The following is a 54,983-nucleotide window of genomic DNA, read 5'->3' on the forward strand; positions in this document are numbered from 1 at the left end:
CGTCGATGCCGACCACCTCGAACCCGTCGTACTCCCGCACCACGTCACACACGTGGGCGAGGTCCTCGGCCGTGGCGCCGTAGCCGGTGACCAACTCCCGCTGTGAGATCGTGTTCGGCCCTTCCACCAGGTCCGCCGGCAGCCGCCGGCTCCGGCGCACCAGCAACGTCAGCTCCGTACGGGCCGACGTGTCCGGTTCTTCCTGCGCGGGGACGGGGACCGAGTGTGCCATATTCGTGCCTTTCGTCGGCTGAGGCGGCGGACGTGAGGTGTTCGGCGCCGCTGCTCTGACCACGTGCGGCGGCGGCAGAAGGTTCGCTGCCGCCGTCGCCGACATGACCGGCCGGCGCCCGGGTCGCTGACCCCGACCGGCGGGGCCACGGTGCTCGGCGGGGCGGCCGTCGCCGCCCTGCCCGCGTCCCGGCCGCCCTGCCCGCGTCCCGCCGTCCTGCCCGCCTCCCGGGCGCCCCGCCGGCGCCCGGCGGACACGGTCGCCGCGGTGCTCTGCGGGACCCGTCACGTACGGCGGCCCTGGCCCCACGCTCGCCGTGCCCGCCAGGAACGGCGGCCGGGTCCGGGAGCCCGGACCCGTCTCCTTCATCGGCTCAGTCATTTGACGTATCCCCCTCCACGCTCGCGCGGGCAGAGTGGAAAGAGGCGGGCATGGCTCTGCGGGGCATCCTTCTCGCGGCGGCCGTAGCCTCAGCCGACCAGCAGCTCGAGAGGGACACCGGATGCACGACGCCCCACACGGCCACCCGGACATGCACTGGCCATCCGGTTTCACGCCGCAGACCGCGCACACCTTCTGCCAGGCGCGGGCCGTCATCAACTCGTCGCCGGACCGGGTCTTCGCGCTGCTCACCGACATGGCACGCTGGCCGGAGTGGGTCCCAGGCATCACCGAGGTCCGGCTGGGGCCCCATGCGAGCGCGTTCGAGGTGGAGCTCCACGATCACCGCTTCGAGGTGATCATCGGTGAGCGGGTCGAGCCCCGACGGCTCGGCTGGTCGGGGATCGGCGCCGGTGTGCAGCTCTACCAGGCCTGGCTGCTCACGGAGGTCGGGGACAAGACCGACGTCGTGACCGAGGCCGTCGTGCGCGGCCCCGCCGCCAAGAGCATCGGCGCCCTGTCCCCCACCTGGGCGGAGCGCCTGAACGCCCGGTGGCTCGCCCAGCTCAAGAGACTCGCCGAGACGGCGCCGGAAGCCACGGCCCGCTGATCGCCGTCGTCTCTGATCGCCGTAGCCTCTGATCACCGTCGGCCGCCGCCGCCGGAAGCGGCCGGTTCCGGGCGCCACGTTCCCCCGGCCGCTCGCCGCACACGCGACGTGATGACATCGCCGGTGCCTTGCGATCCGGAACCGCCGGCCGTCCTGAGCGGCTTGGCCGACATGCGTGAACTCGTCGTGGACGCCGGCGGCTGCGTGGGAGGTGACCCGACCGGCGCCGGCGCGCTCATGGCCCGCAGCCGGTTTGGGTGAGCCGCGTCCGGGACGGCCTCGTGCCGGTCGGCCCGGACGACGCAGTGGCCGACCCTTCGCAGCCGCGCCGGCCACGCGTCCTGTCGTGCGCGGTCGCGGCCTTCTCCTGCCCCGAGCCCCCGTGCCGGACGGCACGCCCCGCAGGCCACCGAGCGGCGCATGCCGCTCGGTCGCCGGCGCCGGCTGCGGAAGACGTGGTTCGTTCCTCCCCGTCAAGTGACGTATGCGTCCGGTTCCTTCGCGGAGAAGAGTGAGGGGCGTCGAGTCCGCACCACGGAAGGAAGTACTCGTCATGGACGCTTATCGACCCGATGCTCAGGCCCGGCAGGACTCGCCCTCGGATCCGCCCTCGCTGTTCCTGGGTATCCACCGGGTGCTGGACGGGTTCGTCCGGCACCCCATGAGCGCGGAGTTCCGGTTCGACCCGGACTTCCCTCTGATCGTGACTCTGAAGCTCATGGTCGAGCAAGGATCGAGTGTGACCTGGCGCATCAGTCGCGAGCTGCTTCACAAGGGGCTGCACTCGGTGAGCGGCAGTGGTGATGTACGGGTGTGGCCCGCCCGTTCCGGCGACCGGGTCACGGCGTGGCTGCTGCTCGACGCGCGGGACATGAGCGCCCTGTTCGAGCTGCCCGTCTCTCCGCTGGAGAGCTGGCTCGAGGACACCTACCGGATCACGCCGCCCGAGTCGGAGATGGACGCACTGGACTGGGACGCCTTCATCGCGGAGGTGCTCGACGCCCCTGGGCCGTCGACGGACTCGCACCTTTGAGGGGCGGGGGATCCCGGCTCCGTCACTGATCCCCGCCACGGGCGGCAGTACCCATGGAGAAGACGGAGTCGCCGTCGTGATCCGGCGGGAGATCAGAAGTCGTAGTCGTCGATGTTGGCGGCGTCGAACACCGTCGGTTCACCCAGGGTGACGACACCGTCCGTGGCCACTTCGAACCAGCCCATGTCACCGGCAAGGAACATCTGGCCCTCTCTGCCCGTGATCTGCCCGGAGGCGAGTGCGATGGCCGCGCGCCCGGCCGGCTCCCCCAGCTTGGCCGGGTCCCAGAGCAGGAACGCGTCGACCGTGCCGTCCTTGTCGCCGTCCGCCGACGCATCGCTCGAGGTGCCGCAGGCGACGGCGAGCAGACCGAGGCAGGAGACCGAGGCGAGCATCAGGGACGTGGAGCGTGAGGGGATCTTGCGCATGTGCTTCCTTCGCAGAGTTGCCACGAGGCTGCCGCGAGCGGCTCGTTGACGCGACTCCTCGGCCCCTGACAGACGTCGGTGAGGCCCGGACGAAGGAGGTGGTCTCGGCCTGCATCGGCACACGGCCGGGATCGCGCGCCTGTTCTACGGTGTGTCCGTGGGCCGAGGGCGCTCCGTGGAGCTCCTGCGCAGGTGTACCAGCAGGCCGATGAACCCGGCGAAGAACCCGCTGGCCAGCCCCGTGACCGCATGGTTCACCGTGTTGGCCACCTCGTCCGAGGGCAGCCCGACGAGGGTGCCGTTGAAGAAGGCACTCATCGCGGCACCCATCACACCCCCGAAGAAGCCGCCGGTCGCGGCTATGCGTACACGTGTGGAACGCGTGTCGCCTTGTTCTGATGATGCACGTCTGCCCACGAATGAGATCCTCTCGAACGACCTGCCGCGAACAGAGCGCAGGCGGCGATGCGGCACACAATGTGTCATTGCTCCCGGCGATGTCAAACCTGCGCTGTGGAGGCGAAGTTGGAGACCACGATGGGGCGATGCAGGTGCACACGTGCCGGACGTGTGCCGTCGACGACCTCACCTGAAGTCACGAGACATCGACTACCCTTATCGCGCCAACGCCCGGAACGGCCGACCGCACGATTATGTCGAAGAAGTACGTGTCTCCTGGGCGCGGACGCATCGTGACCTCGCGGCCGGGGTCCAGTCCGGGAGCGCGCGAGAACCGACGGTCGCCTTCGCGCCTGCCGCTCACCCAGGTGACATCCACCTCTATTCGGCCGACGTTGCGCACCGTCACGGCCTTTGTCCTGGGACAGGAGCCTGGCCGGCCCGACGTGCAATGGGTCCTCACGTCACCGAAGGCGGTGGTGCCACACGAGAGTTCGTAGCGTGGATCCTGCAGCGAACGACATGTCTCACCCGCTCCGATGACGAGAGGAACGTCCCGGTGACCGTCACCCTCGGGATGGTCCGCCGCGACGGTCCAGAGAAGAGCGACAGCGGGAATGGCGGCTGCCGCACATCCGATCGCCGCCTTCTTGATCGCTCGCATCCTGCTGGTCTCCTCCTGCAAGTCCACAATGAAGAAGCGGTCGCATCACTGTAGGTGCTGTGCTCCGAGCCATGCACACGTGTCGGATCTCATGACACATCTGTGTCGCTGTGCAGGGAGTATGGAGGTGTTTCGAGTGGAACTTTTCGGACAGGGAGATGCCCATGACTGCTACGCGGCACGACGCGGCACGGCGGGGTGGGAACGGAGGGCTGCGGCGCGTGGTGAGCGCCACGGTGCTGGCCGCGTGCGCGGTGGGACTGACCGCGTGTGGTGCCGGTGGTGGTGAGGGCGACAGCGCGTCCGGCACCTCCACGGGCACGTCGGCGGCCACTCCGTCAGCGGCCGCCCCGGCACCTGCGGCATCCAGTGCCACGGGCGGTCCCGGCAGCGCCTCGGCCCCGCCGTCCGGCTCCTCGGCGGGACAGGCAGGCCGGAGCGACAGTCCGCGTCCGGACCCGGCGGGGTCCGGCTCGGGCGGGCGGTGCGAGGCCGGGGACCTGTCCCTGACCTTCGTGTCCAACGGCCAGGAGATGAACAGCGAGTACTTCGATCTCCGGCTCAGGAACACGGGGTCCGGACCGTGCACGCTCCTCGGCTACCCCGGTGTGTCGCTCGCGGACGCGCAGGGTCGTCGGGTCGGGGAGCCCGCGTCCCGCAGCAGCGACGGAGGCACCGCCGGCCACGCGGTGACCCTGCGGCCCGGGCACAGCGCCCACGCCGTGATGAAGACCGGGGGCGAGGAGGTCAGCGGAGGCGACTGCCGGCCGGCCCCCGCGTCGATGACGGTCTACCCGCCGGGATCGAAGGAGTCCGTGACGACGCAGAACCTGGACGGGCTGCGGGTGTGCGGAGACGTGTTCGCGGTGGGTCCGGTGACGGAGGCGGCGCCACTGGCGGGCGGCTGAGGGGACGGCCCTCTGGCGCCGGCTCCCGACGCCAAGCGTCACCGCCTTGACAGGTGACCAATTGAGCGTAGGGTTGTCGCATTGCCCTGATAGGTGTGTCTTTGTCTGTTGCGTCGGGTGGGCGGAAGGTGTGGGTGTCATGAGCAAAGGCAATGCGGTGAGCCGGGCAGCGGCGATCGTGGCGGGCGGCGCCCTGTTGCTGGCCGGCGTCGCGCTGCTGGTCCTGCCCGGCCCGGGCCTGCTGCTCGTGCTCGCCGGCCTCCTGGTCCTCTCGCGCCCGTTTCCCTCCCTGACCCGATACGTCGACCCCGTGCAGCGGCGGGCCCTGCGCGCGGCCGCGGACAGTGTTTCGTCGCCGCTTCGGATCGCCGCCTCCGTCCTGACCGGAGCGGCGCTCATGACAGCTGGCCTGGTGTGGGGGTTCGAGCCCCGGCTGCCCTTCGGCGGCTGGGCCACGGGGGCCGGCCTGATCCTTTCCAGTCTGATCCTTCTCGCGCTGTTGGCGTGGAGCTATCGCGGGTCCCGGCCCTCCGGGACGGGCGGAGGCGACGGCGGGGCGCCCCGTCGGGCGTGAGGTACCGCCCGATGCCGACGTGTGCGGGCTCCCGTCCCGCACGCCCGCAGGCGGGACGCGCGGGATCCCGCAACCGGGGCACACGGGAAAGGCGGCCGGGCCCTCCACAGCCCGACCGCCCCTTTCCGTCCCGAAGAGTCAGCTCCCCACCGCGAGACCGGCGGACCGGTTCGAACACACTCGGCGGCGCGGGGAGCCCCCCACCTTCGGATACTGGATAAACGAGCACGACCCGCCGAAAGGTTCACGGCCGGCTGGAGGCGACCATCGCCCTCGAACGGCTCTTCACCCGCTACCCCGAACTCGAACCGGTCCTGCCCGATCGGCAGCTCCCGCGCAACCGCGGCTTCGTCGGCAACAGCGTGCGATCCCTGCCGGTGCGCCTGCACCCGTGAGCGTCCGGCGGATCCCGGAGAGTTGAAACATGTTTTAGAGGGGGAGGGGAGCCGTCCACTGCCGACCTGCGTAACCTTCACGTATGACGGATACCGACACATCACTGGATGCCGTGGATGTCGCAGCGCGCGCTTGGATGGCAGCGCTCGCCATGTTCGGGACGGCTCAGCCCGACGGTTTCTACCGAGCGGGTGCCAACGGCACTTCGGAGCTTGTCACCGGTGCCCCCATGCCGCTCCTGAACGGAGTCATCAGTACCGCACGCGCCACGGACGCCGACGAGTTGGCGGCCTTCGCCGCTTCTTTGAAGCTGGCGCCCGTCGCGTGGAGTGTGCAGGTGCGGGGCGAGCAGGTCGAGGACCGGATCGTCGCCATGGCGGGTGACCATGGGCTTCAGCAGCGGATGGTGCTGCCCTTCATGCTGAAGGAACTCGATGCCGGCGATCTCCGGAGGTCCGAGGCCGACGGGGTGGAGGTCCGCAGAGTTCTGGGCGACGAGGGTGATCTCTACCGGACGGTGATGGCCGCCGGGTATGAGGGGCCGGAAGAGATCTTCTCCGTCTTCACGGCTCCCGCCGTGATGGACCACGTCTCGATGCGGGCATACCTCGCCGAAGTGGAAGGCGTGCCGGTGGCGACTTCCTTCGGTGTCCTGGTGGACGACCTGGTCGGTGTGTTCAACATCGCGGTCCCACCGCAGCACCGTCGGCGCGGCTACGGCAGAGCGGCGACAGCGGCCGTGTTGCGGGACGCGTACGAGCTGGGAGCACGGACAGCCTTCCTGCACGCCAGCCCACTTGGCGTTCCGCTGTACGAGGCCATGGGATTCCGGCTCACCGAGAACTGGACGCTCTTCACCGCATGAAGCCGTCCGGCGCCGCTCAGGACGGAACAGGGATACGTATCAGGATCGTGGTGCCACCGCCGGGTGGGGATTCGATGGCCAGCGTGCCGTCGAACGCGGCCACCCGGTTGGCCAGACCGGTCATCCCATTGCCGGCCGGGGCGTCGCCGACCCCGCCGACGCCGTCGTCGGCGATCCTTATCCGCAGCACGTCGGCGAAGTCGAGGAGTATGTCGATGCGGGAGGCGTGGGCGTGCTTGACCGCGTTCGTCACGGCCTCGGCCACGACGAAGTACGCGTTGGACTCGACGGTGGAGGAAATCCTCCGCTCTTTCCTGCTCTCCACGACGGCGGGCACCGGACACCGGGACGCCAGGTCCCGCACCGCCGGCACCAGCCCCTTCACCGTCAGCACGAGCGGATAGATGCCGGAGGCGAGTTCCCGCAGTTCGTTGATCGCCGTCTGCGCGTTGTCGATCGACTGGTCCAGCAGGTCGGCCACGGACGTCTCCGTCCCGGGCAGCAGTTCCCGCGCCAGCCGAAGCCCGATCATCAGGCTCACCAGGCGCTGCTGCGCTCCGTCGTGCAGGTCGCGGGCCGTGCGCCGATGGACCGCCTCGACGCTCTCCATGATCCGTCTGCGGTTGTCCTGCACCGAGGCGGCCATGGTGTTGAAGGAGGCCCCCAGCGCCGCGATCTCCGCCACCTCGCTGGGCGGAACCCGCACTCCGAGGCCACCCCCGGCGAGCTGCCGCGCCGCCGCCACCACCCTGCGCACCGGCCGCACCACCGCACGGTGCTGGAGCACGGTGAACACGGCCACGAGCGCCGTCGACGCCGCGAGCCCCACGCACGCGGCAAGCACCGCCCTCCGCCCGTTGGTCCTCGCGGCGTCCTCCCGAGCCGCGAGCTGGGCGCGTTCGGCCACCATGTACTGATGGAACTGGGCGCGCAACGTGTCGACGCGCTGCTTTCCCTCAGTCGTCTTCGCCAGAGTGGACGCGGCCGGGTCATGGTGCCGGACCGCCTCGACCAGAGGAACGGAGTAGTCGTCCAGGAAGGACGCGATGCCCCGCGTGATCTGCTCGGCGGTGCGGCGTCCTTCCGACGAGGTGGTGGACTCGGTGAACCGACTCGCCTTCGCGGGGAGTTGCTCACGCGCCGACTTCCACGGCTGGAGGAACGCCTCCCGCTCGGTGATCACGAATCCGCGCTGCCCCGTCTCGAGGTCCAGGAGCAGTCGTTCCATCCCTTCGGCCTCGACGAGGGCGGACCGCGAGGCGCGCCGCGCCGACGTGGAGCTGTTCGCGTCGGCGATCGCCCACAGCAGGACGGCGAAGGCGATGCCTATCAGCAGGGCGAGCAGGCCACTGGCCGCGATCGTGAGGCTCGTCAGCCGCAGCCGCAGCCGCAGCCGCAGCCCTCTGCGCTCCCGTCGTGCACTCATGCTCCGCCTAGCGATGGAAAGAATCGAGACACCTTGCTTGTGTGTCGAGTATGCATGTGAGCGGAACCGGCGACCAAACATGCCCCGGAAGTGAAACGTGTGCGCAAAGAACCCGTTACAGGTGTGCGAGCGGACGGTCCCGGTGCTCCGTCGTCACTGCCCGAGGTAGCGCAGTACCGCCATGACCCGCCGGTGCTGTCCGGATGCCGTCTGGCCGAGCCCCAGCTTCAGGAAAATGCCGGTCACATGCCGTTCCACGGCGGCGACGCTCACGAACAGCCGCTCGGCGATACCCGTGTTGGAGTGCCCCTCGGCCATCAGCGCGAGAACTTCCCGTTCCTTCGGCGTGAGTGCCGCCAGAGGGTCCTTTGGACGCTTGCGGCCCAGCAGCGCCGAGATCACGTCCGGGTCCAGGGCCGAGCCACGGGCCACGACCCGCTCCACGGCATCGGTGAGGACCCGCGGGCTCGCCACCTTCTCCTTGAGGAGGTATCCCACCCCACTCGGGTCGTCCCCCACCAGGTCGAGCGCGTAGGAGGCGTCCAGGAACTGGGAGAGGACGATGACGGCGGTCTCCGGCTGCGCGGCGCGGATCTCCTGCGCGGCACGCAACCCGTCGTCCTCCAGACCCGGCGGCATCCGGATGTCGGTGATGACCACCTCGGGCCGGTGCTCCCGGGCCGCGCGGACGAGATCCGCCGCGTTGTCGACGGCGGCGGCCACGTCGATGCCGGCCCTGAGAAGTATGGCTACGATGCCTTCGCGCACGATCGCCTGGTCTTCTCCGAGCACCGCCCGCAGTGGTTGGCTCATGGCCGCATCCTAGCCTGAGACAAGCCGGACGTATGTGGCTGAGAAGTGTGATGCCGTGCAGACACACACTCTCCGGTCCGCCGGTGCCGGGAACGGCCCTCGCACCGGACACACACCCCCCGCTTCGCCCCGCCTGTGGGGCATGCCCCAGGGAACCGTGAGGGTGGCCCGAGAGGCGTCGAGGGAGCACACGACAGACCACGACACGGTTCGCTCCGAGACTGGGCGGAGCCCCGGACCGGAAGACCAGAAGCCCTGCGCCGGGGCAGACCGCCCGGCACGGAGCACCCAGGAGATGACGATGAAGAAGTGCAACCTCACGCTGGAGATCGCGCGCTGGCTGTCCCCCGAACTCGCCCTCACGTTGTCCTGCGAGTTCTCGTACGCGGAGCAGGACCCGTTCGCCGTCACCCTGGTTCTCGACACCGACAGCGAGTGCCCCGTGCGCTGGGTCCTGTCCAGGGACATGCTGGCCGACGGCCTGAGCGCGCGCTCGGGCGAGGGCGACGTGGTGCTCTGGCCGCTGTACGACCTTCCCGACGGAGAGGCCTCCTCGTTCTGCCTGCGCCTGGTGAACACCCACACGGCACTGTTCGAGATCCCCGCCGAACCGGTCGCGCAGTGGCTCGACCACACCTACGCCATGGTGCCTCGGGGAACCGAGATGGACGGGGTGAACTGGGACGAACTGTCGCAACCGGCGGACTGAGCAACCCGCGGCAAGGTCTCACCCGGCCCGAGTCAGGTGTTCGTCGGATTGCGTGACCGGCCGTCGAGGTGAAGACGCGCTTCGCTCCCGTACGCGCGAAACCCGTGCCGCGCGGACGACGAGTGCCGCGGATCGCCGGACTGCGCCCGGCAGCCCTCGTCCTGGGCACGGCAGGGGCGGCCGGAGAAGGCCGACGCCCCCGGCCGGACGCCGGCCGACATCCTGGTCATCGGCTCGGACGGTCGCACCGGTGAGGCGGACTGACTGCTCGGCGGGGGCTGTTCCGGGACAGGTGTGCAGAGCGGCAGCAACGCGGACGTGGCGCTGGTGGTGCACATGTCCGCCGACCGCTCGAACGCCACGGTGACGAGCACCCCCCGCGACACCATGACCCGGACCCCGGCATGCGGGGACAGCGCGACCGGCGCCTCCACCCCCGGCTGCTACGGGCAGCAGCGCCGGAGTGGGCATCCCCAGCGCCGATCCGGAGCCGGGCCGGCTCGCCGGCTGGAGCCTCGACTTCTGACCGGAGCGCCGGCAGCGGCGGCAAGGTCCTGTGCGGGTGCCCGCGGTCGCGGACGCCCGCACAGCGGTGGTTCCCGGTCGGCGTGGTCCTGGCGCCCCGATTCCCGGGTCTCCTTCGGAGGGCCGAATGAACAAAAGCACCCATCGGTCTCGTGCGAGGTGGGGAGGACCGTCCTCCCCCGGTATCCGGATCGTGGATCGGCAACGCACATGGCACGTCACTCCGCTCCGCCGGCCAGGACGCGAAAGCCCAGCGGCAGCGCGGCTCCCGTGTCCCGGCGCCGGCCCCGTCGTGAGCGCAGGCGACGGGTGCGGCTGGCGCTGGTCGGTGTTCTCCTCGCGGTCGGCGCCTTGAACGCCCCACACCTGCTGCGTTTCCTCGGCATCACCACCAGCAGCGCCGCCAGCGTGACCCACGGACAGGAGAGCGGGACACCCGAACCCGCCTCGACCGATGCTCCACCGGGCAACACACCCTCCCCCCTGGCAGAGGACACGGACGGCTTCGTCACGGGGAGGCTGTCCGCGCCGCCGGTCGGCACCGGCACGATCCGACGCTTCAAGGTCCGCGTGGAGGACGGAATCGGGCTGTCGGCGGACGACGCGGCGCGGCAGGTGTACGGGATACTCGCCGACCCCAGATCCTGGACGGCGGACGGCCACGACGGCTTCCAGCTCGTGTCGGAGGGCGACCGGGACTTCGTGGTCGTCATCGCCTCTCCCGCGACGGTGGACAGGATCTGCGGTGCCGCGGGACTGGACACGGGTGGAGAGGTGAACTGTGACGTCGGTTCCCGTGTCTTCGTCAACCTGAAGCGCTGGACCTCCGGATCCCCGCAATTCCCCGGCCCGCTGTCGGACTACCGCGCGCTGATCATCAATCACGAGGTCGGACACCGCATCGGGCACGGGCACGAGGGATGCCCGGGACCCGGCGAGCCGGCGCCGGCCATGATGCAGCAGATCGACGGACTGGACGGCTGCGAGGCAAACGCGTGGCCGTACGACGCACACGGGACGTATCTCGGCGGACCCAAGGTGCCGTGACCCGCCACCGCCACCGCCACCGCCAGGACCAGGGCATTCTCGGGCGGGGCCAGGACCCCGCCGACGGAAGACTCCTGGCAGATGTGAACAGCGGGGGCACACACCAACGTTGGTATGAGGGAGCCACGTGGCTCCCGGAGCAACGGATGAAAGGCATTCAGTTGGCTACCTTCAAGAAGCAACTCGCGACAGTCGTCATGGGGATGGCGGCGGTCGGCGCGACCCTGGCCGGTACCGCCACCGAGGCGGCCGCGGCGCCGGCTGCCGACGGTGGCTGCGACGCGGCCACCTACGAGTTCTGCCTCTACGCGAGTCCCGATTACAAGGGCTCCTCGCTCAAGGTCCGGTGGGGTCAGCAGGACGATTTCGACTTCAGCCAGACCCGCCAGGACATGTGGCACAACGTCTCGTCAGTGGTGAACAACACCAACTACGAAGTGGCCTTCGCCAAGCTGTATGGGAAGAACTACTTCAAGGTTGCCCCCTTCCACCACCTGTCGGGCCTCGGCAGCGCGGACAACACGTCGGAATGGGTGGGAAAGTACCCGAACTGACGTAGGCAACAGAACCCGGCGCGGTCAACGCGACGCCGGAACCGCGGTTCCGGCGTCATCGGGCGCCTGCCGGATTGCCGTGCAGGCGCCCGATCCGTGGGAGCGGTGCCGACTCCGCAAACGTGCCTCCGACCCGGTCCGCTACCCGGCGGGCGGACCACGGACATGCACTGGTTCGGCACGGTGGCCGGGTCGCGCGTCAACGGCACCGTCGAGCCGCCCACCCGCACCGAGTGGACCTTGGTCTCCGCCGCGCCCAGGAGGGCCGACGAGACGGAACAACTCCCTTTCGTCCAGCTGGACTACGGCCTGCCCACCGACGAGGACGGGAGGGCGGCTCGGCGCGCGACTCCCAACAACGCTGTCCGGGTATTGCTCAAAGCCCAAAGGCCCGCCGTGGGGCGGGGCCCCTTGGACGTGTGGAGCGGAATCGGGCGCCGGCGGAGTGGATGCCCGCCGCCGACGCCCGGCCCGCCCCGTTCACAGAACGGCGTTCTCCGCGCTGCCCGGGAAGTCGGTGCTGTGGGCGACGTCCTTGCCGGCGTCGAACTCGGCACGCAGCTGGTCGAGCTTGACGCCGATACGACGCTGGGCGTCGCTGCCCAGCACGATCCAGTGGCGGGGCTCCGGCGTCGTGGCGGCGTCGTAGATGGCCTCGGCGGCCTTGTCGGGGTCACCGGGGAACATCTCGGGAGTGAGGCTGCCCATCATGCCGCGGAACGCCCCCGCGGTCGCCGCGTAGTCCTCGATCGCCTGCCCGGAGGCCTTGGTCCGGTTCTCGATGCCGGTACGGAACGAACCCGGCTGGATGATCATGGCGTGCAGGCCGAGGGGCTCGATCTCCTGCCAGAGTGCCTCGGTGAAGCCCTCCAGCGCGAACTTGCTGGACGAGTAGTAGCCGTTGGCGGGAAGGCTGGCCAGGCCGTCCATCGAGGACACGTTGACGACGGTGCCACTGCCCCGTCGGCGCATGCCGGGCAGCACCGCCCGGGTGAGGGCGACCGCGCCGAAGAAGTTGACCTCGAACAGCCTGCGGTAGTCGGCCTCCTCCTGCTCTTCGAGCGCCCCGATGAAATCGATCGCCGCGTTGTTGACGAGGACGTCGATCCCGCCGAAGCGCTCCTCCGCCGCGCGGACGCCTTCGGCGCGCTGCTCGGGGTCGGTGACGTCGAGCGGGACCGCCAGGGCCGTCTGCGGGTAGCGGGCGGCCAGTTCGGAGGTGGCGCGGGTCGAACTGGCGGTCGCGACCACCTGGTCGCCCTGTTCCAGCACGTACTCGGCGAGGGCCTTGCCCAGGCCGCTGGAAGCTCCGGTGATGAGCCAGGTCTTGCGGGTCATGAGGTGCTCCTTGGTATGACGAGGGGTGTCGCGGAAGGTGATGCGGAGGGCGTGCCATGCCTACGGCTGTGCCGGGAAGTCCGCCGAGCCGCTCGCGGCGGCCCACTTCTCCGTCTCGGCGCCGCGCGCCCGGCCCGCTTCGAGTGCCATGGTCACGGCCTGGGCGCCGAGCAGGAGCCGGCGCGGGGGGTCGTCGTGGTTGACGACGTCGAGGATGACCTTCGCCGCGCGGACCGGGTCCCCGGGCTGGACTCCGTTGTTCTCCTCGCGGTAGCGGTTGATCGCGCCCACGGTCTCGTCGTAGTCCGGTCCCACGGTGTGCAGCTGCATGGAGGAGCCCTGCCAGTCCGTGCGGAACGCGCCGGGTTCGACGATGACGACCTTGACGCCGAACGGGGCGACCTCGCCGGCCAGGACCTCGGAGAAGCCCTCGACGGCGAACTTGGCGCTCTGGTAGGCGCCCATGCCCGGGGTGCCGCCCACCCGGCCACCGAGGGAGGAGAACTGCACGAACGTCCCCGAGCGCTGGCTGCGCAGGACCGGCAACGCGGCCCGGGTGACGTTGACGACGCCGAAGAAGTTGGCCTCGAACTGGCCGCGGAAGTCGTCCTCGGCCATCTCCTCGATCGGCGCGCTGTTGGCGTACCCGGCGTTGTTCACGACGACGTCCAGGCGCCCGAAGGCGTCGACGCAGACGCGCACCGCGTCGCGGGCCGCCGCGGCGTCGGTGACGTCGAGCGCCACCGCGCGGACCTGGTCCCCGTACCGGGAGACGAGGTCCGCGAGCTGCTCCGGACGCCGAGCGGTGGCCACCAGCCGGTCGCCCGATTCCAGTACCGCCTCCGCCAGCTCACGTCCAAAGCCCCGCGAGGCCCCGGTGATCAGCCATACCTTGGTCATATTCACGCTCTTCGTCCCTCTTCTTTGTCGCAGCAAATATAGATAATATGTCCTGTTTATTCCCTAAAAGGAACCTTGTGGCTGGGCTACCGTTGCCCGCGATGAGATACGTGTTCCTGAACCACGTGTAGGTGTGAACCGCTCGCGATTGTCGCGGTGGGCGGCGCACAGGTGCTGCGCCGGCCGCGGTCACATGGTCACTGTGCTACGACTTGCCCGTTGCGGCATCTGTCACATGACTGGGGTGTTTTCCTCGGCGGGCGCTCCGTCATGTGTGCGGGAAGTGCCGGCACACACCGTCATGTGACTGATGTGCCCGATACCTCCCGGGGAGAGAGTGGAGTCGGCCGGTCCGGCCCGAGGCGGTCACGCACCGGTGCCACGGGCTCCGCGTCGCGCGATCAGCAGGCACACCTTCGTCGAGAAGGCGCACGGCAGCACGTACGACAAGGGAGGAATCGACGTGACACCGGTCGAGACACGTTCGTTGAAGAGCAGCAATCCGGTCCTGTCCCGGCGGGTGCTGGGCCGGTACGGCGGGCGGAAGACCGCGGCCAGGAGCCCGCTGGTGGAGACCGCGGCCAGAACCCCGCTGGTCGAGGTGCCCGTCTCCCAGGACCTCGTGCCCCCGGCGGAAGGCACGGACCAGGCCCGTAAGGCGGACCCGGCCCTTCCTCCGTACCACGTCGCGGACCTCTTGATGATGGGCCACGTCCTGGCCCGTACCGCGGTGGCGTTCGCCCTCACCGCGCTCACGGCCGTTCTCTCCTGGCTGGTGCCGCCCCTCGCCTCGGTGAACACGGCCGTCTCCTACGGCATCGCGGGCGGGGCCGGCCTGACGGCCACCGCCCTGGTGTTCGTCCAGTGCCGCAGGCGCCGCTCGTCCCCGGTACTGACCCTGGCTTTCGCTCTGGTCCAGGGAGTCTTCCTCGGCGTGCTGTCGAACACGGTGTCCACCCATGTCTCCCCGGGCATCTTCGTCCAGTTCGTCATGGGTACGATGGCCGGCTTCGCCGGAGTCCTGGGCGCCCACGCGCTGCGCTGGATACGCGTCACCGGCCGGACCTGGGGATTCCTGACCGCCGCGGCACTGGGCCTGAACCTGCTCATCGCCGCCGACCTCCTGCTGTCGGCGGCCACCGGCACCGCGCCCGGCTTCCAGTATCTGCTCCTGGGCGCCGTCGTCGGAGTCACCGGACTCGCCGCCGGCACCGGCTTCCTCGCCCTGCACCTGCGCCGCGTCGAACACGAGATCACCCGCGGCACACCCCGCACACAGTCCTGGCACGCCGCCTTCGGACTCACCCTCACCCTGACCTGGCTCTACGTGGAGAGCCTTCGCCTACTGAGCCTCGCCACACCGGACGACGTCTGCTGACCGGGCCGCGAGGCCACCACCGCGGAGGAGGAGACATGGCGCCGATACACGGACTCGCGGCCGGGGCGTGGGGCCGCCTGGTGGCCTCCGACCCCGGGTTGCACCGCCTTCACCAGGCGTTCTCGGCGGGTGTGGCGATCTCCACGCCCATCGGCCTCGCCGCCTGGGAACGCACCCCGCCCCGGACCGACGAGGCGCTGGGCGCGACGGCACCGCGCTCCGCCCGGCCGGCGGACGACGTCTCCCGCCTCCTCTCCGCCGCGGAGGACGCGCTGTGGTCCGAGTCCCTGTCCGGACCGCCCGACGCCGCGGTCCGGGCACTCACCGGCGTGGCGCAGCTGCTCGGTCGACTCGCGAGCCTCTCCTCCCCGGTCCGGGCGGCAGGGTCCGGAGGGACGGGCCGGCACCACGGCTCAGGCCGAGCCCACGGCCTCGTCCCTCCGGCCCGCGGAATGACGAGTGCCGCCCGCCTGTGCCGCCCGCCTGTGACGCCTGTCTCCGCGCGCCCGTTCGACAAGAGGCCAGTGGACCTTTATGGTGGAGCGCGTAAAGTTCCACTGGCCTCTTATGGGCCGATCACTGATACGACCGTGAGACGGAAGGGTGTTCAGAGATGAACGACGACACCACGCGCACGGATGAGGGCCTCGAGCCGGCGCGAGTGGCCCGCACGCCGCTGGGCGGCTCGGGTCTGTCCGTGCGGCCGGTCGGTCTCGGCCTCATGGGGATGTCGCAGTTCTACGGCTCGGCCGACCCCGACGCCTCGGTCGCCACCATCCGCGACGCGATCGATCTGGGTGTGGAACTCCTCGACACCTCGGACTACTACGGGGCGAGCAGCGCCACGCCGGGCCGCCCCGTCGCGGGTTTCGGGCACAACGAGGAACTGCTGGGCAAGGCCCTGCGGGGCCGCCGGGACCGGGCCGTCGTGGCGACCAAGTTCTCCGCCCGCCCGACCCCGGAGGGCCGCAGTTTCTTCGACGGACGCCCCGAGTACGTCAAGGAGGCGTGCGAGGCCAGCCTCCGGCGCCTGGGCACGGACCGGATCGACCTGTACTACTACCACCGGCTGGACCCCGACGTGCCCGTCGAGGAGACGGTGGGCGCCATGGCGGAACTCGTCGCCGAGGGCAAGGTCCGGGCGCTCGGCCTGAGCGAGGTCCCCCCGGAGGTCCTGCGCCGCGCCCACGCGGTCCACCCCGTCGCTGCCCTCCAGAGCGAGTACTCGCTGTGGGAGCGCGGCGTCGAGGCCGAGGTGCTGCCGGAGTGCCGGCGCCTGGGCATCACGCTGGTGCCCTACAGCCCGCTGGGCCGCGGCATGCTCACCGGCGCCTTCCGCGGGGGAGCCGAGTTCGGCCCCGACGACTTCCGGTCCACGCTGCCCAAGTTCCAGGGCGAGAACTTCGAGCACAACCGGCGCCTGGTCGACGCGCTCGAGGAGTTCGCCGCGGACACCGGCCACACGGCCGGCCAGATCGCGCTGGCCTGGCTGCTGGCCCGGCACCACGACATCGTCCCGATCCCCGGCTCCCGGCGCCCGGCCAACGTCCGCGCGAACCTCGCGGCCACCTCGGTCCGGATCAGCGCCGACGACGTGGCGCACCTGGGAGCCCTTTTCGACGCCGCACACATCAAGGGCGGCAGGTACGGCGCCCTCAACGTCCTTCCGCGCGACACCGAGGACTGAGGCACCGGAGGCCGCAGGGCCCGTCGACACCGGAGCGACGCACCACAACGACGTACAGAACGACGCATCAGAAGGAGCATCCCCGATGAACTACGACGACCAGTTCGCCGGCAAGACCGCCTTCGTCACCGGAGCGGGCAGCGGCATCGGGTCCGACATCGCCCGCCTGCTGGCCGCACGCGGGGCGAACGTCGCCCTGGTGAGCCGGCAGGCGGATCCGCTGCGTCAGCTCGCCGACGAGATCGGCGCAGCGGGTGGCAAGGCCCTCGTCCTGCCCGCCGACGTGAGCGACGCGCGTGCCGTCGAGCACGCCGTCGCCGAGACCGTCCGCCAGTTCGGGGCCCTGCATCTGGCCGTGAACAACGCCGGTACCTCCGGCGTCGTGCACGAGGTGCCCGAGCTGCCCGAGGAGGAGTGGAACAAGACCCTCGGCATCAACCTCTCCGGTGTCTTCTACGGCATGAAGTACCAGGTCCCGGCGATCCTGGAGGCCGGCGGCGGCGCCGTCGTCAACATCTCCAGCGTCTTCGCCGACCGGGGAATGCCCACGCGTGCCGCCTACAGCGCGAGCAAGCACGGCCTGCGCGGACTGACCCGTTCCGCCGCCTCGGAGTGGGCCCGGCACGGAGTCCGGATCAACGAACTCCAGCCCGGCGTCATCCCGGTGCCCCGCCAGCAGGGCAACCCCGAAGAGGTCGCGAAGATCGCCGAGCGCATCCCGGCCCGCCGGCTCGGCACCGGCGTGGAGGTGGCCAAGGCCGTCGCCTTCCTGCTCTCCGACGAGGCTTCCTACGTCACCGGCGCCCACCTGGCGGTCGACGGCGGATTCCTCATCTGACCCCGCACCCCCATCCCCCACACACACAACCAATCATCAAGTCATCAAGAGAAACCGAGGAAACATCATGAGCAAGACCTGGCTGATCACGGGAAGCTCGCGAGGACTGGGCCGTACCCTCGCCGAGGCGGTCCTCGAGGCAGGCCACAACCTGGTGGCCACCGCGCGGCGCACCGAGTCCCTCACCGACCTCGCCGACAAGTACGGGGACCGCGTCCGCCTCGTTCCCCTGGACGTGACCGACTCCGCCGCCGCGAGGAGGGCCGTCGACGCGGCGGTCCAGGCGTTCGGACGCCTGGACGTCCTGGTGAACAACGCCGGCTACGCGGACATGGCCGCGATCGAGGACGCGTCGGAGGCCGACTTCCGCGCCCAGGTCGAGGCGAACCTCTTCGGCGTCGTCAACGTCACCCGGGCCGCCCTTCCGGTCCTGCGCGAGCAGGGCGCCGGTCACATCATCCAGGTGTCCTCCGTCGGCGGACGTGTGGGTGGCCCCGGCCTCGGCGCCTACCAGACCGCGAAGTGGGCGGTCGGCGGCTTCTCCGAGGTCCTCGCCAAGGAAGTGGCCCACCTCGGGATCAAGGTGACGGTGGCCGAGCCGGGTGCCATGCGCACCAACTGGGCCGGCTCGTCCATGAGTACGCCTCCCGTCAGCGAGCCCTACAAGCCGGTCATCGAGCCCGCCATCGCCCGCCAGCGCGAGTCCGACGGCAAGCAGGCCGGCGACCCGGTCCGGGTGGCGCGGATCCTCCTGGACATCACGGAGATCCAGGACCCGCCGCTGCGTCTCCTGCTCGGCAAGGACGCGGTGGCCGTCGGCCAGTACGTGGCCGAGACCCTCGCCGAGGGGGACGCCAAGTGGCGCCACGTGAGCGAGTCCGTGTGACCCTCGGGCCCGGCCGCAGGGCGGTAACCGGCCCCCGGCGGTGCCGCCCCTGCCCGGGCGGCACCGCCGGGGGCCGGTAATGTTGCCGGGCGCGGCTCGGGTACGGGCCGTGGGACGAGCGCCCCGGGAAGGCGACTGGGACAGCAGCGATGACAGAAGACCGGCCGATCGACTTCCAACGAGCGCGCAGCGCCGAACAACGCCAGGCCCGCAAGGACGCCATCCTCCAGGCCGCGGCGGAACTCCTGGCCGAGATGCCGGTGAGCGACATCAGCCTCCGGGAACTGAGCCGGCGGGTCGGACTGTCCAAGACCAACGTCGTGCGCTACTTCGAGACCAGGGAAGCGGTCTTCTTCGAACTGCTCAACCGCACCTTCGAGCAGTGGCTGGAGGACCTGCCCGGCGATCTGGCAGCCGCCGCCCCCGCCGCACCGGCACCGCCCGAGGCGGTGGCGGACGCCCTGGCCCGCTCCCTGGCCCGCCGGCCCCTGCTGTGCGAACTGCTCAGTTCGCTCGGAACCGAACTCGAACGCAACATCTCCAGTGAAGCGGCGCGTGACTTCAAGCTGGACAACAACCGCCTCCAGAGCAGGCTGGCGACCCTGCTGCGGCAGTACGCGACCGCGCTCACGCAGCCCGCGGCCCGAGAACTCGTCGCCCTGGCGATCGTCGTCACGGCCGGGCTCTGGCCCTTCGCCAATCCCTCACCGCAGGTCGTCGAGGCCCTCAAGGACCCGCAACTGGCCCACACCCGAGTCGACTTCGCCGAACGACTCGGCCGCGCGCTGCGGATCGCCGTCACGGGACTGCTCAACCTCCGGTAACACCTCGCACTCTTCGCCCACAAGGACGCGTCGACGCTCGCGCCCTGCCTCCACCCGGACGTCGTGTTCGAGAACTACGGCGATCCGCAGATCAAGGGCAGGGAGGGCGTCGTGAACATGTGGAGCAACGTCTTCAACATCTTCGAGCGCGTCGAGTTCACCATGCTTCACAGCGCGGGCAACGGCGACATCGTGATCGAGGAACAGATCCACGGTCTCGCCCGTCCCGGAAAGCGGCTCGCGCCGGTCAGGAACATGGCTGTCTACCGCTTGCAGGACGGCCAGATCGTGGAGTGGCGGGACTACACCAACCCTGTGTACGCGCGGAGCCTGTCCCAGTAACACCCGACGGTCCGGCCTCCCCGTCCGGGCGGCGAGATCCTCGGTTGCCTTCTGGTGCCGGGATGAGGTCCGCCCCCGGATATGGACGTTCCGGTCCAGTCGTGCTGTCCCGGGATCATGACTCGATTCCAGGACCACCAGCACGCCTACCGGCGTATGCACATGTCGCGGGAGGACGGAGCCCTCCTCCTGCGGCTGCACACCGACGAGAGACCGTTCGCCTTCGACGAGGAGACCCACCACGCCTTCGGCGTCGCCTGATGTCGTACTGATGACAGGCAGGCCCTGACGGTGTATGAGGCCCAGACCCGCGGCGCCGTCGCCGAGGCGGCTCGCCGGGGAACCGGCGTCGCCGACCTGCTGCAAAGGCCCTGACAGCGGGCGTCAGGCGACGGACTCCTGCGGAGCGGGCTCCTTCTCCGCGGCGTGGGAGCGGCCGGCGTCGACGGTGAAGAACGCGACCAGGCCGGCCGCGATGAGGAAGCAGCCCGCCCAGAGGAAGGCCGTGCGGTATCCGTTCACCAGCGCGGCACTGTGCATGGCGGCACCGTGCGCGGTCAGATACGTGGCCGTGGAGCTCGTGGCCAGGGTGTTCAGCAGCGCGACACCGATCGAACCGCCGACCTGCTGCGAGATGTTGATCATCGCGGAGGCGACGCCCGCGTCCCTGGGACCGATCCCGTAGGTGCCGAGACTGGCCGCGGGCATGAAGGCGGTGCCCAGACTGACGCCGAGTCCGAACTCGGCGATGAGGAGGAGCGGGGCGAAGTGTGTGTCGATGTCGATCTGCGTCAGCAGCAGCACGAAGACCGCGGCGAACAGGTATCCGGCGGTCATGATGCTGCGGGGCCGAATCCGCGTGAGGAGGCGGGCCGCGATCACCGAGGAGCCGATGACCTGCCCGGCGGCCAGAGGAAGGTAGGCGACACCGGTCTGTGCCGGGGAGTACCCCTTGACGGCCTGCAAGTAGTACGTAAGAAACAGTGTGATGCCGGAGAGGCTGAGCAGCGCCAGGGCGGCCGAGAGGTAGGACCCGGCGCGATTGCGCTCACGCAGGATGCGGGGCGGCAGCAGCGGCTCGCGGACGCGGGTCTGGAGAAGGGCGAACACCGTCAGCAGTACGACGGCCCCGGCGAAGCAGCCTAGGGTGACGCCCGCCGTCCAACCGTGGCTGTCGGCGAGGTTGAAGGCGTAGACGAGGGCGGCCAGGCCGAGTGTGGCCAGGACGGCGCTGGGGAAGTCCAGCCGCGCACCGCGGTCGGTCTTGGCGTCGTCCTGGACGAGAGCGATGACCCCGATGACAGGGGCGATGGCCAGCGGAATGCTGATGAACAGCGCCCAGCGCCAGTTGAGGTAGCTGGTCAGCACGCCGCCCAGCAGAAGCCCCGCGGCGCCGCCGGCCGTGGTGATGGCGGCGAACACCCCGAACGCCTGGGCGCGTCGTTTGCCGTCCGGGAAGGTCAGCGAGATCAGGGACAGGGTGGCCGGGGCGAGGAGAGCTCCGAACAGGCCCTGCAGGGCGCGGGCGAGGAGCAGAATCCCGGAGTTGGGCGCGGACCCGCCGAGCGCGGATGCCAGGACGAAGCCGATCAGCCCGACGAGGAAGATGCGTTTACGGCCGAACACGTCGCCCAGCCGACCGCCCAGCAGCAGCAGCCCGCCGAAGACCAGGGTGTACGACGTGATCACCCACTGCCGTCCGCCGTCGGATATGTGGAGGTCGAGCTGCGCCGAGGGGAGTGCGACATTGAGGATCGCCGCGTTGCAGACCACGATCAGTTGAGCGATCGAGATACATATGAGGGTGAGTTGGGATCTGTCCGCGCGACCGGCGTTACGAGACATGGGTTTCTCCAGGAAGCCCTCACCCGGTGAGGGCATGAATCAGTGGGATGGACGCAGCAGTGCTCCCACCGAGTACTGAGCAGGGTCTCTGAGTGGGATCACACTAGAAAATCCGGTTGTTCAGGCACATCAGTCATATGACGGTCGACTCCGGGATCATTCGGTCGAACTCGGCTCACCTGCCCCAAGAAGCCAGGGCGGGTCCGGCCTTCTTCAGAAGGCCGGCCACCCGCCCTGGCTTCTCGAGGGGGTCAGCGCAGCTTGCGGTAGGTGGTGCGGAGGTCCTGGATCCAGGCCTCGGGGTTTTCGTAGGGCCCGAAGTGGCCGCCCTTTTCGTGGACGTTGACGTCGCGGATGTCGGCGTAGAACTGGCCGCCGCCGGCCTTGAAGGTCGCGATGCGCTCTTCGGCGGTTTCCGAGCCGGGGGAGGGGTCGCCGAGCAGGAAGGTGAAGCCGGCCGGGGCCTGGACGTACGGCTTCAGGTCGTTGACGGGCTTCGGCGGGTAGAGGCTGGCGTTCTTGTAGGCGCGGATGGAGGAGCCGATGGCCTGGTTGACCCAGTAGATGGTGGCGAAGGTGAGGATGTCGTCGACGGGCCACTCGGCGGTGAAGTCGGCGTTGCGGTCGCTCCATGTCTTCCAGCGCTTGAGGACCCAGGCCAGCATGCCGGCCGGGGAGTCGTTCAGCCCGTGGGTGAGGGTCTGGCCGTCGAGCAGGTGTGCGGCCACGTGGGAGACGTAGGTGCTGTTGCGGCGCAGGGTCCGGGCCCGGATGTCTTCGGGCATGTCCTCGGTGCGCTGGCCGCCCGTCAGGTCCCAGAAGCGGTCGCCCTGGAACATCGCGGGCGGCATCTCGTTGCCGAGGTGGATGCCGTAGAGGGAGTCGGCGTACTTGTGTCCGAGCCGGGCGCCGACGAGCGCGCCGTAGTCGGCCGCGCCGACGCCGTACCTGCCGTAGCCGAGCACGTCGGTCATCAGGGTGTGGAAGCGGTCGGCCATGTCGGCGTAGTTCTCGCGGGGGTTGGTCAGGGGGGTGGAGAAGCCGAAGCCGGGCAGGGAGGGGATGATCACGTCGAAGGCGTCGGCGGGGTCGCCGCCGTGCGCGGCGGGGTCGGTCAGCGGGCCGATGACCTTGTGCCAGTGGTGGTGGGTCCAGGGCCAGCCGTGCATCAGGAGCAGCGGGATCGGTGCCGGGCCCTTGCCCCGTTCGTGGATGAAGTGCACCGGGCTGCCGTCGACGTCCAGGCGGTGCTGGTTGAAGGAGTTGAGCTTCGCCTCGGCCGCCCGCCAGTCGTAGCCGTCGGCCCAGTACTCGACCAGGGGCTTGAGGTAGGCGGTGCTCAGACCGTAGGTCTCGTTGTCGTTCTCCGGGTCGGACGCGAACCGGGTGGCCTTCAGCCGGGCACGCAGGTCGTCCAGGACCTCCTGCCGGACGTCGACGACGAACGGCTCCGGGTCACGACGGGAATCGGTGCTGCTCACGGTGATGCTTCCTTCGTTCGAGGATGATCGGCCCCGGCGACGGGGACCGGTGGTCATGTCAGTACTCGAGGTCCATCCGGACCCGGGTCAGTACGAGCTCGGCGATCTTCCATTCCCCGTCGACCTTGGTGAACCGGGGCCGGTAGTGCCCGAAGCCGTGCATGGAGGTGAACCGCGGCTTGCCGTCGGGCCCGGTACTGGCGGGGCGCTTGATCAGGTCCTCCATCGCCCACACCCCGTGGGCAGAGGTCGCGGACTCGACGTCGATCTCGTCGGAGAACAGGTGATGGACCACCACGGCCTCGGCGCCGACGCTGGCTGGAATCGACTCGGCGATCTGTGACCGGCCCGCCATGCGGGCCGCGACGGAACCGTCGACGTTGTGCGGGGTGAACGTGCCGTCGGGAGCGAAAAGCGAGGCTAGTTCCTCCCAGCGCTGCATGTCGGCGTTGTAGACGTAGCGCGCCATCAGGCGTCGCAAATCCTCGACCGTGCTCAGGCGTTCGATGGCATCCATCGGTCGTGCCTCCACTCTTCTCATCACTCTGCGGTCTTTCCCCGGCATGAATACGTGTCTTTCGACGTTGAAGCACACGAGATACCCTGGGAACACTTTTCCGGATGTATCGGTTGATCTGAGTATGAACCCTCCATCATTGGACTGTCAAGTCCAATTTTAGAGTGTCGCTTCGCTCCTGGGTGTGCGTCACTCGTGTGCGTCACTCGTGTGCGCCACTCCGCGGGTGTGGCTGCGGGTGTGGTGCAGGTGTCGCACCCGGCCCGCCGTGCGACGTGACCCCTGACCTCACTACTGGACTATACAGTCCAGAGAGTGCGACAATGGCGTCATGAACAGAGGTATGACAGTCAAGGGCGCGGCGACGCGCAAGCGCATCGTGGTCGCGGCTGCGCTGCTGATCAGGGAGAAGGGGGTCGCGGAGGTGACCCTCGACGATGTGCGCGCCGCGACGTCCACGAGCAAGAGCCAGTTGTTCCACTACTTCCCCGACGGGCGATCCGACCTGCTCGTGGCTGTGGCCGAGCACGAGGCCGAACAGGTCCTTGAGGTTCAGCAGCCGTATCTTGGCGACCTGACCACGTGGGAGTCCTGGCAGAAGTGGCGCGAGACCGTGATCAACCACTACGCGGAGCTGGGCCGTCGCTGTCCGCTCGGGAGTCTCACCTCCGAACTCGGGAAGTCCTCGCCCGAGGCGCGTGCGGTGGTGTCCAACCTGTACGAAGCGTGGGAGGCGGCGCTGCTGCGTGGCGCGGAAGCACTCACGCCTGGAGGCGACGAGACGGCGGTGGACCGCGCTAGGAGCATCCTGGTCGCCATTCAGGGTGGCGTCGTCATGCTGCGGGCGACCGGTCGTATCGAGTACCTGGTTGCTGGGCTCACCGGTGCCATCGAGCCGCTCAGGCCGGCGGCCGTCGTGTCCTGAGGGTCTGATCGGGGGGCCGTCACGCCGACGAGCGGGGCTCACGGGACTCTGGCGGCCCGGGCGGCCTGGGCGCGGCGAGCGGACCGGTGACGGTTGGCTCGTCGCCGGCCCGGGTGTCGACACATATCTGGACTCCCGATAAGAATGGACTTGACGGTCCAGTGTTTCGTCTGCAAGTATTGGACTATGAAGTCCACTCCTGCTGACTCCCCCCGCCGTGCGTCGAGGCCCGATCCCATCGCCCGCGGCACAGGTGTGCTGCTGGCCACGCTGTCGATCGCGACCGTGTCCTACACGCTGGTGCAGTCGATGGTGAATCCCGGACTCGAGGCGCTGCGCGGACACGTGCACACCAACCAGGTCGGAGTGAGCTGGGTACTCACCGCGTTCCTGCTGTCCAGCGCTGTCCTCACGCCAGTGCTGGGGCGGCTGGGAGACCGGGTCGGCAAGCGCAACACCATGATGGCCATGCTCGGGGTTCTGGCGGTCGGCAGCGTGATCTCGGCGCTGGCCACCAGTCTGCCGCTGCTGGTCTTCGGCCGCGTGGTGCAGGGCGCGGGCGGTGCGACACTTCCGCTGGCCTTCGGCATCGTCCGTGACCTGGTGCCCCGGGAGAAGGTCGGGGCCACCGTCGGGATGATCGCGGCGACGAGTTCGGTGGGCGGCGCGATCGGCGTGCTCGTGACGGGTCCGATCATCACCCATCTCGGAGTGCCCTGGCTGTTCTGGCTTCCGGCCATCGCCAACGCCGCCGTGGCCCTTGCCGTCTTCCTGTTCATCCCGCGTTCCGGGGTGACGGCCGAGGGGCGGATGAACTGGGCGGCGGCCCTCGCACTCGCCGCGGCGCTGGTGCTCCTGCTGCTGCCCCTGAGCCTGGGGCAGGAGTGGGGCTGGGGATCGGCCAGGACGCTGGTCCTGTTCGCCGCCGCGATCGTGGCCGGCGGTATCTGGGCCGCGGTGGAGACCCGCTCCCGTCACCCGCTGATCGACATGCGGGTGTTCCGGCTTCGACCGGTGTGGACCGCGAACGTCGCCTCGTTCTTCTTCGGGGTCACCCTGTACTCGTCCTTCGGCTTCATCCCGTCGTTCCTGCAGGTCCCGACCAGTACGGGCTACGGTCTTGGCAAATCGATCGCGGTGTCCGGCCTGTTGTTCCTGCCGATCACGGTGACCCAGTTCGTCAGCGGCTTCGCCGCCGGCCCGCTCGCCAGGATCTTTCCGGCGAAGCACCTGCTCGTCCTGGGATCCGTGCCCGTGATCGTCTCCTTCTCGCTGATCTCGGCGTTTCATGAGCAGGTGTGGCAGATCGTCGTCGCGACCTCCATAGGCGGGATCGGGTTCGGCATCGGGCTCTCCGCCCTGTCCGCAGTGGTGGTCCACGCCGTCCCCGCCGAACACACCGGCGCGGCCAGCGGGATGAACGCGAACATCCGCACCATCGGCGGTGCGGTCGGCGCCGCGCTCGTCTCCAGCGTCCTCACCTCCAGCACCACCAGCGGGGGATACCCCAGCGACGGCGGATACACCGCGGCATTCGCGCTGCTGGCCGTGGCAGCGGTCGCGGGACTGGCCTCCTGTCTGCTGATTCCGGGCCGAAGGAAGCCGACGGTGCACAGCCAGGACACCCCCGCGCAGCGGGTCGCCGAACTCGCCGACCAGCACAGCCCCTTCTGACCGGGGACGCCTTCGCCCACTGCCAACCGCTGGATCAGTGAAAGTGTTGCCGTAGCAAAACTCGATATATAGGAGAAAACATGCGATTCATAGGAAAGTCTGTCGTAGTCACCGGTGGCGCGTCGGGCATGGGTGAAGCGGTCGCCAAGCACCTTGCCCGCGAAGGGGCTTCCGTGCTCATCGCCGACTTCAACGAGGCCGGCGGCACCCGGGTCGCCTCCGAGATCGCCGCCGCCGACGGGACCGCTCTGTTCCAGCACACCGACGTGAGCGACCCGGCCTCGGCCCAGGCGATGGTCGACGCCGCCGTCACCCACTTCGGGAAGCTCGACCTCGCGGCCAACGTCGCGGGCATCGGGCAGGGACACGCCCTCATACAGGAGACCGAGCTGGAACTCTGGCAGCGAGTGAACGGGGTCAACTCCTCCGGGCTCTTCTTCAGCCTCCGCGCCGAGATCCCGGCCCTGCTCGCCGCCGGCGGCGGCGCGATCGTCAACGTCGCCTCGCTCGCCGGACTGCGGACCTTCAAGAGTCTGAACGCCTATGTGGCCAGCAAGCACGCCGCGGTCGGCCTGACGAAGAACGCCGCCCTGGAGAACACGAACATCCGTGTCAACGGCATCGCGCCCGGGGCTGTCCTCACCCCGATGCTCGGGAACCTGAGCCAGGAGGAGGTCGACGGATACGCGGCCTCGGTGCCGTCCGGTCGGCTCGGCACACCGCAGGACATCGCCAACGTGGTGGCGTTCCTCCTCTCGGACGAGGCATCGTTCGTCAACGGCGCCGTGATTCCGGTCGACGGCGGACTGCTCATCGCCTGAGGCGCCACCAAAAATGTCCCACCCGCGCGGAGAAAGGTTCAGACACATGCAAGCGATCGTGGTCAACAGTTTGGGTGGGCCGGAGGAACTGCGAATCACCCAGAGCCCGGCAGGGCGTCCGGGTCCTGGGGAGATCGCCGTACAGGTATCCGTGGCCGGGGTGAACTTCATGGACACGGGAACGCGACGAATGGGGATCCCGACGGGTGAGATCCCCTTCATTCCCGGAGTGGAAGGCGCCGGGCGGGTGAGCGAAATCGGCCCGGGCGTAACCGAGTTCGCCATCGGGGATCGCGTAGCCTGGGTGTTCGCCTGGGGCTCCTACGCCGAGCGGATCGTGCTGCCGGTCACCAGTGCGGTGCGCTTGCCGGACGACATCTCCGACGAGGTGGCGGCGAGCGTGATGATGCAGGGCATCACCGCCCATCACTTCGTCACTGAAGCCGCCCCGGTCGGGCCCGGGGACGTCACACTGGTCCACGCCGCGGCAGGTGGCCTCGGTCAGAAGATCATCCAGTTGGTCAAGGCGCGCGGCGGAACGGCGATCGGGCTCACGTCGACGGCGGCGAAGGCCGAGGTCGCCCGGCGTTTCGGCGCGGACCATGTCCTGGTCTCCACGGGAGACGCCTTCGTGAAGCCGGTACTGGAGCTGACCGACCAGCAGGGTGTGGACACCGTGTTCGACGGCGGCGGCGAGACGACGTTCCATGCGTCGATGAAGGTGCTGCGCAGGCACGGGACTCTGCTGTACTACGGTGCTGTCATCGGCGCCGTCCCTACGGTGACCCTGCGCGAACTGCCCAACAGCATCAAGATCAGCTATCCCGTCTTCCGCGACCACATCCCCACCCGCGAGGACCTGGTGCGTAACACCGAGAAGATCTTCCAGCTGATCCGAAGCGGGCAGTGGAAGATCGACATCGGTCGGCGCTATCCGCTCAGGGACGCGGCACAGGCCCACCGCGACATCGAATCCCGGGCGACCACGGGGAAGTTGCTGCTGTTCCCCTGAACCCACTGAGCGGAAACGGTCAGGATGTGGACCACTTCTGGTTGTCGTGGCCGTTGCAGTTCCACAGTTGGAGCCTTGTGCCGTTCGACGTCTGCTCGTCCCGTACGTCCGCACACTTGTTGGCGAGGCCGCTGACCAGATCGTGCCGCGCGTTCAGTGTGAACCGCTGCGCCTGACGGCCGTCGCAGGAGGCCATGCGGAGGTCTGCTCCGTCGTCGGTGGAGCCGCCCGCGAGTTCCACGCACATGCCGAGCGCGCGCATCGTCCCGTCCGACGGGAACGTCCAGTGCTGTGAGGCGGAGCCCGAGCAGTCCCAGATCATGAGCCTCGCGCCCTGTGCGGCCTTGCCGCCGACGATGTCGATGCAGCGCTGCGACGCGTGGCTGAACACGCCCACGCCCGGCATGGACTTCGGCTCGGACGGCTCGGAGGGGGCGTTGTCCTGGGCCGGGGCGGTGGCCTCACCGCCGGGAGCCGCGGAGGCCGTGCCCAACGCGTGGCCACTGGGTGAGGCGGACGTGGAGGGCTTGGCCGACGGTTTGGCGTCCTTGCCGTCCCCGGCTCCCGTGGGGGCGGACACGCTCGCCGACGGGTCGGCGGGCCGACCGAGTCCGGCGACGTCGTCCAGGTCGTAGCCGCCGGAGTCGACGGCCACCGACCGTCCGTCGCGCTTCCCGTCGCCGTCCTCGCCGCCCAGGGCGAGGGTCAGAACGACGGCACCCGCGGCCAGCAGCCCCACGACGCCCACCACGCCCAGCGCGCCACGGAACCCCTCACGCCGGGCCTTGTCACCGCGACGCCTGAAGAGGCCCCTGGACGGGTTCTTCGACGAGTCGTCCGCCGGAGTGCCGGCCGCCGGGGACGATACTGTGCGGGATTCACCGGAGTTCGTACGGGAGCCGAGCGACGAGAACTGGACGAGCCGGGGCAGGTCCCGGTCGGCCGCTTCGGGCCCGCCCGCCGGAGCCGTCGGACCGGTCTCCTCGGCCGTCACCTTGTCCTGGGCAGGTGCGGAAGAGGAGCCGACCTGCTTCCCGCTGCCCGGGACGCGTTTGGGGAGGCCTCCGTCCGGACGAGGTGCGCGTGGAGATGGCATGGGTTCCTTCCGAACGGGGCGCCGGACACCGGCGGCCGAACGACATGTGACATGAGGATCTCAAGTATGCGGCCGAAACCTGAACCAACGCATCGCACGGCCGGCGCGCACCGTATCACCGAGATGTGAGCGAACCGAGAACATGTGTGAGCGCTCCGGTACCCGGTGCCGCCCAGCAACACCGCAGAGCGGGCCGCCGGAAGAACCGACGGCCCGCCAAGGCGGCAAAGCGCCCCACTCAGGGACTTCAGCGCCTTCGGTTGCGAGGGAAACGGCCGGTGCGGCCGGTGATGAGGGCGCCGCCCCCGAGGAGGGTGGCCGCCGCGGCTGCCAGGAGCAGGAGTGTGGTGCCGCTTCCGGTGGCGGCGAGTTCGGGACGACCGCGCTCCGTGCCGTCGTCGCTCGTGTCGCTGCCGTCGGAGTCAGGTGTGGAGGTACTCAGGGGAGGGAGGTCGCCCGCTTCCGATCCGGCCGTGCAGTGGTGACTTCCGGCCGCGCGCCGATCTCCGTGCCCGGTGTAGGTGGAGATCAGGGGGTAGCGGCAGAGGTCACGGGTCACCGTCTTGCCGTCGGCGTCGGTGACCGCCGCGGGCAGTGTGTCGGGGGCCTTGCCGTTCTCGACCCAGTCCGTAAGGGCCGCCAGCGGGTCGGTCGGTACGGGACCGGTGCCGCCGCCTCCGCAGTGGCCCACGCCGGGCGCCAGGAACAGCCGGTAGAAGGTGTCGACCTCGTCGGTGCCGCCCATGAGCCGCTGCACCCGCTGGCGGTAGTCGACAGTGCCCTGGGTCGGGATGAGCTGGTCGGCGGAGCCGTGGAAGGTGAGCAGCTTGCCGCCGGCCTCGCGGAAGGCGGCAAGGTCCGGGTCGTCGGTGCCGATGATGCGGTTGTACTGGGCACGCGACTGCTCGAACAGCTCGGCGAACCGGGCGTAGGTGAGGGTCGAGGTGTCGAATTCGGGGTCGCGCTCCAGGAAGGTCGAGACCCACACGGCGGGAACGGGGAAGGGCGCGCCCGACCGGGTGCCGTCCGCGTCGGCCTCGGTGCCTGCCAGCGCGTCGAGGGCGGCCCCGACCGGCACTCCGTACCACAGCCGCTCGCCCGAAGGGGTTTTGGGCCCGTCCCAGATCTTGCGTACGACGTCGGCGTCGGCGGCCGTGATGGTCACTTTCTTCTTGTCGCAGTCGACGGCCTTGCCGATGAGCTTGCGCGGTTCGAACGCGCAGGCGGCGGGCTCGCCGAGGAGGCCGTCGGTGGCCCCGTCCAGAGGGTCGCAGGCCTTGACGGCCGCCTGGGTGAACGCGTCGAGCACGCACGGGGCGGGGAAGGTGTGCTCCTCGTTCATCACCACCTGCGGCCACAGTGTCGCCGGCACGTACCGGTCCCAGTTGATGGCGGGGGCGTCCGCGAGGATGCCGTCGAAGTCGTCGGGGTGACGCTGCGCCTCCACGTACCCCTGGCGGCCGCCGGTGGAGCAGCCGTTCCAGTAGGAGTAGTCGGCCGGGCGGCCGTAGAAGGCGTCGGTGATCTCTTTGCCGACCAGCGCCATCTCGTGCTGCCCCCGGTCGGCGAAGTTCTCCAGCAGGGGTGTGTTGACCTCGCCGTCGGGCTCGAGCGCCCAGCCGACGTCGAGGTAGGCGGGGGTGACGCCCGCGTCGGTCGTGGCAGCGGCGTACCCGCTCTTGATGGCGGTGGCGAGTCCGGGTCCGAAGTCCCCCGCCGCGAAGGCACTGCCCCCGACCGCCTGGAAGCGGCCGGTCCAGCCCGTCTCCGGCAGCCAGACCGTGATGTGCGCGTGGTCACCGGCACCGGGGTGAGTGAGAGTGACGGTGACCTCGCAGTACGCCGGAACACCAGTGGCCGGGGGCGGGGCCGGCTGAGGCGCCACCGCTGGGAAGGTGACGGTCCCGCCCGCTCGTCGCGCCCCCTTCACGGACTCCACCTCGGTGCCGGCGGGTGCGGCCACGGACAGGTCGGTGCACCTGCTGGAGGGTCCCCCCAGGGGGAGCGAGGGAGGCGACGCCGAAGCGGTGCCCGCCGGGAACGGTGCCGCGACCGAGAGGGCGAGCACCCCGGTGACGGCGAAGGCCGATATTCTCATTGCACTCCTCAGAACATGGAGCGCCGAGCCGCGAGCCGCTGATCCTGCCCACCCGCGTCACGCGGTGCGGCTCGGCGGGCCCGAGGCCGGGCACGCCGTCTCACCGCATCGGCCGGACGTGTGCCGCCGGGCAGCGCGGCCGGCCGCCGGGGATCAACGGGTCTCGATCTGGCGCGCTCTGACTGCTCCAGAGAAACGTATGGAGTCTCTGCCCACCTCGCCCGTTGAGCGCCGCCATACAGGCAAGGGCCCGCATGGGAGCAGGCACAGGCCACCGCCCCTGGAACCGGCCCCACCATTCCGTATGACTTACTCCGCGGCATCATCACCGCGAGTGGCTCGGTGGCCCCGCACGCGTGGCAGCGACAGGCCCGGCATCAGTGCCGCGGAGCTGGGCCGGATCAGCGGAGCCAACCGCGATCCCGAGACGGAAACACCCTGCTGCTGAACCCGATCGAGAGGCCGAATTGCTCCGGCCCAGGTCAGAACCCCAGGAAGACGCCGTCCTCCTCCTCGTCCTCGTTCGCGTTCTCGTTCGCGTAGTGTTCGTTGTGCGCAGTGGTGACCGAGGTGTGTGCAGTGCCTGCCAGGCCAGCTCGTCGGAGAAGTCGGTGTGAGTGCCGTCAGCAGCCAGGCTTGCGCATGAGTACGAGCCTTCCCAGCGGACTGTCGGCGACCTGCGCGTCCTGGAACCCGGCCGCACTCCCCTCGGCGGCCAGTTCTTCGGCGGACAGCCCGTAGGGGATGTGCCGTTGCGTGAAGAAGAGCCGGTCGAGCCGGGCGCGGGCCGTGGGCTCGTCCTGTGTGGTCTGCGGTGGGAAGAGCTCCTGCACGAGCAACAGACCGTCCGGACGCAGAGCGCGGAAGATCGCGGCAAGGGTGTCCGCCCGGACGTCCTGGGAGAAGAACGGCTGGGCCCAGAAGGAAACGGAGAACGTCGACTCGTCGCGCAACTGTCGGGCGTCGGTGGCTCGGATTTCCACGCGATCGGCGACACCGGCGGCTTCGGCGCGACGGCGGCACTCGGCGGCCACTTCCGGGACCATCTCGACACCGACGGCGTGGAGTCGGCCGAAGAGCGTGAGTGCGGTGAGCATCGCCCCTCCGACGCCGCATCCCACGTCGAGCAGCGGGCCGCCACCTTCCAGCCGCGCCTTGAACTCCGGTACCACGTCATAAAGCATCCCGATCACCTGCCGGGAGGCCGGTGACGGCCGCACCCCCCAGTCGCGGGCGATGACCAGCGCCTGGTCACCGTCGATACCGGGGGCCCGGCCCATCGGCTTCACCGCCTGTGCCACCTGGCCTCGCGCCAGCTCCACGGCACCGAGCACGGTCGTCATCTCGACGCCGGAGGCTCCGGCGACGAGCGCGTCGAAGTCGGGGCTCAGCCGAAAGGAGGCAGCGCGTTCTCCGGACCGCACCACGCCGGCCGGGACAAGCACCGCCATGACGTCGGAGACCTGCTCCGCCGAGGTGTTGTGCGCGGCCGCCAGTTCGGCCGCGGTGGTGTCGCCGCGCAAGTCCTCGAGCCACCCCGCGCGATGGGTTGCCCGGACCAGCTCGATGAGTTCCAGTCCCTCGGCCCAGCCCTTCATCACGGACCGTGCCGCCATCGCGGCCTGCATACTCTCGACCCGCTGGTCGTGCTCACGGTCGACGTTCACTGTCACTCCTGTTTCCTCGCCTGATCGGCTCTGACTCGAAGTTCGGCACCCGGGACGACGGGGGCGGGGTGCCGCGGCGCCCTGAAGATGTTCGTCGCTCTTCGGCGGTGGCCGGTGCGGGAAGCCCGCGTATCTCGGCGAGCAGGGACGTTATCGCCGCCATGATGTCCTCCGTGGCCTCCCGCCAGACCTCAGGTCCCGGTTCCCGGTCACGGAAACGGGACAGGTCCTCCAGCGCGCCCGCCCCGCCGCGCGTGACGGGAATGTGCTTCATGGCGCGCATCAGCCGCCCGAACGCCCCTTTGAACAGGCCCGCCTTCGCGAAGAAGCGCGGCGGGTGTCCAGCGGCGTACTGGAAGTATCCGTAGGCCACCGGATCGATGTACGAGTTGTGGTTGACCGCTGCGATGAACCCGTCCGCGGGGGGAAAATGGTGTGCACCCGCCCACTCCCGTCTGAACAGCAGCAGCACGATCGGGCGCGCGATCGCGGCCATCGCCCGATAGGTGATTCCGATTCTTCGGTCCGGCATACATTTCCCAATGTGAGTCAGCTACCCGGACCTGGCAGGAGGGCTCCGGATCCGGTACGAGCGCGGGACACTCTTGTATATACCACCTGTTTGTCGCTGTGGCCCGCGGCCTGCCGACTACGGCAGACGCACACACATGTTGAGAAGATTCACCACATGTTTCTCCCCGCTTCGGCATGTCGTCGTGCCAAGGACAGGGCGAGGCCGACCTGCACCCGTGCCCTGATCGAGCGGGCCGCCGCACGTCCGACCGCGGCCACGGGTGCGGGCACCCCCGTGCGTGAGTGATACACAAACCGTAGGGCTCCCCCTATGGTCCGCCCACCGGACTCTTGTGCATGCTGAGACCATGTGCATCAACATCGTCGTCGTCGACGACGACCCCGGATTCCGCCGCATCGCCACGATGCTGCTGACGGCACGGGGACTGCGTGTCGTGGCGGAGTCCCGGGACGGTGCCTCGGCTCTGGACGCGGTGCGGGCACACCGCCCCCACGGACTGCTGCTCGATCTGCACCTGCCCGACCTGGACGGAGTGACTGTGGCCCGCCGGCTGACCGAGGAGGCCCACCCGCCGCGGATCGTGCTGACCTCGACCGACAGATCGTTGTGGTCGCAGGAGGAACTGGAGAGCGTGGGCATCGAGTGCTTCGTCGCCAAGGACAAGTTGTTCGACGCCGATCTGCGAGGCATGTTCGCCGCCTCCGGTGCTTGTGACTGAAGAGATGTCGCCCGATGCGGCACCGGCCGGCGGTTCGGACGACGGGCACCGGCACCGTGAGGGCCCCGCCTCCTCGGAACGGATCGACGGCGCCGCCTGTCGTCAGGCGGACGCGCCCGTGGAGTCGATCTCCCGTGCGTACAGGCGGGCCAACTGGACCCGGGAACGTATCCCGAGCTTCTCGAAGACGTGCCGCAGATGCGTGTTCACGGTGTGCGGGGACAGGAACAGCCGCTGTGCGGCCTCCCGGTTGGTGGCGCCGTGGGCGATCAGACGGGCCACGCCCAGTTCCGACCTGCTCAGTCCGCGCCACCCGAAGTCCGCGGTGGGAACGGCGGTGCCCGCCGCGGGCAGCGTCCGGACACCGAACGCGCGGAGCCTGCCCCGCACCCGCCGCGCGTCGCCTTCCGCCCCGCACGCCTCGTAGCGGCGCAGCGCCTCCTCGAAGCGGGAGAGGGCGACGCCGGCGCCCTCCGGGGAGCACACCCCGGCGTCCTCCAGGGCACGGGCCCGCAGCAGGGGGCGGGCGTCGCCGTGACCGTCCGCCGCCCCGGCGAGCAGCTCCGCGTCCCGCGCGAACAAACCCCGCGCGTGCGAGGCCGCGGCGGCGAAGAGAGGAATGCCGGGGTTGAGGCCGGCCCGCTCCTCGGCGAAGTCCACCGCCGCGGCGGCCACCTCACGGCTGCCGCAGTCGAGCGCGGCGGCCACGAGGAATACCACGTCACCGGCGTCGACGCAGGTGGTGTGGAGGAAGCCGCGCCGCAGGTGGTCGGCGGCCGCCCCGAGACGGTGCCGCGTCAGGGCCCGGTCCCGCTGCCCGGCGGTCAGCAGCGCGATCCATGCTCCGGCCCGGTAGGACTGGGGGTCGTCCCCGGCCAGCAGATGCTCCGCCAGGGCGGCGCACGCCTCCAACTCGGCGCCGTCGCCGGTGTGCAAGGCGATCCGGGCCCGGGTGCACGCCAGCGCCGCATCGCTCGCGGCGGCCGGCCCCGGCGCCTGCGCCCCGGGGCCGGCCGCCGCCACTTCCCGTGCTGCCTCGTCCAACCGGCCGCCGTCCAGCAGCAGCCGGGCCCGCGCGGTGCGCCACAGGGGCAGATACGCCCGCCGGCCCCGCTGTCGCGCGTCGGCCATACCGTCCTCCACCAGGACCGCCGCGGCCCGGCCGGCACCGGACAGGCCCAGCAGCGCGGCCCGCCAGGCCGTCGACAGCACCACCTCGGGCAGGGCGGGTCCGTATGCCGGGTCCAGCTCGGCCGCTTTCGCCGGCACCGGCTCGCTGTGCGCGAGTGCCTCGGTCCAGCGTTGCCGGTGGCAGGCGCTCATCGACCGGAGGGCGCGCTGTGTCAGATCGTTCAGAGGGTGTGTGCCCCGGGCGCGCATCAGGGAACCGGCCACCGTTCCGCCGGCCTCCTCGGCCTCGCCCGCCAGCAGACGGTTCAGCAGGGTCGTCGACAGCAGTTGATCCTTCACCGCGAGCGGGACGTCGTGGTGGTGCAGCGCCCGGCGCAGGTGCGCCTCGGCGTGGGGCACCGGGAACGGTCCGCCGGTCCGGACCAGTTCCAGGCACACCCGGGCGTGGGTGACCGCGTCCGGCGGCGTTTGGAGTACCTCGCGGGCCAGGGCGCGGGCCTCGTCGGGCTCGCCGGTCTCCCACACCAGGGGCACCAGCCTGGCGGCCAGCCGCAACCGCCGGGGCGGGTCGGTCCGGCTGAGGTCCACCGCGCGGCGCAGGTACGTCGCCGCACCGGACGGAGAGAAGGGCGCCAGTTCCTGAGCGGCGCTCTCCAGGACCCGCAGGGCGCGCTCGTCGCCGGGCTCGGCGAGTTCGGCTACCTCGGCCGCGAGCATCGCCGGGGACGTGCCCTCCGCGAGCCGCAGGTCGACCGAGCGCCGGCGCAAGGACCGGCGTAGCGGCGGGGGCAGCGTGGCGGCGACCGCGTCACGCACTGAGGAGTGCGCGAAGGCGAGACGGTCCTCGTCGGCCCGCATCAGACCCGCCGCCAGCACCTCCCGCAGTGGTCGCAGCACTGCGGATTCGCGGCTGTCGAGCAGCCGGCACAGGTGCCGTACCCCGAGGGCCGCGTCCAGCACGGAGGCGGTCAGCACCAGGTCCTTCGCGGTCCGCGTCAACCGATCGAGCCTGCGGGCGACGACGTCCCGCGCCAACGGGTCGCGCCCGGCACCGACGTCCCGCACCGGGCCGGGCTCCTCGGAGGCGAGCAGTGCGCACAGCTGCCGGACGGCCCCCGGCAGTCCGCCGAGCAGCGGCAGATACGGCTCCGCCTCCCCGGCCCGCGTCCCCAGCAGGTCCCCGACCAGCAGGCGTACGGCGTCCGGTTCCCAGGGCTCGAGTTGGAGCCGGGAGGTCCGCTCGGCCGGCAGGGCGCAGCGCAGCGCCTCCACGGCAGGCACGTCGAGATGGGACCGTGAGGCGAGGACCCACAGCAGCGGCAGTCCGGCGAGCCGCGCGGTGAGTGTGCGTACCGTGCGCAGGGTCAGGTCGTCGCAGTGCTGCACGTCGTCGAGGGCGACGACGAGTGGCCGGCCATGGGCGAGGGCCCGCAGACGGTCCTCGATCCGTCGCATCGACTCGTACGGCGAACCGGGTTCGGTGTCGGGGGTCGTGGACAGCGGGGCGAGGGCGTCGATCAGGGGCGTCAGCGGCGGCAGGCCGCCTCCCGCGACACCGCTCCCGGTCAGCGCCAGGGCACCGGCCGCGGCCGCCTCTTCGGCGGCCTCCGCCAGCAGGCGGGACTTGCCCGCGTCGGCGGGGCCCTCGATCCACAGCACGCCGCCCTCGCGGTGGTGCACGAGCCCCCGCACCCGCTGACGAAGGTGCTGCCGCTGCGCCCCGTGCCCGCGCGAGACGGCCGACGACACGAGGACAGTGCCGCCCGGCGTCGGCGGAATGCCAGTGGCCCGGGTCAAGGCAGCCTCCAGTGGATCGGTGGGCCGTACGACCGGGCGCCGCTTCCGTACGGTGGTCACGAGCCGGCCGGTGGGCCACGGACCCGTGGTCGGCTCACATGTGTGATGTCCTCGGTCGGGACCAGGGTGTGTCCGTGTCGCGTCCGGTGACTGTCAGGGACACCCGATGCGTCCCGGGGCACACCTCAGGTTCGGGTGTAGGGACAACCCGACGTTTGTGTGTCGGTTGCCCGCGATGCCTCCGTGCGGCGAACCGGGGTGGGGTGTGCCCAGTAGAAAGTGTAGGGGAGTCCCGAGAAGAGCCGAGGGAGCACATGACAGACCCCGGTACAGGCCCGGACGAAGCATGGTGCCCCGTCCGGAGATCACCGACGAACAGGAAGTGGACATGACGCAGCTGGAAACCCCACGGGAGGAGACCCCGCACCCTACGGGCCGTCCCGGCGGCCGCGTGGTCGCCGGGCCGGGCGGCGTCCTCACCCGGGCGACCATGCTGGCCGGTGCCCTGATCTCGGCCACCGTGGGCGGCGTACTGATCGTCGCGCACGTCGGCACGGTGGCCACGGCCGGAGTGCTCTTCGGGGCGCACATGGTCGTTCAGGGAGTACTGCAACTGCTCGCGGTGCATCGTTCCAAGGCGTCGAACACGGTCCGGGGGCTGCTGTGCGCCGGGGGCCTCGCCGTCCTGCTGCTGGGCGTGGCCCTCTTCCACGGCCAGGCCGACAGCGTGTTCCTGCTCGCGGTGTCGACCGGCTGCGGCTGGCTGCTGCGGGGACTCACCATGGCCGTCTCCGTCACCTCGCCCTCGGTGAGTCATGTGTTCGTGTACGACGACCTGCTGAACGCGGTGATCGTCTCGGCGGGTCTGTTCATGACCGCGTTCCCCTTCTCCTCCCCGGCGCAGACGGCCCACGTCGGCGGCGCTGTGCTCATGGCCACCGGCGTCACCGAGGCCGCCGCCGCCGCGCGACGGGGTCCCCGCACCCTGCGCGCGATCGACTGAGGCGGGGCAACGTCCGCCCTCGACACCTACGCCGGGCTGCCAGGTGCGGCGGAGGTCCGCACCCCGTCATCAGCTCGAATCACTCACATGTGTGATGTGCGGTTCCGGTGCCGCCGTCAGCCTGTCCATACGCGGTCCGTCGCGGACGGCGAGTGAGGAGTCCCCAGGTGCCAGGCTTCACCCATGGTCGGGACGACACGGCGTTGCCTCCCGACGGGCTCGGAACGCGGCCGCGCCGCCTGCGGGTCCTGAGCGACAACGACGTGGCGCTGATCAACGGGCCGGTCTTCCTGGTCGGTCTGTTCTACGCCGTGTCCCCGTACGTACTGGGCTTCGCCGACACGCACCACGACCTCGCGGTGCACGACCTGGTCGTGGGCTGCGCCATCTGCGCCCTGGCCGCCGGTTTCACGGTGGCTCCGGAGCGCATGACGGGCCTGAGCGCCGCCCTGGGCGTGACCGGACTGTGGATGGCTCTCGCGCCCTGGGCGGTGGCCCACACCTCCCCGGGCCGCGGCGCCGCCGTCGCCGGGGTGGTGTTCGGCGTCCTCGCACTGGTCCTCGGCCTGGTGTCCGCGGCCCTGGTCCGCCGCGCCAACCGCGTCCCGTAGTCCGCATTCCGCACCCACCCGTCCCGTCGGCGGGCCCCGCGTTCCCCTCAAGGAGAAGTCCGATGGCCGCACCCGTACCACCCCGAAACGACCCGCGGGCACCGTGGCGCACCGAAGGAGTGCCGGGCGGACCACCGGGGGGACAGCCGGCACCGGACGGCCGGCGCCGGCGCAACGGCTGCCTGGTACAGGTCGTGATCTTCCTCGTCATCTACTTCGGGACCGGTCTGCTCTACAACAACATGAGCGGGGACGGCATCACGTCCGTCGACTACACGGCCTTCACCGCGCAGTTGGACGCGGGCAACGTCAAGACCGTCTACTCGCGGGGCTCGGAGATCCAGGGCACGCTGAAGAAGGCCCGCGAGATGCCCGGAGGTGAGAAGGGCACCACGTACGTGAAGTTCAAGACGTACAAGCCGGCCTTCGCCGACTCCGGCCGGCTGTGGCGCGAGATCACCGCGCACAAGGTCTCGGTGTCCGCCTCGCCGGTGTCGCAGGGGCCGGGCCTCGGCCAGTCGCTGCTGGTGTCGCTGCTGCCCACCGCGCTGCTGATCGGTGTCTGGGTGTTCGTGGCCCGCAAAGCGGGCGCGGGCGGCGGGCTCGGCGGCGCGGGCGGAGTGCTGCGCCGCAAGCCGCCCAAGCCCGTCGAGGCGGAACAGGGGCGGACCAGCTTCTCCGACGTGGCCGGCATCGACGAGGTGAAGGGCGAGCTGAGCGAGGTCGTCGACTTCCTCAAACGTCCGGACGCCTACCGCCGCCTGGGCGCGAAGATGCCCCGCGGCGTGCTGCTCGCCGGCCCTCCCGGCACGGGCAAGACGCTGCTCGCGCGGGCGGTCGCGGGTGAGGCCGGGGTGCCCTTCTTCTCCGCCTCGGCCTCCGAGTTCATCGAGATGATCGTGGGCGTGGGCGCCTCCCGGGTACGGGAGCTGTTCGCCGAGGCCCGCAAGGTGGCGCCGGCCATCGTCTTCATCGACGAGATCGACACCATCGGCCGCTCCCGCACCGGCTCGGCCGTCGGGGGCCACGACGAGCGCGAGCAGACCCTCAACCAGATCCTCACCGAGATGGACGGCTTCACCGCCTCGGACGGCGTCGTCGTGGTCGCCGCGACCAACCGGGCCGAGATCCTGGACGCGGCGCTGACCCGGCCGGGCCGGTTCGACCGGGTGGTGACCGTCTCCCCGCCCGACCGCGGCGGCCGGGAGGCCATCCTGCGCATCCACACCCGCGAGATCCCGCTCGCCACCGACGTCGACCTCGCCCAGGTCGCCCGTACGACGCCGGGCATGACCGGCGCGGAACTCGCCAACCTCGCCAACGAGGCGGCCCTGTTCGCGGTCCGGCGCGCCCAGGAACGCGTCACCGGACGCGACCTGTCCGACGCCCTGGAGAAGGTGCAGCTCGGTGCGCAACGTCCCCTGGTGATGCCCGAGGAGGAGCGCCGGCGCACCGCCTATCACGAGAGCGGACACGCCCTGCTGGGCATGCTCCAGCCCGGTGCCGACCCCGTCCGCAAGATCACCATCGTGCCGCGCGGCCGGGCACTCGGCGTGACCCTGTCCACGCCGGACGCCGACAAGTACGCGTACACCGAGGAGTACCTGCGCGGCCGGATCATCGGCGCGCTCGGCGGCATGGCGGCGGAGCGCGTCGTCTTCGGGGTGATCACCACCGGCGCCGAGAGCGACCTCGAACAGGTCACCGGTCTCGCTCGCGGCATGGTGACGCGGTGGGGGATGAGCGAGCGGGTGGGACGCCTGTCGGTGCTCCCCGCCGACTCCCAGCAGCCCTACGGCATGTCCGCCGCCCCCCACACCCTGGATCTCGTCGACACCGAGGTCCGCCGCATCGTCGACGACTGCTACGCCGAGGCGTGCCGGACCCTCGAGGACAACCGGCACCGCCTGGACGACCTGGCCGCCGGCCTGCTGGAGCACGAGACGCTGGACGAGGCGGACGCCTACCGCATCGCCGGGGTCGTGTCCCTCGCCAAGGAGCACGAGGCGTGAGCGGCCGCCGGGCCTGGTGACCGCACACGCTTTCCGTACCCCGCCGGGCGCGTACGCGCCCGGCGGGGTACGGCCGGTTCAGTCCCGGATCTGGATCTGGATCTGGAGAGTGGTGCCGCCGCCGGGCGGTGAGTCGATGGCCAGTTTGCCGTCGAAGGCCGCCACGCGGTCCGCCAGACCGGTCGTCCCGTTGCCGGCGGTGGCCTTGTCCACGCCGCCGATCCCGTCGTCGACGACTCTGATGCGCAGCTTCTCGCCGAACTCCACGAGGACGTCGATCCGGGAGGCCCGCGCGTGCTTGACCGCGTTGGTCACGGCCTCGGCCACCACGAAGTACGCGTTCGACTCGACCGTGGAGGAGATCCTGCGCTCGTTCTCGCACACGACGACCGTCGCCACCGGGCACCGGGATGCCAGGTCCCGCACCGCGGGCACCAGACCCTTGACCGTCAGTACCAGCGGGTAGATGCCGGAGGCCAGTTCCCTCAGCTCGTTGACGGCCGACTGCGCGCTGTCGATCGACTGGTCCAGGAGGTCGATCGCGGCCGTTTCCGTGTCGGGGAGCAACTCCCGCGCCAGCCGCAGTCCGATCATCAGGCCCACGAGATGCTGCTGCGCCCCGTCGTGCAGGTCCCGGGCGGTACGCCGGTGCACGGCCTCGGTGCTCTCCATGATGCGTCGACGGCTGTCCTGGAGCGAGGCGGCCATGCTGTTGAAGGACGTGCCCAGGGCCCCGATCTCCGCGATCCTGCTGGGGGCGACCCGGACACCCAGGTCACCGCCCGCCAGTTCCTGAGCCGCTGCCGCCGCCCTGCGCACCGGCCTGACCACCGCACGGTGCTGAAGCAGGGTGAAGACGGCGAACAGCCCGGTCGAAGCCGCGAGTCCCAGGGCAGCGGCCAGCACCGCCTGGCGACTGTTGGCCCCTGCGGCGTCCGTGCGCTCCGCGAGCTGGGCAGGTTCGTCGGTCATGTACCGGTGGAACTCGTCCCGCAGCGCGTCGACGCGTCGCTTGCCCTCGGTCGCCTGAGCCAGGGAGCGGGCGGCGGGGTCGCCGCGACGGATCTTCATCGCCCACGACCTGTCCGTCGTCCGGCACATCTCCGACCGGGTCGCGGTGATGTACCTGGGGCGGATCGTGGAGACCGGCCGCGACGCCGAGATCTACGACCACCCGACGCACCCGTACACCCAGGCCCTGCTGTCCGCCGTACCGGTGCCCGACCCGGAGGCCCGGGAACACCGCCGGCGGATCATCCTCACCGGCGACGTGCCGTCCCCGACCGCCGTCCCCTCCGGCTGCCGCTTCAGGACCCGCTGCTGGAAGGCACAGGACCGGTGCGCCCACGAGACACCGGTGCTCGACGTCCCAACCGTCCCACGCTCTCTCGCCGGCCTCGCGGCACACCCCTCCGCCTGCCTCTTCGCCGCCGAGGAGAACGTCCCGACCATTCCTCCTGAGACGCGTCTCAACGATCCCTTGGCGAGGCCCTGATGTACCGAGACTTCCTCTCCACCACCGACTGGCGGGCAGAGAGCGCCTGCAGCCGCGTAGACCCCGAACTGTTCTTCCCGATCGGTGACACCGGCCCGGCCCTGACGCAGATCGAGGACGCCAAGGCCGTGTGCCGTGTGTGTCCTGTCTCCGGGCCCTGCCTGCGCTGGGCGATGGAGGCCCGGGAGATCCACGGCATCTGGGGCGGAACGAGCGAGAGCGACCGCCGCCTGCTGCATCACCGCGCCGCTCGGGCGATCCGGGCCTGAGCCGTCGCCCGCCGATGGTCAGCCCGTGTGCCGGGCGGCGGCCCGGTAGAGGGGGCCGGTGATCGCGGTGGTGAACTGCGGCCCGACGAGATGGCGGGTGCAGGCGGGGTCGTCGTAGTCGCAGGCCTCGCCCGCGCCGGAGAAGAAGCCGCTCTGGGTGTTGTCGCCGACGACTGTGCCGAGTCCGGTCGCGGGGTCGAAGCCGGCGATGCGGGGACCGCCGCTGGAGCCGCCGCCCATCACACAGGCGTTGCCCCATTGACCCCTGGGCTCGGGAAAGTCGGGCGTGCCGGGGTATTCGCGTCCCGCGCCCGCGCAGAAGGCGAGCCGGGCGCCGGTGTACTCCGGCAGGCCCTCCCGCGCCGGGTCGGAGGAGGCTCGCGGGTAGCCGAACTCGTACACCTTCCCGGCGCCCGGCCGGTCGAGGCCGATGCGCTGGGCGGCGCCGGCCGCGTCCTGCACCCGGCGGCCCCGGCTGTCGGTGTTGAGCACGATGAACGCCTGGTCGTAGGCGTCGTACGTGAGTGAGTCGATCTGGTCGTTCCTCAACCAGGTGGCATCGGCCACGCCCAGCCGGCCGGTGAACTTTCCGTAAGGCGCGCGGCCGTCGCGGTATCCGGGGACGAACATCACGTTGTCCGTCCACCGATTGTCCTCGCCGAGCAGGTCCGTGCTGTTCACGCAGTGCGCTGCCGTCACCACGGTGCTGCGGTTGGCGCTGTCGACGACGGTGGCGGTGCAACTGGCGTCCTCGCCGTGATCGGTGAAGAAGAGCCGGCCCACCGTCCGGCTCAGGGTGTCGGAACCGGTCCACGGGGCTCCGTCCGGACCGCTGGTGGGCGGGTTGTCGGAGGTCGGTTGGGTGAGGGCCGCGATGCGCTGTGGGGACCAGTAGTCCAGCACGGTCCGCTGCTGTGCCGGGGTGACGGCCTGCGGATGGCCTGCCACGCCACCGGAGCCACCGGAGCCGCCCGTGACGGACAGGCTAGGTGGAGCTGCCGCAGCGGGGCCTGCGGGCAGGGACAAGACGGCGACGGCGGCGGCCAACGCCGCCATCGAGAAGGCGGCTTGGTGCCGAACGTTGCCGCGTGTCCGGCCGAGATGGACGCCTGAGCGGCGGGGTGTCTTGGGCATGGGCGGAGCGTAGGCGGCCGAGATAGGGATCCTGTCAGCGATCGGTAAGGATCGCGTCGTGCCCGTCCCGGGCCAGTTCGAAAGCGGTCGTCGGCGGGCGACGCGAGAGTGTTACGAGGTCCGCTGTGTCGCGCTGATCGCCATGGCGGTCAGCTGGTCCTTCGCGGAGTCGGTGGCGCCGCTCGCCCGCAGCGTCGCGACGGCACGCTCTGTGCGGGCGGCGATGTCGCGTTCCACGTGCTCCACCGCGCCCACGTCGGTGATGATGCCGCGCATCGTGCGCAGGTCCTCGTCGGAGATCCGTGTCCCGATCCTGGCCCTGAGGAACTCCGCCGCGTCCGGATCCTGGTCGTCGGCGTACTGGAGCGCGGCGGTGAACAGGACGGTGCGCTTGCCCTGGGCCAGGTCGTCGCCGGACGGCTTGCCGGTCTCCTCGGGGGCGCCGAACACGCCCAGCAGGTCGTCGCGCAGCTGGAACGCGATGCCGAGGTCGACGCCGAACGCGCGGTAGGCGGCGATGAGTTCGGCGTCGGCGTCGGCTATCGCGGCACCGATGTGCAGCGGGCGCTCCACCGTGTAGGAGGCCGTCTTGTACCGGTTGACGCGTAGTGCCGTGCCGAGGTCCTCGGCGCCTGCCGCTTCGGCGGTCAGGTCGAGCAGCTGACCGCACAGGGCATCGGTGCGCAGCTCTGACCACACCGGAGCCACCCGCTGCTGCGCCGACATCGGCAGACCGGACGTGCGGACCATGTCGTCGGCCCAGCACTGGGCCAGGTCTCCGACCAGGATCGCGGCACCCGTGCCGAACATCTCCGCGTCGCCGCGCCAGCGGTGGGCCCGATGCTGGTCGGCGAACATCACATGTGCGGCCGGAGCACCCCGGCGGGTCGAGGACGCGTCGATGACGTCGTCGTGGATCAGCCCGTAGGCATGGAACATCTCCAGAGCCGCGCCGGTGCGCAGGACCGCCTCGGCCTCGCTCCCGGCCCCGTCGCCGCCGGCGCCGACCCAGCCGAGCCATGCGAAAGCCGGCCGAACGCGTTTGCCCCCGCGCAGCACGTAGCTCTCCAGCTGGGCGACCGCGGACGCGTAGGCCGGACTGATCGTCTCGGCCTCGGCCCGACGGGCGGCCAAGTACTCCCGGAGCACCGCATCGACGTCGGCCGCGTGCAGAGCCGTCCCGGAGCGGGCTCGGGTGGTACTCATGCTGTCCCTTCGGCGCGGGTGGCCGGGAGTTCAGCGGCCGTTGCCCGGTGGCGGTCCTGAGTGTAAGGCACACGTGTGGCCGGTTTCGGGCAGTCCCGCTCCGCCGCAGGACTGAGGTGTCTCGGCCCCGCGGGGTCAGTCGCCTCGAAGGACGGGGCCGTACGCGTTGGGTCCGCGAGCACCCTGCGGACGCGACGCGGAGGCACAGGATCCGGGCGCGTGCTCTCGACTGAAATGTTCCCCCGGGTTGTCGGTGCGGGGATACAGTCCGGCCAGGGCCGGATCGGGGAGCGGAGGGGGCCGAAGTGCTGGAGGTTGTGGCGCTCAGCGCGCTGACCGCGTTTCTCATGTCCGTGGGCAACGGCGCCGCGGGGGAGATGGGCAAACAACTCCTGCTGTCGACAGGCACTCTGGTGCGAAGGACCACGGGGCGTCGGACGCCGCTGCCGTCCGTCCCGGAGGAACAGGCGGCACTGGCAGGCCTGCTGCACGCGCGTCTGGGACAGGACCCTCGGCTGGCCGCCGAGTGGGCCCTGCTCCTGCGTGTCCAGGGCCGTTCGGGAACGCCGATACTGGCCCGGGGGAGCGGACTGCCGCCCGCCCCACGCCACTTCACCAACCGCGACAAGGTTCTACGGCAGTTGGCCAGGGAAGCGACCCGCCCCGCCGACGGTCGGCCGCGGGTCGCGCTGCTCCACGGGCCCCCTGGCATCGGCACGACCGCGACCGCGCTGCGTATGGGCGCCGAGCATCACGCCCGGTTTCCGGACGGGCAGTTCTACGTCGACCTGCGGGACTCGTCGACGGACGTCGGACCGGGTCCGGGTGCGGTCCTGTCGCGGCTTCTGCGGCAGATGGTCGTCGAACCCGGGCAGCTCCCCTCCACGGAGAGGGGCCGAGAAGAGCTGTATCGGAGCCTCATGGCGGGCCGTCAGGCTCTGGTGGTGGTCGACCACGCGAGGTCGCTGGCCCAGGTGCGTGGCCTCACACCCTCGACACCCGGTGTCTTCCTGCTCGTGGTCGTCTCAGGACAGCCCTTCGCCCTGGAGGCCGAACGCGTCGAGGTCGAGCCGCTGAGCGATCGCTACGCGGTGCGGATGCTGCGGGCCCTGGCAGGGCGGGAGAAGGTCGCCCGGGCACAGGCCCGAATGCCGCACCTTCTCGGCCAGTGTGCCGGCAACGCGTTCGCGCTCAGGGCCACGGCGACGCAGTTGCAGGGCGAGCGGCCCGCCGGCCCCCTGCCGTCGGCCGGCCCCGGCAGCCCCGATCCCGTACGCGAGGCGGTTCAGCACGCCACCGGTCGTCTGCGGCCACCGACCGCGCGCCTGTGCCGGCTCGCGGCACTGGGCGCATGGCCCGGCCTCGACGCCCACCTGGCCGCAGCCGTCGCTGACGTGACCGAGCAGGAGGCCGCCGGGATGCTCACGGAAGCGGTCGACGCCCAGTTGCTGGACCCGCTGGCTGACGGACGTCACCGCTTCCGGCCCGAGGTACGCCGCCACCTCTCGGACACCGCAGGCCCGGAACTCGGCATCGCGGAGTGCTCGGCCTCCGTCAGGCGGGGCCTGGACGCCGTACTGAACCGCGCCCTGCATGCCGCCCACGCCGCCCTCCCGCAGAGCTGGCGCACCGAACCGGCGCCGTCGGACGGGACCCCGTACGGTGACGAGTCGGAGGGCTTGCGCGTCCTGGTGGCCGAGGCGGGCAACATCGTCCGAGCGGTCTCCCTGGCCGAGGAGTACCAGCACACCACCACGGTGCTTCGCCTGGCCCGCGCCCTGTGGCCGCTGCAGCTGAAGGCGGGCCATTGGGACGACGTGCTGCCGGCCCTGCGCATCGCGACGCGCTCCGCCGACACCCATCAGCCTCGCACGCGCATGGCGGGTGCCCTGCACTTCCAGTCGGCGCACTGTCTCGACCAGTTGGGGCGCCGCGAGGAGGCGGACCGCGCGGCGCTCGCCGCGGTGGACTGCGAGAGGGCGGCGGGACACCTGCGCGGGGAGGCGTCCGCCGTCGAGATGATGGGTCTGTTCCGCCTCTACCAGTGGGACCACCCTTCGGCGTACGAGCGTTTCACCGAGGCCAAGAGCATCTACGAACGGATCACTTCCGGCCAAGAAGGTGCCGATGACCTCCCCCGTGCTCTCGCGCTGGTTGAACGCCACCGAGGGCGCGCCCTGCGCGGCATGGGTCGGCTGGAGGAGTCACAGAACCTGCTTCGGACCGCGGTCGACTTCTTCGAGCGGCAAGGCGAGTCCTACAACATGGCACGGGCCCTCACGGACCTCGCCGAGACGCTGCACGACGACGGCCGGAACACCGAGGCGCTGACACGGATCACGGAGGCGGAACGGCTGCTCGACCCGGCGGCCGTGCCGCACCACCAGTACCTCGCCGCTCTGCGGGAGCGCTGCGGGGCTACCGGGTGAGGGGCACCACCCGCACCGGATGAGCATGACCGGCGGTGCGCACCAGCAGCGTGACACCCTCGCGGGGCACGTGGCCGCCGGCCGAGAGCCATGCGTACAGCGACGAGGCGTACGCCGCCGGATCGAGGTCGGCGCCCGTGCCCGCCGACAGCTGGAACACATCGCCTTCACGGGTCCGCACGGCACACGTGTCGGGGCCGCTCACGAACACCGCCATGGCGCACTGCGGGTAGCTGCGCACGACATCCGCCGTCCACCCGTGCCAACCGCCCAGGCGGGGGTCATCCGGCAGTCCGTCACGCACGATCAGGTCGGCGGTCTCCAGGGCGGCAGGATCCCGAGTGTCCTCGTGCACGGCGACATGGACATCGCCCCGTGCCCCGTAGGAGAGTACGGAAGACCGCTCGATCTCCACGCCCGCGCCGTCGACGCGGGTCCGTACCCGTAGCGGTGCCGTGCGGTGCGGGGGGTCGTACGCGGGCAGCGACAGCCGCTCGAGCAGAGCGGGAGCCGACGGCTCGGACAGATTCATCAGGCGGTAGAAATGCCGCCGCAGCAGCCTCGCCGACGCTCCTGGAACCGACGTGATCCCCTCCGCCGAGTCGGCCCCGGGGCGTGCTTCGGCCAACAATCGCTCCACCTGCCCTCGCAAGGAGCCGTGCGGGTCCAGTCGCGGGGCGTGCCGGACGAAGGAGGCGAGCGGAGTCTCGGGATCGAGCTTGGCGTGCCCGTCGGCCGCCATCAGGACCGGTACGCCAAGCGCCGCCGCATAGTAGGAGACCGAACCGAAGTCCCCGACCACGGCGTCCGCGGCCAGGACGGCCTGGCGCCAGCCGTGAACGGGATCCACCAGGGCGAGGCCGCGGCGGCGCGCCTCGTCCAGCCACGCACGTATCTGTCCCGGCCCGTGCCCGTACCAGATGTTGGGGTGCAGCACCGCGGCCAGTCGGTAGTCGTCGGCCGGCAACTCGGCCGTCAGCCGCGGCAGCAGGCCGGGCAGGACGTCTCTGTCGCCGCTGCCGAACAACCCCTCGGGGTTCCAGGTGGAATTCAGCACCACGAGCCGCTGGCCGTGCCGGACGCCCAACGCGCGCCGGAATCGGTCCCGGTGGGCACGGGCGACGAGCATGCGGTCGAAGCAGGGGTCCCCGGCCACGACCGAAGCCTCCACGGCCTCGGGGCAGACACGCCGCAACCGCTCCACCTGTTCCGGGTGGGACAGCACGAGACCGTCGACGAACGGCTTGCCGTCCACCAGCAGCCACTCCGGAGACAGACCGAACGTCGGCTCCCGGCTCCCGGCCCCCGGCCCCCGGCCCCCGGAGTTTCTTAGTATATCCGACACCATGGGAAAGGATGGACAATTTGCCTTTAAGTAGTGCGAGTTGACCACCAAAGCTTGCCGAGATCGCGAGATCCACCCGCGTCGACAGTGCCTGATTCCACGGCAGTACTGGCAGCCCCAACTCGGCGAACAGCTCGTCGATCCCCCCTTGGAAGACGGAAGATCCCGTCGAGGTGACCAGGAGCTGTACCCGGAAGTCGTTGTGGAACAGCGGGAGGACGTCAAGCAGCCGTCCGGCGGAGGTGACGTTGTGGACCACCAGCAGCACGTGACGACACGCCCGCCGACTGGTCCACCGATGGGAGTTCTCGCCGACCGGCACCCGTATCGCACCCGGTTCGGCTGGCCCCACGGTACCTCCGGAGTCGACGCGGCGTGATTGGCCGTCTCACCCTATCCGGCCCTCCCGTGGAGCCGGAGTGGTTGGAGATCGTCTCGGCTGGACTAGGACGCCGTATCGGCCTTGGCCCACATCTCCGCGGCACGGGCGGCGTGGTGGGCACTGAACAGCTCGCCGGCGCGCAGCCAGCTCGCCTGTGCCTGTTCGGTTTCTCCCCGTTCCAGCTGGGCCGATGCCAGGTGGTCGAGCACCTCTGCCTGGTTGTAGTCGTCGAGGACCTCTTCGTACAGCTGCATCGACTTCTCGTAGTGGGCGACAGCGGCGTCGAGATCCCCAAGCCGCTGCGTGGCGTAGCCGATACTGTCCCAGGTCGCCGCCTCACTACGGCGGTTGCCGACCTCTCGCAGCAGTGGGACGGCACTCTCACACGCGGTGATCGCCTCCCGGTACTCGCCCTTCAGAGCCAGATACCAGCCGACGGAATTGTGTTCGCGGGCTTCTCTGCTGCGGTCCCCGAGTGCACGGAATATCGACAGAGCCTCGCGCGCGTGGTGGAGGGCCTCGGTGTACCGTCCCTGGCGGCCGCGCACCCAGCCGATGGTCCGCTGGGCGGTGCCCCGCGTTGCCAGGTCGATCCGGTCCAGTTGCCCGAGCATCAGCTCGATCTGTACATCGGCTTCCTCGATCTGGCCCGTCTGGGCCAGCGCACGCGCCAGGGTCGCGCAGTTGTCCGTGATGGCGACCGGGTCGTCCAGCCTGAGGGACGCTTCGACGCCGAGACGCAGGACGTCGATCTCGGCGGTCCAACGGCCCTGGACCGCGTAATAGGCGCCCCAGTCGATCGGGAAGGTCGTGCGATGGCGTAGCAGCCCAGGATCGTCCAGAGAACGCAGAGCGGCGACGACGGCGGGCTCCTCCCGTCGGAACCAGTCGAGTGCGTCTTCGCGGCTGTCCACCACGACTCGTGCCACTCCGGGGGCCGGGACGTCGGCCGGCTCCCGGCCGGGCCGGGTGTCGAGGACCCGGCCGGCCGTGTAGGCGTTGTGGCGCAGGTAGTCGAGCAGGCGTGTCTGGGCGAGGAGACGGTCGTCCCGCTCCTGCTCGACGAGTTCGCCGGCGTAGGCCCGGACCAGGTCGTGCAGGACGTAGCCGCCGTCGGCGTCACGCGTGAGGAGACTGGCCGAGCTCAGGGCGCGCAGATGGCGCCGAGCCTTGGCCACTTCGACGCCGGCGAGGGAGGCGGCGGACCGGGCGGCGGCAGGTGTGGAGGCCGTCTTGCCCCGGACCTCCCGCCACCATCGTCCGTCGTCGGCAACGTTCAGCGAGCGTCCGTTGACGCTCGGCAGCGCTCTCCCGCCCCGGACGCCCCGGCGACCTTCCGCGTCTTGCCGGCCGCGACCGTGCCGGTGTAGGTGACGAGCGTCGGCACCGAGCCGCCCCGGCCCGCCGCGACGAGCGTCACGAGCCGGCCCAGGTCGAAGAGCGACCAGTCGAGCAGCCCTTTGCCGACCAGCGCGAGGGCGTCGTCCGGCACGACGTACAACTTGCCCTGGCGGGTGAGGGTGTGGAACACGACCGGCAGCCCGTCGGGCCGCCGCGCTCTCGGTGTCCCGGACCACCGGCTTGCCGTCGTCGTCGACACCGACGTGCACCCTGTCGCCGGTGATCAGCGTGACCGGCACGGATCCGCCGGACGCGGAGACGGCCCGTGCCGGGCCGGCTCGGCGGCGTGGGTCGCCGTCGTCGACACGAGCATGCCGAAGACGGTCGGACCGACGCTCACCGCGCCCCGGCGTCTGCCGATGCGCGTTCTTGCGCTTGGCCTCATCTATGACTCTCCGTGAGAGGGATGACGGGGAACAAGGGAGAGGTTCGGCATGCAGGCATGCAGGCATGCAGGCATGCAGGCGTGCAGTGCATTTCGACCGCGCTTCCGGTGTCTTCGAGGGCTGCGCGCACCCGCCGGCGGCCCGGCTCGCTCGACGCCCTCACACATCCGGACCGACCGCCGCAGTTCGACCACGGATCTCCGGCACGAATCTCCGAGCCAGAGCGGTTCGTACTCGCCGACGTCGTCGACACCGGGCCCCGCGTTGTCCGTGGTGGCGGAGGCCGTCGGGTCGGGCGGCGATCCGACCGGCACCGGTTCATCCGGGGAACCAAGTCCTGGTTCGGGCTGGTTAGCCACTGGTGCGGGCGTCGGCGGTTCGGCAGGCAGCATGGCGACGAGTGTGCGGGGTTTCCGGCTGAGGCACGATCAGTCAGATGCGGGAATTCAATCCGCCGCCCGGACACCGACTTTTGTTCGTCTCCCGAAAGCGCGTGGAATTCACTCGTCGCCCAAGACCCGTTGTCTCAGCGTGCCGCCGAGGCTCAACTGGGCAGCGCCGGCCGCGAGTATCGTGCGCGAGCTTGCGGCCCAGTGGGGGGCCGGCCGACCGGGAACCACGACGGCGCCACGAGGCCGGTGGGACCTGGCAGGGACCTGGCAGGGACCTCAAGACCTTTGCCGGCGACGACAGATGGGTTGGCGGTCCTGGGCAGTCGACGCCCTACAGGTGCTGCGCTGGCCGCGCGTCGCCACTCTTTGAGTGTGCCATCGGACGGATCTCATACTGTGTGAGGAATGTCATCGATCTCTGCCGGCCCGAAATTCGTTTGCTTGACTTCCCACTTGATCAACGATCAGAGTTTCAGTGATCACAACCTCCCTTTGAATGGACGGAGTTGACATGCTCGTACGAGATGTGAAGCGCTGGGTGACTGGTGCGTTTGTCGCTGGTGCCGCGGCAACCGCCATGGCGGCAGGGGCGGGGAGCGCCTCCGCCTCACCTGTCACCACCGAGAGCGCCAGCGGATACGTCAACATCCACGTCGTGAAGTATTGGTCGGGGCTGGGAGACCCATGGGCGATCTGCAACAGTGACGCGGCTCGCTCCAATGCGGAGCAGGGGCGTAACCCCGATGGCTCGGTCAGGTTCTACTGCACCGACGCGGGCGACGGAGACGTGAACCTGTGGGAGAGGCGCCTCGTCTGATTTCGCGTGTTTCCAAGCCGGCCGGGAGCTCCCGGCCGGACACATGCGGTCTGCGCCGACACCGCACCAGTGCCTTCCGACTCCGTGTCAGCCGCCGCCCGGGGGCGTCCCGTCTCGACCGAGATCCCCGACAGCCTCAACCACTTTCGGATGGAGTGGTCACACCAATACCATCCCCGGATGGCACTCTTCAGGCGCAACAGAGCCGACAGCAACGCGACAACCGCACTGCTTGCCGTCACGGACAGCGGCATCACCCGCATACACACCGGTTCGTATGGAATGGACCTCGTCCAGGAGGTCGCCAAACTGCTTCGCTCCGAGAACATCCGGTCCACGAAGCTCGGCGACGACTTGACCCTCTGGCATGCCGAGGTCAGCCCTGGTCAGGCACAGCCGGGCCGGCCCAATCCCGCGGCCAGTCAGCTCGCAGCCGAGCACGGCCACTCACCTGTAAGCGGCCCCGCCGTCGTCACCGGCGCGCTGCTGTACGGCAGCCCGTATCCACTGGACGCCGACGAGGCCGACCGGATCGCGGCCCGCCTGCGCGGATAGCGTCGGTCTCGACGTACGCCAGCCGGACCCAGTCATCGAGCCGCCCGCCGCCAGGGCAGCCGCCCTGGTGCACACGCTGGGCCGCTGCCGCTGGCTGGAACGCTCCAACCTTGCCGTCGCCGCAGCCACCGGTGTGATGTGTCGAACGCGTTTTGCAGTCCAGGTGACCGCGAAGATCGAGGGGACACGGGGGAGCTGAAGGCTCACCGCCCTGAACGAGGACGTCGCTTGAGCCTTGGTCCTCATGGACGATGCCTTCACGCTCCTTCGGCGAGCGACTGATCTGCTTCCCGAGGGCGCCCGGGCCGACAACGGTGTGAAGGTTGACGACCTGCCCGCGGCGACGCAGTTCACGGGTGATCCGCAGGGCACCGCAGACGCCCCTCGAATCGGTATGGATCTCCCGGATGCGATGCGCGAGCTCCTCCTCAACGCCGGCCTTCTCCTCCCGCACCTCCTTGTTCCTGTGCCAGGTGCAGTACCCGGACCGGTCCCAGCTTGGGCTCTTCCTTCTCGTCGGGGGTCATACCGGCATCACCCCCGCCGTCCGCGTCCTGGGTGCGGGCTTTGTCCTCGCGGACCCAGTTCCGCAGCGTCTCCGGATGAATGCCCAAGCTCCGTGCGATGTCGGTGAGTGTTCGGTCCCTCAAGGAACGGACCAGGTCCACCGCGTCCCGCTTGAACTCTTCAGGGAAGTTCTTCCGCTTTGCCACCTTGGATCGCTTCCCCTGGACTCCAGATCGCGTGCGGGATGTGTGCGTGGTCACGACCCCGGAAGGAACAATCGCGGCAGGCGGACCGTCCTACCAATGACACGCGACCACGCCCGAAGCGCTGAGCACGCGGTGTCCGAGCGGCCGCCGAGGTGTCGGCCCTCCTCTCCCTCCCGGACGGACACGAGTGAGGAAAGACGTTGAGCAACCCCATGCCTGTCATCCTGATACACGGCTCCTGGCACGGCAGTTGGTGCTGGAGTCCAGTGGTCGAGCAGTTGGCCGCCCGAGGGGTCCCGTCGGTCGCGGTCGATCTCGACGGACACGGACTGCGGAATCCCGCACCACGGGCCTACGGCACACGCCCGTTCGACAGGACGGCCTTCGAGGTCGAGCCGTCACCGGTGGCCCATGTCACCGCTTCCTCCGCGGCGGTGGATCTCCTGGACAGGATATGGATGATCGGCGGCGGCCGGCCGTGTCTTCTGGTGGCGCACAGCATGGGGGGAACCGTCGCTACCGCGGTTGCCGAACTCGATCCGGAACTCGTGGGCGGCCTGGTCTACGTGGCGGCGTATGCCCCGGTGAGCGGAACGCCGGCGGGGGAGTACAACACACGCCCGGAGATGTCCGACTCTCACGTGTCGTCGCTTGTGGTGGGTGACCCCGCGGGGGTCGGTGCCCTGCGCGTCGACCCGCGCGATCCTGTGCGGCGCGCCGAGATCAAGGAAGCCTTCTACAACGACGTCGACGATCGCACGGCGGACGCGGCGATCGATCTGCTGAGTCCGGACGCCCCCCTCCAGATCCTCAACGAGACTCTGACGGTCACCGGGCACCGCTACGGCAGCATCCCGCACGCCTACGTGGTCTGCACCCTGGACAACGCCATTCCCCCTGCGATGCAACGTCGCTTCGTCAAGGAGATCGACGCAGTGTCGGTGTCCCCGACCACGGTCACCGAACTCGAGGCGTCGCACGCTCCATTCCTGTCCCGGCCCGTGGCTCTGGCCGAAGCCATCACGGCCGCTGCCATGAAGCCGTACGACCTCGTGGGGAACTGATCGGCGCGGTCGTACGACTTCTACTGTGGCAGCCGGGTTCTCAACTGCCGGGGTGGCTTGCGATCCGGTCGCTTCAGTCGCTCGCAACGACGCCGTTGCCTCGGTGGCGGTCCCGGTGACGGCTGGACAACCGTTCCGGCAGGGGTGAGTCGCTGCCAGGAAAGACGAAAACGCCAGGTCAGCGAAGCAGTGTGAAGGGTGGAGCGACCGAAGCGACCGAAGTCCGAGGTTGCTGGCGATACATCGGGGCCGGGCCTCGTCCCTTTTGGAAACTCCGGTCGCTTCAGTCGCTGTCCTGTGCATGGCGAGAGGGCTGGACGGGTCCGTCCTCGCAGCGGGGGACGCCCGGCATGGCTCGGGCGAGGCCCTTCACTCGGACGGCAGACCCCGTCGCAGCTCCCACAGTTGGAGTTCCGAAGAACTGTTGACGGCCAGCTCCACTCCCGTGACGTAGTTCTGCGCGGCGACGTACTGCACTCCCTGCCAGAGAGGGAGGAACCAGACGTCGTCGGCGACTGAATCCTGGATGGCCTCCAGGTCCTCGACCGCACGAGCACGGTTGCTCTCCCGCTGCTCCCGGGGAAGGAGCACGTCGCGTACACGCGGGCTCGGTTCGTTCTCGAAGTCGTTGCGCCTGCCGAGGAATGGCGAAAGAAAGCCGTCGGCGTCCGAATAGTCGGGGAACCATCCCATCC

The 54,983-nt window shown here is 70.1% G+C and carries 51 protein-coding genes and 6 pseudogenes (2 of these 57 running past the window's edge); 31 read left to right on the forward strand and 26 right to left on the reverse strand.

Going from position 1 to position 54,983, the window contains the following annotated elements:
• Positions 1-232 carry the start of a S8 family serine peptidase gene (locus tag ACGH7X_RS40705; protein WP_399896102.1) on the reverse strand. It extends 1,316 nt beyond the left edge of the window, so only the first 232 of its 1,548 coding nucleotides appear in the window; it begins with the start codon at positions 230-232; its stop codon lies beyond the left edge, outside the window.
• A gap of 502 nt (positions 233-734) precedes the next feature.
• Between ACGH7X_RS40705 and ACGH7X_RS40710 the strand changes: the two genes are divergently transcribed.
• Both ACGH7X_RS40710 and ACGH7X_RS40715 read left to right on the forward strand, forming a co-directional pair.
• Entirely contained in the window at positions 735-1,223 is a 489-nt protein-coding gene (locus ACGH7X_RS40710) for an SRPBCC family protein (protein ID WP_399896105.1), read from the forward strand.
• Positions 1,224-1,776: 553 nt separating this feature from the next.
• Positions 1,777-2,256 (forward strand): SsgA family sporulation/cell division regulator, encoded by a 480-nt coding sequence (locus ACGH7X_RS40715; protein WP_399896108.1) that lies wholly within the window; start codon positions 1,777-1,779, stop codon positions 2,254-2,256.
• 92 nt (positions 2,257-2,348) lie between these two features.
• On the opposite strand, the pseudogene ACGH7X_RS40720 reads toward ACGH7X_RS40715, so the two are convergent.
• From ACGH7X_RS40720 to ACGH7X_RS40730, 3 genes and pseudogenes are all read right to left on the reverse strand, one after another.
• Positions 2,349-2,573, reverse strand: a pseudogene (locus ACGH7X_RS40720) (rhamnose ABC transporter substrate-binding protein); the annotation flags it as partial.
• Positions 2,574-2,828: 255 nt separating this feature from the next.
• Entirely contained in the window at positions 2,829-3,002 is a 174-nt protein-coding gene (locus ACGH7X_RS40725) for a hypothetical protein (protein ID WP_399896111.1), read from the reverse strand.
• 277 nt (positions 3,003-3,279) lie between these two features.
• Positions 3,280-3,768: a hypothetical protein gene (locus tag ACGH7X_RS40730; RefSeq protein WP_399896114.1), complete on the reverse strand. Its 489-nt coding sequence runs from the start codon at positions 3,766-3,768 to the stop codon at positions 3,280-3,282.
• 143 nt (positions 3,769-3,911) lie between these two features.
• Here ACGH7X_RS40730 and ACGH7X_RS40735 point away from each other — a divergent pair, with 143 nt between their 5' ends.
• The 4 genes and pseudogenes from ACGH7X_RS40735 (at position 3,912) to ACGH7X_RS40750 (ending at position 6,490) form a co-directional block, all read left to right on the forward strand.
• Positions 3,912-4,655 carry a DUF4232 domain-containing protein gene (locus ACGH7X_RS40735; RefSeq protein WP_399896117.1) on the forward strand — a complete coding sequence of 248 codons (744 nt, stop codon included), beginning with the start codon at positions 3,912-3,914 and terminating at the stop codon, positions 4,653-4,655.
• A gap of 139 nt (positions 4,656-4,794) precedes the next feature.
• Positions 4,795-5,229, forward strand: a complete 435-nt coding sequence (locus ACGH7X_RS40740) for a PGPGW domain-containing protein (protein ID WP_399896120.1) — start codon at positions 4,795-4,797, stop codon at positions 5,227-5,229.
• Positions 5,230-5,480: 251 nt separating this feature from the next.
• Positions 5,481-5,624 (forward strand): annotated as a pseudogene (locus ACGH7X_RS40745) (cytochrome P450); the annotation flags it as partial.
• Positions 5,625-5,854: 230 nt separating this feature from the next.
• Positions 5,855-6,490: a GNAT family N-acetyltransferase gene (locus ACGH7X_RS40750; protein WP_399896122.1), complete on the forward strand. Its 636-nt coding sequence runs from the start codon at positions 5,855-5,857 to the stop codon at positions 6,488-6,490.
• Between the two features lie 16 nt (positions 6,491-6,506).
• Here the strand turns inward: ACGH7X_RS40750 and ACGH7X_RS40755 are convergent, their stop codons facing one another.
• Positions 6,507-7,916 carry a CHASE3 domain-containing protein gene (locus tag ACGH7X_RS40755; RefSeq protein WP_399896125.1) on the reverse strand — a complete coding sequence of 470 codons (1,410 nt, stop codon included), beginning with the start codon at positions 7,914-7,916 and terminating at the stop codon, positions 6,507-6,509.
• A gap of 153 nt (positions 7,917-8,069) precedes the next feature.
• On the reverse strand, positions 8,070-8,729 hold the full coding sequence (locus tag ACGH7X_RS40760) for a response regulator (protein ID WP_399896127.1): 660 nt from the start codon (positions 8,727-8,729) through the stop codon (positions 8,070-8,072).
• A gap of 295 nt (positions 8,730-9,024) precedes the next feature.
• Between ACGH7X_RS40760 and ACGH7X_RS40765 the strand changes: the two genes are divergently transcribed.
• The 3 genes from ACGH7X_RS40765 (at position 9,025) to ACGH7X_RS40775 (ending at position 11,564) form a co-directional block, all read left to right on the forward strand.
• Positions 9,025-9,438 carry an SsgA family sporulation/cell division regulator gene (locus ACGH7X_RS40765; protein ID WP_399896130.1) on the forward strand — a complete coding sequence of 138 codons (414 nt, stop codon included), beginning with the start codon at positions 9,025-9,027 and terminating at the stop codon, positions 9,436-9,438.
• A gap of 735 nt (positions 9,439-10,173) precedes the next feature.
• A complete protein-coding gene (locus tag ACGH7X_RS40770; RefSeq protein ID WP_399896133.1) occupies positions 10,174-11,010 on the forward strand; it encodes a DUF3152 domain-containing protein in 837 nt (278 codons plus the stop codon).
• Between the two features lie 146 nt (positions 11,011-11,156).
• A complete protein-coding gene (locus ACGH7X_RS40775) occupies positions 11,157-11,564 on the forward strand; it encodes a peptidase inhibitor family I36 protein (protein ID WP_399896136.1) in 408 nt (135 codons plus the stop codon).
• A 480-nt stretch (positions 11,565-12,044) separates the two neighbouring features.
• Here the strand turns inward: ACGH7X_RS40775 and ACGH7X_RS40780 are convergent, their stop codons facing one another.
• Both ACGH7X_RS40780 and ACGH7X_RS40785 read right to left on the reverse strand, forming a co-directional pair.
• The gene (locus tag ACGH7X_RS40780; protein ID WP_399896139.1) at positions 12,045-12,902 is read right to left on the reverse strand and encodes an oxidoreductase; all 858 of its coding nucleotides are present in this window, start codon (positions 12,900-12,902) and stop codon (positions 12,045-12,047) included.
• A gap of 60 nt (positions 12,903-12,962) precedes the next feature.
• Entirely contained in the window at positions 12,963-13,802 is an 840-nt protein-coding gene (locus ACGH7X_RS40785; protein WP_399896142.1) for an oxidoreductase, read from the reverse strand.
• Between the two features lie 376 nt (positions 13,803-14,178).
• Here ACGH7X_RS40785 and ACGH7X_RS40790 point away from each other — a divergent pair, with 376 nt between their 5' ends.
• A complete protein-coding gene (locus tag ACGH7X_RS40790; protein ID WP_399896145.1) occupies positions 14,179-15,180 on the forward strand; it encodes a Bax inhibitor-1/YccA family protein in 1,002 nt (333 codons plus the stop codon).
• A gap of 109 nt (positions 15,181-15,289) precedes the next feature.
• On the opposite strand, the gene ACGH7X_RS40795 is transcribed toward ACGH7X_RS40790, so the two are convergent.
• Positions 15,290-15,505, reverse strand: coding sequence for a hypothetical protein (locus ACGH7X_RS40795; RefSeq protein WP_399896147.1), 216 nt, complete (start codon positions 15,503-15,505; stop codon positions 15,290-15,292).
• 288 nt (positions 15,506-15,793) lie between these two features.
• Between ACGH7X_RS40795 and ACGH7X_RS40800 the strand changes: the two genes are divergently transcribed.
• The 6 genes and pseudogenes from ACGH7X_RS40800 (at position 15,794) to ACGH7X_RS40825 (ending at position 20,018) form a co-directional block, all read left to right on the forward strand.
• Complete coding sequence (locus ACGH7X_RS40800) at positions 15,794-16,867, forward strand: aldo/keto reductase (protein ID WP_399896150.1); 1,074 nt, start codon at positions 15,794-15,796, stop codon at positions 16,865-16,867.
• An 85-nt stretch (positions 16,868-16,952) separates the two neighbouring features.
• A complete protein-coding gene (locus tag ACGH7X_RS40805) occupies positions 16,953-17,705 on the forward strand; it encodes an SDR family NAD(P)-dependent oxidoreductase (protein WP_399896153.1) in 753 nt (250 codons plus the stop codon).
• 67 nt (positions 17,706-17,772) lie between these two features.
• Positions 17,773-18,591, forward strand: coding sequence for an SDR family NAD(P)-dependent oxidoreductase (locus ACGH7X_RS40810; RefSeq protein WP_399896155.1), 819 nt, complete (start codon positions 17,773-17,775; stop codon positions 18,589-18,591).
• 149 nt (positions 18,592-18,740) lie between these two features.
• Positions 18,741-19,415: a TetR family transcriptional regulator gene (locus tag ACGH7X_RS40815; RefSeq protein ID WP_399896158.1), complete on the forward strand. Its 675-nt coding sequence runs from the start codon at positions 18,741-18,743 to the stop codon at positions 19,413-19,415.
• Between the two features lie 15 nt (positions 19,416-19,430).
• Positions 19,431-19,757, forward strand: a pseudogene (locus tag ACGH7X_RS40820) (nuclear transport factor 2 family protein); the annotation flags it as partial.
• Between the two features lie 117 nt (positions 19,758-19,874).
• Positions 19,875-20,018, forward strand: a complete 144-nt coding sequence (locus ACGH7X_RS40825) for a hypothetical protein (protein WP_399896161.1) — start codon at positions 19,875-19,877, stop codon at positions 20,016-20,018.
• Between the two features lie 123 nt (positions 20,019-20,141).
• Here the strand turns inward: ACGH7X_RS40825 and ACGH7X_RS40830 are convergent, their stop codons facing one another.
• The 3 genes from ACGH7X_RS40830 to ACGH7X_RS40840 all read right to left on the reverse strand — a co-directional run bounded on the left by ACGH7X_RS40830 (position 20,142) and on the right by ACGH7X_RS40840 (position 23,600).
• Positions 20,142-21,602: an MFS transporter gene (locus ACGH7X_RS40830; protein WP_399896164.1), complete on the reverse strand. Its 1,461-nt coding sequence runs from the start codon at positions 21,600-21,602 to the stop codon at positions 20,142-20,144.
• 251 nt (positions 21,603-21,853) lie between these two features.
• On the reverse strand, positions 21,854-23,083 hold the full coding sequence (locus tag ACGH7X_RS40835; RefSeq protein ID WP_399896167.1) for an epoxide hydrolase family protein: 1,230 nt from the start codon (positions 23,081-23,083) through the stop codon (positions 21,854-21,856).
• 58 nt (positions 23,084-23,141) lie between these two features.
• A complete protein-coding gene (locus ACGH7X_RS40840; protein ID WP_399896170.1) occupies positions 23,142-23,600 on the reverse strand; it encodes a nuclear transport factor 2 family protein in 459 nt (152 codons plus the stop codon).
• Positions 23,601-23,931: 331 nt separating this feature from the next.
• On the opposite strand from ACGH7X_RS40840, the gene ACGH7X_RS40845 reads away from it, so the two are divergent.
• From ACGH7X_RS40845 to ACGH7X_RS40860, 4 genes are all read left to right on the forward strand, one after another.
• Positions 23,932-24,525, forward strand: coding sequence for a TetR/AcrR family transcriptional regulator (locus ACGH7X_RS40845; RefSeq protein WP_399896172.1), 594 nt, complete (start codon positions 23,932-23,934; stop codon positions 24,523-24,525).
• 186 nt (positions 24,526-24,711) lie between these two features.
• Positions 24,712-26,199: an MFS transporter gene (locus ACGH7X_RS40850; protein WP_399896175.1), complete on the forward strand. Its 1,488-nt coding sequence runs from the start codon at positions 24,712-24,714 to the stop codon at positions 26,197-26,199.
• An 80-nt stretch (positions 26,200-26,279) separates the two neighbouring features.
• Positions 26,280-27,020 (forward strand): SDR family NAD(P)-dependent oxidoreductase, encoded by a 741-nt coding sequence (locus ACGH7X_RS40855; protein ID WP_399896178.1) that lies wholly within the window; start codon positions 26,280-26,282, stop codon positions 27,018-27,020.
• A gap of 46 nt (positions 27,021-27,066) precedes the next feature.
• Complete coding sequence (locus ACGH7X_RS40860; RefSeq protein ID WP_399896180.1) at positions 27,067-28,032, forward strand: quinone oxidoreductase family protein; 966 nt, start codon at positions 27,067-27,069, stop codon at positions 28,030-28,032.
• Between the two features lie 19 nt (positions 28,033-28,051).
• On the opposite strand, the gene ACGH7X_RS40865 is transcribed toward ACGH7X_RS40860, so the two are convergent.
• The 4 genes from ACGH7X_RS40865 to ACGH7X_RS40880 all read right to left on the reverse strand — a co-directional run bounded on the left by ACGH7X_RS40865 (position 28,052) and on the right by ACGH7X_RS40880 (position 33,389).
• The gene (locus tag ACGH7X_RS40865; protein ID WP_399896182.1) at positions 28,052-29,128 is read right to left on the reverse strand and encodes a ricin-type beta-trefoil lectin domain protein; all 1,077 of its coding nucleotides are present in this window, start codon (positions 29,126-29,128) and stop codon (positions 28,052-28,054) included.
• Between the two features lie 247 nt (positions 29,129-29,375).
• Positions 29,376-31,226: a tannase/feruloyl esterase family alpha/beta hydrolase gene (locus tag ACGH7X_RS40870; protein ID WP_399896185.1), complete on the reverse strand. Its 1,851-nt coding sequence runs from the start codon at positions 31,224-31,226 to the stop codon at positions 29,376-29,378.
• A gap of 623 nt (positions 31,227-31,849) precedes the next feature.
• The gene (locus ACGH7X_RS40875; protein ID WP_399896188.1) at positions 31,850-32,893 is read right to left on the reverse strand and encodes an SAM-dependent methyltransferase; all 1,044 of its coding nucleotides are present in this window, start codon (positions 32,891-32,893) and stop codon (positions 31,850-31,852) included.
• Positions 32,877-33,389 (reverse strand): lysophospholipid acyltransferase family protein, encoded by a 513-nt coding sequence (locus ACGH7X_RS40880; protein ID WP_399896191.1) that lies wholly within the window; start codon positions 33,387-33,389, stop codon positions 32,877-32,879. The genes ACGH7X_RS40875 and ACGH7X_RS40880 overlap by 17 nt, the downstream gene beginning before the upstream one ends.
• Positions 33,390-33,774: 385 nt before the next feature.
• Between ACGH7X_RS40880 and ACGH7X_RS40885 the strand changes: the two genes are divergently transcribed.
• On the forward strand, positions 33,775-34,146 hold the full coding sequence (locus ACGH7X_RS40885) for a response regulator (RefSeq protein WP_399896194.1): 372 nt from the start codon (positions 33,775-33,777) through the stop codon (positions 34,144-34,146).
• 102 nt (positions 34,147-34,248) lie between these two features.
• Here the strand turns inward: ACGH7X_RS40885 and ACGH7X_RS40890 are convergent, their stop codons facing one another.
• Complete coding sequence (locus tag ACGH7X_RS40890; RefSeq protein ID WP_399896197.1) at positions 34,249-37,074, reverse strand: LuxR C-terminal-related transcriptional regulator; 2,826 nt, start codon at positions 37,072-37,074, stop codon at positions 34,249-34,251.
• A 388-nt stretch (positions 37,075-37,462) separates the two neighbouring features.
• On the opposite strand from ACGH7X_RS40890, the gene ACGH7X_RS40895 reads away from it, so the two are divergent.
• From ACGH7X_RS40895 to ftsH, 3 genes are all read left to right on the forward strand, one after another.
• Entirely contained in the window at positions 37,463-38,077 is a 615-nt protein-coding gene (locus ACGH7X_RS40895) for a hypothetical protein (protein WP_399896200.1), read from the forward strand.
• Between the two features lie 167 nt (positions 38,078-38,244).
• Positions 38,245-38,688: an SPW repeat protein gene (locus tag ACGH7X_RS40900; protein WP_399896202.1), complete on the forward strand. Its 444-nt coding sequence runs from the start codon at positions 38,245-38,247 to the stop codon at positions 38,686-38,688.
• A gap of 62 nt (positions 38,689-38,750) precedes the next feature.
• A complete protein-coding gene (ftsH, locus tag ACGH7X_RS40905; RefSeq protein WP_399896205.1) occupies positions 38,751-40,700 on the forward strand; it encodes an ATP-dependent zinc metalloprotease FtsH in 1,950 nt (649 codons plus the stop codon).
• A gap of 78 nt (positions 40,701-40,778) precedes the next feature.
• On the opposite strand, the gene ACGH7X_RS40910 is transcribed toward ftsH, so the two are convergent.
• Positions 40,779-41,801 (reverse strand): HAMP domain-containing protein, encoded by a 1,023-nt coding sequence (locus ACGH7X_RS40910; protein ID WP_399896208.1) that lies wholly within the window; start codon positions 41,799-41,801, stop codon positions 40,779-40,781.
• On the opposite strand from ACGH7X_RS40910, the pseudogene ACGH7X_RS40915 reads away from it, so the two are divergent.
• Positions 41,764-42,195 (forward strand): annotated as a pseudogene (locus tag ACGH7X_RS40915) (oligopeptide/dipeptide ABC transporter ATP-binding protein); the annotation flags it as partial. The gene ACGH7X_RS40910 and the pseudogene ACGH7X_RS40915 sit on opposite strands and share 38 nt — an antisense overlap.
• Positions 42,195-42,464: a WhiB family transcriptional regulator gene (locus tag ACGH7X_RS40920; protein WP_399896211.1), complete on the forward strand. Its 270-nt coding sequence runs from the start codon at positions 42,195-42,197 to the stop codon at positions 42,462-42,464. The pseudogene ACGH7X_RS40915 and the gene ACGH7X_RS40920, both read left to right, overlap by 1 nt.
• A gap of 18 nt (positions 42,465-42,482) precedes the next feature.
• Here the strand turns inward: ACGH7X_RS40920 and ACGH7X_RS40925 are convergent, their stop codons facing one another.
• Complete coding sequence (locus tag ACGH7X_RS40925; RefSeq protein WP_399896214.1) at positions 42,483-43,412, reverse strand: trypsin-like serine peptidase; 930 nt, start codon at positions 43,410-43,412, stop codon at positions 42,483-42,485.
• A 297-nt stretch (positions 43,413-43,709) separates the two neighbouring features.
• Entirely contained in the window at positions 43,710-44,804 is a 1,095-nt protein-coding gene (locus ACGH7X_RS40930; protein WP_399896217.1) for a polyprenyl synthetase family protein, read from the reverse strand.
• A gap of 305 nt (positions 44,805-45,109) precedes the next feature.
• Between ACGH7X_RS40930 and ACGH7X_RS40935 the strand changes: the two genes are divergently transcribed.
• The gene (locus tag ACGH7X_RS40935) at positions 45,110-47,233 is read left to right on the forward strand and encodes a tetratricopeptide repeat protein (RefSeq protein WP_399896220.1); all 2,124 of its coding nucleotides are present in this window, start codon (positions 45,110-45,112) and stop codon (positions 47,231-47,233) included.
• Here ACGH7X_RS40935 and ACGH7X_RS40940 read toward each other — a convergent pair.
• The 3 genes from ACGH7X_RS40940 to ACGH7X_RS40950 all read right to left on the reverse strand — a co-directional run bounded on the left by ACGH7X_RS40940 (position 47,223) and on the right by ACGH7X_RS40950 (position 50,560).
• Entirely contained in the window at positions 47,223-48,488 is a 1,266-nt protein-coding gene (locus tag ACGH7X_RS40940) for a hypothetical protein (protein WP_399896223.1), read from the reverse strand. The two genes, ACGH7X_RS40935 and ACGH7X_RS40940, sit on opposite strands and share 11 nt — an antisense overlap.
• Before the next feature lie 534 nt (positions 48,489-49,022).
• The gene (locus ACGH7X_RS40945) at positions 49,023-50,138 is read right to left on the reverse strand and encodes a tetratricopeptide repeat protein (RefSeq protein WP_399896226.1); all 1,116 of its coding nucleotides are present in this window, start codon (positions 50,136-50,138) and stop codon (positions 49,023-49,025) included.
• A gap of 98 nt (positions 50,139-50,236) precedes the next feature.
• On the reverse strand, positions 50,237-50,560 hold the full coding sequence (locus ACGH7X_RS40950; RefSeq protein WP_399896229.1) for a hypothetical protein: 324 nt from the start codon (positions 50,558-50,560) through the stop codon (positions 50,237-50,239).
• A 1,090-nt stretch (positions 50,561-51,650) separates the two neighbouring features.
• Between ACGH7X_RS40950 and ACGH7X_RS40955 the strand changes: the two genes are divergently transcribed.
• From ACGH7X_RS40955 to ACGH7X_RS40965, 3 genes and pseudogenes are all read left to right on the forward strand, one after another.
• Complete coding sequence (locus ACGH7X_RS40955) at positions 51,651-51,956, forward strand: hypothetical protein (RefSeq protein ID WP_399896232.1); 306 nt, start codon at positions 51,651-51,653, stop codon at positions 51,954-51,956.
• Positions 51,957-52,136: 180 nt separating this feature from the next.
• Entirely contained in the window at positions 52,137-52,511 is a 375-nt protein-coding gene (locus ACGH7X_RS40960; protein ID WP_399896235.1) for a hypothetical protein, read from the forward strand.
• A pseudogene (locus tag ACGH7X_RS40965) lies at positions 52,459-52,650 on the forward strand (hypothetical protein); the annotation flags it as partial. The gene ACGH7X_RS40960 and the pseudogene ACGH7X_RS40965, both read left to right, overlap by 53 nt.
• A gap of 183 nt (positions 52,651-52,833) precedes the next feature.
• Here ACGH7X_RS40965 and ACGH7X_RS40970 read toward each other — a convergent pair.
• A pseudogene (locus tag ACGH7X_RS40970) lies at positions 52,834-52,965 on the reverse strand (IS3 family transposase); the annotation flags it as partial.
• Entirely contained in the window at positions 52,940-53,224 is a 285-nt protein-coding gene (locus ACGH7X_RS40975; protein ID WP_399896238.1) for a transposase, read from the reverse strand. The pseudogene ACGH7X_RS40970 and the gene ACGH7X_RS40975, both read right to left, overlap by 26 nt.
• 212 nt (positions 53,225-53,436) lie before the next feature.
• Here ACGH7X_RS40975 and ACGH7X_RS40980 point away from each other — a divergent pair, with 212 nt between their 5' ends.
• Positions 53,437-54,288, forward strand: a complete 852-nt coding sequence (locus tag ACGH7X_RS40980; protein WP_399897707.1) for an alpha/beta fold hydrolase — start codon at positions 53,437-53,439, stop codon at positions 54,286-54,288.
• A 369-nt stretch (positions 54,289-54,657) separates the two neighbouring features.
• Here ACGH7X_RS40980 and ACGH7X_RS40985 read toward each other — a convergent pair whose 3' ends face one another.
• On the reverse strand, positions 54,658-54,983 hold the 3' end of the coding sequence (locus ACGH7X_RS40985) for an ABC transporter substrate-binding protein (protein ID WP_399896241.1). The gene runs 1,273 nt beyond the window's last position; 326 of the gene's 1,599 nt are visible here — the last part of the coding sequence; the start codon falls outside the window, past its right edge; the stop codon is at positions 54,658-54,660.

Source organism: Streptomyces sp. BBFR51 (genome assembly GCF_044591655.1).
GTDB lineage: Bacteria > Actinomycetota > Actinomycetes > Streptomycetales > Streptomycetaceae > Streptomyces.

Coding starts and splice junctions, on each gene's coding strand:
- ACGH7X_RS40735 (WP_399896117.1), top strand. CDS start 3,912: ATGACTGCTACGCGGCACGACGCGGCACGGCGGGGTGGGAACGGAGGG.
- ACGH7X_RS40840 (WP_399896170.1), bottom strand. CDS start 23,600: ATGGATGCCATCGAACGCCTGAGCACGGTCGAGGATTTGCGACGCCTG.
- ACGH7X_RS40960 (WP_399896235.1), top strand. CDS start 52,137: ATGGCACTCTTCAGGCGCAACAGAGCCGACAGCAACGCGACAACCGCA.
- ACGH7X_RS40825 (WP_399896161.1), top strand. CDS start 19,875: ATGACTCGATTCCAGGACCACCAGCACGCCTACCGGCGTATGCACATG.
- ACGH7X_RS40850 (WP_399896175.1), top strand. CDS start 24,712: ATGAAGTCCACTCCTGCTGACTCCCCCCGCCGTGCGTCGAGGCCCGAT.
- ACGH7X_RS40930 (WP_399896217.1), bottom strand. CDS start 44,804: ATGAGTACCACCCGAGCCCGCTCCGGGACGGCTCTGCACGCGGCCGAC.
- ACGH7X_RS40880 (WP_399896191.1), bottom strand. CDS start 33,389: ATGGCCGCGATCGCGCGCCCGATCGTGCTGCTGCTGTTCAGACGGGAG.
- ACGH7X_RS40780 (WP_399896139.1), bottom strand. CDS start 12,902: ATGACCCGCAAGACCTGGCTCATCACCGGAGCTTCCAGCGGCCTGGGC.
- ACGH7X_RS40800 (WP_399896150.1), top strand. CDS start 15,794: ATGAACGACGACACCACGCGCACGGATGAGGGCCTCGAGCCGGCGCGA.
- ACGH7X_RS40920 (WP_399896211.1), top strand. CDS start 42,195: ATGTACCGAGACTTCCTCTCCACCACCGACTGGCGGGCAGAGAGCGCC.
- ACGH7X_RS40980 (WP_399897707.1), top strand. CDS start 53,437: ATGCCTGTCATCCTGATACACGGCTCCTGGCACGGCAGTTGGTGCTGG.
- ACGH7X_RS40710 (WP_399896105.1), top strand. CDS start 735: ATGCACGACGCCCCACACGGCCACCCGGACATGCACTGGCCATCCGGT.
- ACGH7X_RS40955 (WP_399896232.1), top strand. CDS start 51,651: ATGCTCGTACGAGATGTGAAGCGCTGGGTGACTGGTGCGTTTGTCGCT.
- ACGH7X_RS40810 (WP_399896155.1), top strand. CDS start 17,773: ATGAGCAAGACCTGGCTGATCACGGGAAGCTCGCGAGGACTGGGCCGT.
- ACGH7X_RS40845 (WP_399896172.1), top strand. CDS start 23,932: ATGAACAGAGGTATGACAGTCAAGGGCGCGGCGACGCGCAAGCGCATC.
- ACGH7X_RS40770 (WP_399896133.1), top strand. CDS start 10,174: ATGGCACGTCACTCCGCTCCGCCGGCCAGGACGCGAAAGCCCAGCGGC.
- ACGH7X_RS40865 (WP_399896182.1), bottom strand. CDS start 29,128: ATGCCATCTCCACGCGCACCTCGTCCGGACGGAGGCCTCCCCAAACGC.
- ACGH7X_RS40910 (WP_399896208.1), bottom strand. CDS start 41,801: ATGTGCCGGACGACGGACAGGTCGTGGGCGATGAAGATCCGTCGCGGC.
- ftsH (WP_399896205.1), top strand. CDS start 38,751: ATGGCCGCACCCGTACCACCCCGAAACGACCCGCGGGCACCGTGGCGC.
- ACGH7X_RS40805 (WP_399896153.1), top strand. CDS start 16,953: ATGAACTACGACGACCAGTTCGCCGGCAAGACCGCCTTCGTCACCGGA.
- ACGH7X_RS40715 (WP_399896108.1), top strand. CDS start 1,777: ATGGACGCTTATCGACCCGATGCTCAGGCCCGGCAGGACTCGCCCTCG.
- ACGH7X_RS40870 (WP_399896185.1), bottom strand. CDS start 31,226: ATGAGAATATCGGCCTTCGCCGTCACCGGGGTGCTCGCCCTCTCGGTC.
- ACGH7X_RS40750 (WP_399896122.1), top strand. CDS start 5,855: ATGCCGCTCCTGAACGGAGTCATCAGTACCGCACGCGCCACGGACGCC.
- ACGH7X_RS40855 (WP_399896178.1), top strand. CDS start 26,280: ATGCGATTCATAGGAAAGTCTGTCGTAGTCACCGGTGGCGCGTCGGGC.
- ACGH7X_RS40815 (WP_399896158.1), top strand. CDS start 18,741: ATGACAGAAGACCGGCCGATCGACTTCCAACGAGCGCGCAGCGCCGAA.
- ACGH7X_RS40885 (WP_399896194.1), top strand. CDS start 33,775: ATGTGCATCAACATCGTCGTCGTCGACGACGACCCCGGATTCCGCCGC.
- ACGH7X_RS40755 (WP_399896125.1), bottom strand. CDS start 7,916: ATGAGTGCACGACGGGAGCGCAGAGGGCTGCGGCTGCGGCTGCGGCTG.
- ACGH7X_RS40725 (WP_399896111.1), bottom strand. CDS start 3,002: ATGAGTGCCTTCTTCAACGGCACCCTCGTCGGGCTGCCCTCGGACGAG.
- ACGH7X_RS40765 (WP_399896130.1), top strand. CDS start 9,025: ATGACGATGAAGAAGTGCAACCTCACGCTGGAGATCGCGCGCTGGCTG.
- ACGH7X_RS40760 (WP_399896127.1), bottom strand. CDS start 8,729: ATGAGCCAACCACTGCGGGCGGTGCTCGGAGAAGACCAGGCGATCGTG.
- ACGH7X_RS40860 (WP_399896180.1), top strand. CDS start 27,067: ATGCAAGCGATCGTGGTCAACAGTTTGGGTGGGCCGGAGGAACTGCGA.
- ACGH7X_RS40740 (WP_399896120.1), top strand. CDS start 4,795: ATGAGCAAAGGCAATGCGGTGAGCCGGGCAGCGGCGATCGTGGCGGGC.
- ACGH7X_RS40775 (WP_399896136.1), top strand. CDS start 11,157: ATGAAAGGCATTCAGTTGGCTACCTTCAAGAAGCAACTCGCGACAGTC.
- ACGH7X_RS40785 (WP_399896142.1), bottom strand. CDS start 13,802: ATGACCAAGGTATGGCTGATCACCGGGGCCTCGCGGGGCTTTGGACGT.
- ACGH7X_RS40830 (WP_399896164.1), bottom strand. CDS start 21,602: ATGTCTCGTAACGCCGGTCGCGCGGACAGATCCCAACTCACCCTCATA.
- ACGH7X_RS40895 (WP_399896200.1), top strand. CDS start 37,463: ATGACGCAGCTGGAAACCCCACGGGAGGAGACCCCGCACCCTACGGGC.